At 47.0% G+C, this 57,671-nt stretch carries 39 protein-coding genes (2 of these 39 running past the window's edge); 23 read left to right on the top strand and 16 right to left on the bottom strand.

The annotated features are described in order from the left end of the window. A protein-coding gene (locus FN124_RS24390; RefSeq protein WP_142687379.1) for an endo-1,4-beta-xylanase crosses the window boundary here: on the top strand, window positions 1-1,115 show its 3' portion. Its footprint begins 1,042 nt before the window's first position; the window shows 1,115 of its 2,157 coding nt (coding positions 1,043-2,157); its start codon lies beyond the left edge, outside the window; its stop codon occupies window positions 1,113-1,115. Between the two features lie 171 nt (window positions 1,116-1,286). Here the strand turns inward: FN124_RS24390 and FN124_RS24385 are convergent, their stop codons facing one another. Further along, window positions 1,287-5,336 (bottom strand): hybrid sensor histidine kinase/response regulator transcription factor, encoded by a 4,050-nt coding sequence (locus FN124_RS24385; protein ID WP_185937354.1) that lies wholly within the window; start codon window positions 5,334-5,336, stop codon window positions 1,287-1,289. A 432-nt stretch (window positions 5,337-5,768) separates the two neighbouring features. Here FN124_RS24385 and FN124_RS24380 point away from each other — a divergent pair, with 432 nt between their 5' ends. The 8 genes from FN124_RS24380 to FN124_RS24345 all read left to right on the top strand — a co-directional run bounded on the left by FN124_RS24380 (window position 5,769) and on the right by FN124_RS24345 (window position 22,145). Next, window positions 5,769-7,742 carry a family 43 glycosylhydrolase gene (locus tag FN124_RS24380; RefSeq protein ID WP_221887888.1) on the top strand — a complete coding sequence of 658 codons (1,974 nt, stop codon included), beginning with the start codon at window positions 5,769-5,771 and terminating at the stop codon, window positions 7,740-7,742. A gap of 46 nt (window positions 7,743-7,788) precedes the next feature. Further along, complete coding sequence (locus FN124_RS24375) at window positions 7,789-8,859, top strand: glycoside hydrolase family 43 protein (protein ID WP_142687376.1); 1,071 nt, start codon at window positions 7,789-7,791, stop codon at window positions 8,857-8,859. 26 nt (window positions 8,860-8,885) lie between these two features. Beyond that, window positions 8,886-9,983, top strand: coding sequence for an endo-1,4-beta-xylanase (locus FN124_RS24370; protein WP_142687375.1), 1,098 nt, complete (start codon window positions 8,886-8,888; stop codon window positions 9,981-9,983). A gap of 392 nt (window positions 9,984-10,375) precedes the next feature. Continuing rightward, window positions 10,376-11,815, top strand: coding sequence for a hypothetical protein (locus tag FN124_RS24365; RefSeq protein ID WP_142687374.1), 1,440 nt, complete (start codon window positions 10,376-10,378; stop codon window positions 11,813-11,815). A gap of 41 nt (window positions 11,816-11,856) precedes the next feature. Further along, window positions 11,857-16,320, top strand: coding sequence for a DUF6443 domain-containing protein (locus tag FN124_RS24360; protein ID WP_185937352.1), 4,464 nt, complete (start codon window positions 11,857-11,859; stop codon window positions 16,318-16,320). 11 nt (window positions 16,321-16,331) lie between these two features. Further along, entirely contained in the window at window positions 16,332-16,901 is a 570-nt protein-coding gene (locus FN124_RS24355) for a hypothetical protein (protein WP_142687372.1), read from the top strand. Between the two features lie 49 nt (window positions 16,902-16,950). Next, complete coding sequence (locus tag FN124_RS24350; protein ID WP_142687371.1) at window positions 16,951-21,012, top strand: DUF5977 domain-containing protein; 4,062 nt, start codon at window positions 16,951-16,953, stop codon at window positions 21,010-21,012. A gap of 125 nt (window positions 21,013-21,137) precedes the next feature. Beyond that, entirely contained in the window at window positions 21,138-22,145 is a 1,008-nt protein-coding gene (locus FN124_RS24345) for a phosphotransferase (protein ID WP_142687370.1), read from the top strand. A 6-nt stretch (window positions 22,146-22,151) separates the two neighbouring features. On the opposite strand, the gene FN124_RS24340 is transcribed toward FN124_RS24345, so the two are convergent. Both FN124_RS24340 and FN124_RS24335 read right to left on the bottom strand, forming a co-directional pair. Beyond that, a complete protein-coding gene (locus tag FN124_RS24340; protein ID WP_221887887.1) occupies window positions 22,152-22,631 on the bottom strand; it encodes a VOC family protein in 480 nt (159 codons plus the stop codon). A 71-nt stretch (window positions 22,632-22,702) separates the two neighbouring features. Then, window positions 22,703-23,197: a hypothetical protein gene (locus tag FN124_RS24335; protein WP_142687369.1), complete on the bottom strand. Its 495-nt coding sequence runs from the start codon at window positions 23,195-23,197 to the stop codon at window positions 22,703-22,705. A gap of 69 nt (window positions 23,198-23,266) precedes the next feature. On the opposite strand from FN124_RS24335, the gene FN124_RS24330 reads away from it, so the two are divergent. Beyond that, window positions 23,267-23,674: a hypothetical protein gene (locus tag FN124_RS24330; RefSeq protein ID WP_185937351.1), complete on the top strand. Its 408-nt coding sequence runs from the start codon at window positions 23,267-23,269 to the stop codon at window positions 23,672-23,674. Between the two features lie 8 nt (window positions 23,675-23,682). Here FN124_RS24330 and FN124_RS24325 read toward each other — a convergent pair whose 3' ends face one another. From FN124_RS24325 to ppsA, 4 genes are all read right to left on the bottom strand, one after another. Next, window positions 23,683-24,195, bottom strand: coding sequence for a dihydrofolate reductase family protein (locus FN124_RS24325; protein WP_185937350.1), 513 nt, complete (start codon window positions 24,193-24,195; stop codon window positions 23,683-23,685). Between the two features lie 145 nt (window positions 24,196-24,340). Then, window positions 24,341-24,838: a YbhB/YbcL family Raf kinase inhibitor-like protein gene (locus FN124_RS24320; protein ID WP_142687366.1), complete on the bottom strand. Its 498-nt coding sequence runs from the start codon at window positions 24,836-24,838 to the stop codon at window positions 24,341-24,343. Window positions 24,839-24,933: 95 nt separating this feature from the next. Continuing rightward, window positions 24,934-25,779, bottom strand: coding sequence for a helix-turn-helix domain-containing protein (locus tag FN124_RS24315; protein ID WP_142687365.1), 846 nt, complete (start codon window positions 25,777-25,779; stop codon window positions 24,934-24,936). Between the two features lie 29 nt (window positions 25,780-25,808). Further along, window positions 25,809-28,439, bottom strand: a complete 2,631-nt coding sequence (ppsA, locus tag FN124_RS24310; protein ID WP_142687364.1) for a phosphoenolpyruvate synthase — start codon at window positions 28,437-28,439, stop codon at window positions 25,809-25,811. 357 nt (window positions 28,440-28,796) lie between these two features. On the opposite strand from ppsA, the gene FN124_RS24305 reads away from it, so the two are divergent. The 5 genes from FN124_RS24305 to FN124_RS24285 all read left to right on the top strand — a co-directional run bounded on the left by FN124_RS24305 (window position 28,797) and on the right by FN124_RS24285 (window position 35,638). Beyond that, window positions 28,797-29,090, top strand: coding sequence for a helix-turn-helix domain-containing protein (locus tag FN124_RS24305; protein ID WP_142687363.1), 294 nt, complete (start codon window positions 28,797-28,799; stop codon window positions 29,088-29,090). Window positions 29,091-29,093: 3 nt separating this feature from the next. After that, window positions 29,094-30,944 carry a site-specific DNA-methyltransferase gene (locus FN124_RS24300; protein WP_142687362.1) on the top strand — a complete coding sequence of 617 codons (1,851 nt, stop codon included), beginning with the start codon at window positions 29,094-29,096 and terminating at the stop codon, window positions 30,942-30,944. A gap of 6 nt (window positions 30,945-30,950) precedes the next feature. Continuing rightward, window positions 30,951-31,862, top strand: coding sequence for a hypothetical protein (locus FN124_RS24295; RefSeq protein ID WP_142687361.1), 912 nt, complete (start codon window positions 30,951-30,953; stop codon window positions 31,860-31,862). After that, window positions 31,852-34,611, top strand: a complete 2,760-nt coding sequence (locus tag FN124_RS24290) for a restriction endonuclease (protein WP_142687360.1) — start codon at window positions 31,852-31,854, stop codon at window positions 34,609-34,611. Before FN124_RS24295 ends, FN124_RS24290 begins: the two co-directional genes overlap by 11 nt. A gap of 205 nt (window positions 34,612-34,816) precedes the next feature. After that, window positions 34,817-35,638 (top strand): alpha/beta fold hydrolase, encoded by an 822-nt coding sequence (locus FN124_RS24285; RefSeq protein ID WP_142687359.1) that lies wholly within the window; start codon window positions 34,817-34,819, stop codon window positions 35,636-35,638. 90 nt (window positions 35,639-35,728) lie between these two features. Here FN124_RS24285 and FN124_RS24280 read toward each other — a convergent pair whose 3' ends face one another. Beyond that, the gene (locus FN124_RS24280) at window positions 35,729-36,361 is read right to left on the bottom strand and encodes an ankyrin repeat domain-containing protein (protein WP_142687358.1); all 633 of its coding nucleotides are present in this window, start codon (window positions 36,359-36,361) and stop codon (window positions 35,729-35,731) included. A 67-nt stretch (window positions 36,362-36,428) separates the two neighbouring features. Here FN124_RS24280 and FN124_RS24275 point away from each other — a divergent pair, with 67 nt between their 5' ends. From FN124_RS24275 to FN124_RS24260, 4 genes are all read left to right on the top strand, one after another. Then, on the top strand, window positions 36,429-36,995 hold the full coding sequence (locus tag FN124_RS24275) for a sigma-70 family RNA polymerase sigma factor (RefSeq protein WP_185937349.1): 567 nt from the start codon (window positions 36,429-36,431) through the stop codon (window positions 36,993-36,995). A 57-nt stretch (window positions 36,996-37,052) separates the two neighbouring features. Continuing rightward, window positions 37,053-38,093, top strand: coding sequence for a FecR family protein (locus tag FN124_RS24270; RefSeq protein WP_142687356.1), 1,041 nt, complete (start codon window positions 37,053-37,055; stop codon window positions 38,091-38,093). Between the two features lie 85 nt (window positions 38,094-38,178). Continuing rightward, complete coding sequence (locus FN124_RS24265) at window positions 38,179-41,340, top strand: SusC/RagA family TonB-linked outer membrane protein (RefSeq protein ID WP_142687355.1); 3,162 nt, start codon at window positions 38,179-38,181, stop codon at window positions 41,338-41,340. Window positions 41,341-41,357: 17 nt separating this feature from the next. Further along, window positions 41,358-42,959 (top strand): RagB/SusD family nutrient uptake outer membrane protein, encoded by a 1,602-nt coding sequence (locus tag FN124_RS24260; protein ID WP_142687354.1) that lies wholly within the window; start codon window positions 41,358-41,360, stop codon window positions 42,957-42,959. Between the two features lie 147 nt (window positions 42,960-43,106). On the opposite strand, the gene FN124_RS24255 is transcribed toward FN124_RS24260, so the two are convergent. From FN124_RS24255 to FN124_RS24235, 5 genes are all read right to left on the bottom strand, one after another. Beyond that, window positions 43,107-45,341, bottom strand: coding sequence for a GDSL-type esterase/lipase family protein (locus tag FN124_RS24255; RefSeq protein WP_142687353.1), 2,235 nt, complete (start codon window positions 45,339-45,341; stop codon window positions 43,107-43,109). Between the two features lie 433 nt (window positions 45,342-45,774). Further along, window positions 45,775-47,850 (bottom strand): tetratricopeptide repeat-containing sensor histidine kinase, encoded by a 2,076-nt coding sequence (locus FN124_RS24250; RefSeq protein ID WP_142687352.1) that lies wholly within the window; start codon window positions 47,848-47,850, stop codon window positions 45,775-45,777. A gap of 135 nt (window positions 47,851-47,985) precedes the next feature. Next, entirely contained in the window at window positions 47,986-49,338 is a 1,353-nt protein-coding gene (locus FN124_RS24245) for an eCIS core domain-containing protein (RefSeq protein WP_142687351.1), read from the bottom strand. Between the two features lie 85 nt (window positions 49,339-49,423). Beyond that, window positions 49,424-51,802 (bottom strand): ABC transporter permease, encoded by a 2,379-nt coding sequence (locus tag FN124_RS24240; RefSeq protein ID WP_142687350.1) that lies wholly within the window; start codon window positions 51,800-51,802, stop codon window positions 49,424-49,426. Window positions 51,803-52,117: 315 nt separating this feature from the next. Next, on the bottom strand, window positions 52,118-52,312 hold the full coding sequence (locus tag FN124_RS24235) for a DUF6194 family protein (protein WP_142687349.1): 195 nt from the start codon (window positions 52,310-52,312) through the stop codon (window positions 52,118-52,120). A 105-nt stretch (window positions 52,313-52,417) separates the two neighbouring features. On the opposite strand from FN124_RS24235, the gene FN124_RS24230 reads away from it, so the two are divergent. The 4 genes from FN124_RS24230 (at window position 52,418) to FN124_RS24215 (ending at window position 56,011) form a co-directional block, all read left to right on the top strand. Further along, window positions 52,418-52,816: a winged helix-turn-helix transcriptional regulator gene (locus FN124_RS24230; protein ID WP_142687348.1), complete on the top strand. Its 399-nt coding sequence runs from the start codon at window positions 52,418-52,420 to the stop codon at window positions 52,814-52,816. A gap of 135 nt (window positions 52,817-52,951) precedes the next feature. Then, on the top strand, window positions 52,952-53,875 hold the full coding sequence (locus tag FN124_RS24225; RefSeq protein ID WP_142687347.1) for a hypothetical protein: 924 nt from the start codon (window positions 52,952-52,954) through the stop codon (window positions 53,873-53,875). Window positions 53,876-54,015: 140 nt separating this feature from the next. After that, complete coding sequence (locus tag FN124_RS24220; RefSeq protein ID WP_142687346.1) at window positions 54,016-54,921, top strand: NAD(P)H-binding protein; 906 nt, start codon at window positions 54,016-54,018, stop codon at window positions 54,919-54,921. A 169-nt stretch (window positions 54,922-55,090) separates the two neighbouring features. Then, window positions 55,091-56,011 (top strand): helix-turn-helix domain-containing protein, encoded by a 921-nt coding sequence (locus tag FN124_RS24215; RefSeq protein WP_142687345.1) that lies wholly within the window; start codon window positions 55,091-55,093, stop codon window positions 56,009-56,011. A 457-nt stretch (window positions 56,012-56,468) separates the two neighbouring features. Here the strand turns inward: FN124_RS24215 and FN124_RS24205 are convergent, their stop codons facing one another. From FN124_RS24205 to FN124_RS24195, 3 genes are all read right to left on the bottom strand, one after another. Then, complete coding sequence (locus tag FN124_RS24205; RefSeq protein WP_142687343.1) at window positions 56,469-56,795, bottom strand: magnetosome magnetite crystal formation protein family; 327 nt, start codon at window positions 56,793-56,795, stop codon at window positions 56,469-56,471. An 86-nt stretch (window positions 56,796-56,881) separates the two neighbouring features. After that, window positions 56,882-57,379 (bottom strand): response regulator, encoded by a 498-nt coding sequence (locus FN124_RS24200; protein ID WP_142687342.1) that lies wholly within the window; start codon window positions 57,377-57,379, stop codon window positions 56,882-56,884. 9 nt (window positions 57,380-57,388) lie between these two features. Then, window positions 57,389-57,671 carry the 3' end of a sensor histidine kinase gene (locus tag FN124_RS24195; RefSeq protein WP_142687341.1) on the bottom strand. 863 nt of this gene lie beyond the right edge of the window, so the window shows 283 of its 1,146 coding nt (coding positions 864-1,146); its start codon lies off the right edge, out of view; the stop codon is at window positions 57,389-57,391.

Here is a 57,671-nt window from a genome sequence, read left to right as displayed (position 1 = left end):
GCATGGGAGTAGGAAACAAAGGCAAGGCCTTTTTCGTAACCAATCCTGCTAAAGCAGCCAATTACTGGGATGTACAAACCAGCTATAACTTTGCCACCCCGCTGGATAATGGAGAAACTTACGAGCTGAGTTTCTGGGTGAAAGGCACTGCTGCAGGAATAATCCGCCCGGAACTGCAAAGCGCCGACTATTCCTCCAACGGGTACGGACAGGTAGCGGTTACCACTGAATGGAAGCAGGTGAGTGTAGCCACTACTGCTACTTCGGCAGACAGGGCGCGGTTGGTTTTTAGTTATGGTGAATTTGCCGGCACTGTTTATATCGATGATGTGGTATTAAAGAACACAAAGGCTACCGGCGGCGCTACTACTATCGTGGAAAAAACTGCGGCAGAAAAGAAGTATATCCTCAATACAGCGCTTGATAAATGGATGAGCGGCATGGTAGGAGCGGGGAAGTCAATGGTAAAAGCATGGGACGTTGTAAATGAGCCCATGGACGATGGTAATCCGTATGAGTTGAAAACAGCGGCAGGCAGACCCAATATTGCGGCAGATGAATTTTTCTGGCAGGATTACCTGGGCAAGGACTATGCTGTAACTGCTTTTAAAATGGCCAGGCAATATGGTAACGCAACGGATATTCATTTTATCAACGACTATAATCTTGAATACAACCTGGATAAATGCCGGGGCCTGATCGCCTATGTTAATTACATAGAAAGTAAAGGCGCCAAAGTAGACGGTATTGGTACGCAAATGCACATCAACGCGGGTACCAGCAAAGAGAATATTGCGGAGATGTTCAAGTTGCTGGCAGCTACGGGGAAACTGATCAAGGTGTCTGAACTGGATATAGGCGTAGGCGTGAAAACACCGGAGGCCACTGCTGCACATTACAAAGCCCAGGCCGATATGTATAAGTATGTAATCGATAAATATTTTGAGCTGATCCCTGCAAAGCAACGCTATGGCATTACGATCTGGAGCCCTTTAGACAGCCGGGCGAATTCCTCCTGGCGTGCAGGCGAACCAATAGGGATCTGGACAGAAGCGTATGTGAGAAAGCTGGGTTATGCAGCCACTGCGCAGGCGCTGGAAGCCAATGCAAAATAATTTTGTCTGATTCAGGATGATGATGATTTCGTTGATTTTATAATCTTTTAATAGTTAGAGGCTGTATCATAAATAACTTTTACCCGATTTTACTCGGGTACCGGGTGGAGAAAATTTTCGTATATGCGATTCTCACACCCATTAAGTTAGTTATGATACAGCCTCTTTCTTTTAGCATGCTTTTTCGCCGGTGCTGCCTTTTTTGATCTGTGCAACAAATTCAGATGGAAGCATATTGTATTTATTCCGGAATGATTTGGCGAAATAGTTGGGCGTGGAGAATCCTACCTGGTAAGCGATTTCGGCAATGGTCATATCGCTTTTTTTCAGGAGGGTCATTGCTTTTTCCAGCCGGTAGGAGCGGATGTATTCCACAGGTGTTTGCCCTGTGAGCTCCAGCAGTTTATTATACAGGGAGCTCCGGCTCATGCCAACTTCTTTACTGAGGCTCTCTACGGAGAGTTGTGAATCGGTTAGTTTTTCTTCCAGGTGGCTTACGATCTTATTAAGCAGTTTTTCTTCTGATGATTCCTCCTGCACTTCGGGGGCGAGTACTTTTATTTGTTTGGTATAAGTGTTTTTCAAAGTATGGTTAAGATGCAGCAGGTTCCGGATCTTTGCATGAAGGATCTCGAAATTAAACGGCTTGATGAGATAATCGTTAGCGCCGGTTTCCAGTCCTGATAGCTGTTGTTCCTCATTGGTAAGCGCCGTGAGCAATATAACCGGTATATGGCTGGTTCTTTTATCGGATTTGAGTTTTTGCAGCAGGCTGATGCCATCCATCTGCGGCATAGTGATATCGCTTACAATTATATGCGGGTGCAGTGCCAGTGCTTTTTGCCAGCCTTCTTTTCCATCGGCTGCTTCTATTACTTTGTAACTGTTGCGGAGGTTGTCTTTAAGATAGAACCTGAAATCCTCATTATCTTCCACCAGTAAGATGGTTGACATTTCGGGGAAATTTTCAGGCCCTGCTGCTCCTTCCTGCAGTACTGGCTGCGCGGGCGGCAATGTTATAGGCAATGGCGCAGATGCAGGAATGTGTTGTTCAGCTATCTGCAATGGAAGCTGAACAGAGAAGGCGGCGCCCTGCCCGGATTCACTTTCCACTTCAATAGTGCCCCCGTGCATTTTAACAAATTCCTTTGTGATAGACAGCCCGATGCCGGTGCCCTGGTTGAGTATTGCGGAGCTGGTATTGGTTTGGAAGAAGTGGTCGAATACTTTTTCCCTTTTGTCTTTAGGAATACCGATGCCGGTATCTTTCACCACTATAAGCACCCATTGCTGCCCGGGAGCGGCGGGCTTTTCCGACAATTTTAATTCCACCGTTACAGTACCATGTTCCAGGCTGAATTTGAATGCGTTTGAAAGTAAGTTGAAGAGGATGCGTTCCATTTTATCGTGATCGAAAAAAACAAACAGGGATTCCAGGGCGCTGTTGAAAGTAAACCGGATCTTTTTACGTTCGGCAAAATCGATAAAGGAATCTGTAACTTCCTTCATGAAAGCTACCAGTTCTCCCTTTGACAGTTGCAGTTTCAGTTCATGTTCCTCCATCTTCCTGAAGTCGAGCAATTGATTCACGAGGTTGAGCAGCCGCCTGGAGTTTCGTTTGATCATGTTCAGCTTTTCAATCCTGTTGCTGGTTTTTTCCCCGGCAATCAGTTGTTCCACCGGCCCCAGGATCAGTGAAATAGGGGTTCTGAAATCGTGGCTGAGATTGGTGAGGAATTTAATTTTCATCCGGTCCAGCTCACGCATACGTTTGATCTCCTGTTTTTCCTGTTCCGCCAGGAACTTCTTTCTTATCCTGGCAATGCCCAGGTACCGGCTATAGAGCAGGAGCGCGCAAATAACAACCACATAAAATATATAGGCATAAATGGTGCGCCAGAACGGTGGCCGTACATAGATCTTTATGGTAGTATCGCCGGTGTTCCAGATGCCGTCGTTATTGCTTGCTTTTACATGAAAGGTATATACCCCAGGATCCAGGTTGGTATAAGAGGCGGTGTTGGCGGTTCCTGTATAGTTCCAGTCTTTATCGAACCCTTCCAGTTTGTAGGCATAATAATTTTTCCTGGGGATGGTATAATTCAGCGCCACGAAGCTGAGGGCAAAATTCTGTTTGTATTCAAGCCTGATATCGCCGGTAACGGAAATATGGTCTTTAATGGGACTGTCTTCCCCTGGTACCACTGATTTATTGGATACCTTTAGATCCGTTAGCAGCACAACCGGTACATTTTTATTCACCGTTAAACTACAGGGCGTAAAATAATTAAAGCCTTCAAGTCCGCCGAACATAACATCTCCATCAGACAACCGTATACCGGATGTATGAACGAAGTTATTATTCTGCGCGCCGTTGTAATGCGTATAGTTCCGGATCTTTTTTGAGATAGTATTAAAACTGCTGATACCGGTATTGGTACTGAGCCAGAGGGTATGGTCCCTGTCTTCGAGGATCTGGTAGATGGTGGTATTCTGTAGCCCGTCTTTTTCAGCGTAGTTGATGAACCGCCCGGTGGCTTTGTCGAACAGGCTCAGTCCCCCGCCATACGTGCCTACCCACATGTTGCCGCGGCTGTCGTGCAGTATCACCTGGATCTTATCGCCGGACAGCTGGCTGTTGCTTTGTGTATAGATATCCCATTGTCCGGTAGCGGGGTGGTATACACCTATTCCGCCACCATGTGTGCCTATCCAGATATTTCCTGCTGCATCCTCCTCGATGGTCCTGATGTATCCATTAAGCGGCAGTTTTTTTTCGCCGGGTATACCGGGTCTTGGATGGGGAGTAAACCGCGCAACGATTTCATCATTCTTTAAAATGTTCACGCCACCGCCGTTGGTTCCTACCCAAACATTGCCTTTACTATCTTCCTTTATACAAAAAATATCATTAGCGTTCAGGTTGCCCGGGCCGGGGCCTTTTACCAGGTGTTTATAACTGCCGGTGGCCATATCCCTGATCAGCAGGCCGTAGGCATAAGTGCCGATGAACAGTTTCTTTTCACGGGTATAGTGAAGGGCCATGATGGAGAGGTAATTGCTGGCGGGGAGGGGAATGTCTAGCGGCTGTACTTTACCGGTTTGGCGGTTGAACCCGAACAGGCCTCCGCCATCGGTGCCGATCAGTATACTCCCATCGCTGTTTTCCGCAAAAGCGCTTACTATAGAGGATTTGCGGTTGTGCACATGGAAAATGGTACCCGGTTTGAAATTAAAGAGGTTCAGGTTTTTGTCGTATTTATTGACACCGCCCCGGAAGGTACCGATCCAGTAGATGCCCTGCCTGTCGATATAAGTACATTTTATTGAAGCGCTGGCGATGCTGTAAATATTTTCATTATCGGGAAAATAGTGATTGTATGTGTTGGTGTCTGTACTAAAAACGATCAGTCCTGTCTCTGTGCCGATCCATAGCTGTCCGTCGTTATCCGGTTCTATGCAGTTCACCTGTATGTTATTGAAGATGGTGTTCCCGCTTATCCCGGCATAGGAGGTAAATCCGGCGCCATCGGGCTGCAGCAGGCAAAGGCCGGTGGCCGTGCCTACCCAGATCCGGCCGTTCCTGTCTTCCGTAATAGCCCTTACATCATTATCCGCTGCGCCGGCTCCGGCGCTGTTGTTAAGTATCAGCTTTAAGGCGCCGTTGCGCGGGGAATACCGGTAGAGGCCAGTGGTGGTGCCTACCCATACCTGTTGTTTACGGTCTACAAAAACGCAGGCCAGTGCTTTTGTGGCATCAGGGTTTTCTTCTCCTGTATGAAGCCTGATCCTGGAAATTTCCCGGGTGGCGGGGTTGAGGAAGAACAGGTTTTCGAACTGCGCTATCCATACTTTCCCGGATGTATCGCTGCAGATGTCCATTATAACTGCATTCTGGGGGAGCTCAGGAGTATTGGCATTTACAGGAAAGTGAATGAAGGAGTCCTTCCTGCGGTTGTACAGGCTAAGGCCACCGCCGCCGGTGCCTATCCAGAGGTTACCGGTTTTATCTTCATGCAGCACTAATACTTCATTTGCCCTCAGGCTGGAGGAGTCGGCCGGATTGTGCCGGTAAACGGTAAAATTGGTACCGTCAAACTTATTCAGGCCGTCGTCTGTGGCAAACCACATCAGGCCGTAATGATCTTTGATAATATAGTTCACCGCATTGGAGATCAGCCCGTCTTTTGAGGCCAGTGTGGTGAAATTTATCTTTTTCACCTGGGCCGGGCTTATCCGGGCCAGGAGTAGCAGGCAACAGCAACAGGCAAGTTTATATTTAAACATAGGTGGCAGTCGTTAAAAGCAAGATGTTGGTTGAATTTTTCATACGTGGGTTCTGGCTGAATTCATTTCTTCTGTCGAATTTAAGTATTGTAAGTCAATCTTAAAAGTAATATATGTGTGGGGTATGTCCGGCGGCAGCCCGTTACAATGCAAATTATTGTCTGAACGACAATTGTGCTATGAATTTCAACAAATGAGCTATCGGCAGAAAAATGGCCCGGGTATTTTTGTTTTACCGTCATCAGCTGCGGGACAGGTGTTGCCAAGCGATGATATTAAACGCAGTGACGAAATGTCCAGCATAGACAAAACGACAGCATGCCATGTAATTCTATAAAGATGTGTAACAATCTATCCACGAAATTTTTGAAAAGATACCTCGTTATGTTCCTTTTGCTGACTGGCACTTCTCTGCGTGCACAGCAGTCGGATAATGAAGACGGCACTTATACCAACCCGGTGATATGGGCTGATTTCCCGGATAATGACGTGATCCGTGTGGGCGATACTTACTATATGGTAACCACCACCATGTATTTTTTCCCCGGTGTGCCGGTGTTGAAATCAAAGGACCTGGTGAACTGGGAGTATGCTTCAAACGCGGTGCAGCAGTTTAAGCAACATCCGTTTTATGATTTAAACGGCGGCAACCGTTATGGGAAAGGGCAGTGGGCCAGCAGCATCCGCTATCATAACGGGAAATTCCATATCCTTTTCCTTACCCTGGATGAAGGCGGTTTTTTATGTACCGCAACAAAGGCGGAAGGTCCCTGGGAAATACGAAAGCTGGTAAGACCCTATTACGACGCGGGGCTGTTTTTTGATGACGACGGGCGCATATATATAGCGCATGGCTATTCCAGGATATCGGTGACGGAGGTGGATTCAACCCTTGCGCCTATAGGGAAGGACAGCGTGGTGTTTGACAAGGTGCAAAGGCCGGGCCTGGAGGGGGCGCATGTTTACAAGATAAACGGGTACTATTATATCTATGCCACCTATGGAGGCGGGGACGGCTACCAGAGCTGCCTGCGGTCAAAAAATGTCTATGGTCCCTATGAAGAAAAGATTGTATTACGGGATGATATGAACCTACATGGCAAGGGAGTGCACCAGGGGGCATTGGTTGAAACGCAGAAAGGGGAATGGTGGAGCATTATTTTCCAGGACAGGGTAGGCGTAGGGAGAGTGCCCACTCTGCAGCCCGTTCAATGGGTGGATGGCTGGCCTATAGTGGGAAAAGATGGGCGCGCTGTAGTTACTCATACCAAACCCAATACAGGGGTTAGCGCACCGGTGCGTGTGCTACCTTCCAGCGATGAGTTCAACGACGGCAGGCTGGGAATGCAGTGGGCATGGAATCATAACCCGAACGACAGCGCATGGTCCCTGGCAGTGCGCAAGGGGTATTTACGGTTAATTACCAGCAATATTGCCGCTGATCTTCCCCAGGCAAGAAACTCGTTAACGCAGCGGATATTCGGCCCTTTCTCTGATGCTACCACGGAGCTGGATGTGAGCCGGATGCAGGCAGGAGATATTGCGGGTCTTGCTGTATTGCAACTCCCTCACGCGTTAGTAGGCGTAAAGGCAGGGGAGCGGTCGAAGTTCATAATAATGAAAAATGCAGGGAAAACCATTGACAGCGTTGCCTTAGGGAAAAGGCAGGTGATCTTTTTAAAAGCGTCGGTAAACACTGTCAGCAACCAGGCTCATTTCTACTATAGCTTTGATAACCGCAGCTTTATTCCCATCGGGGATACGCTGAACATGCAATTCAACCTGAAGATGTTCACCGGGAACAGGTTTACGCTGTTTAACCAGGCCACGCAGAAGACCGGCGGTTATGTTGATTTCAACTGGTTCCGTATGAATACCCGGCAGGGGCCGCCCAATCTCTTTAAAGCCTCTTCGTTGGTGCAGGCGGAGATGTATGATGAAATATACCTGGCACGTGTAAAAGCCAGTGCTGATACCAGCCATCCCGGGGAACAGGATATAGGCCATTTAACAGATGGCGCGTGGATCCGGTTTAACCGGGTAGATTTTGAGCATGGCTATAAGTATCTCCTGTTGCGGGTTTCCCCGGGGCAACGGCATATCGATGTGTATGCAGATAAAGATTCATCGCATCCCTATGTGTCCGTAACGTTGCCTGCCACCTTGTCGAAAGCCTATACCACTGTCCGCATACCTGTAAAGCAACTAACGGGAACGCACCAACTGACATTTAAGTTCAGGGGCAACGGGGCGCCGTCGCCCGGTTTGAACTGGTTTTCTTTTACCAACGATATGCCCGTTGCCGGGAAGGAGGAGCGCACAGTTGCTGTTACCCGGTAATGACAAGGCATACGGAATCCGTTTTATTCATCTAAATAAAAAATATATGCATCAGGATTATTATAGCAGAATATTGCTCTGCCTCTTTCTTTACATGGCTGCAGGTATCCGGGCAAACGCACAGCAGGCGGCTAATGCAAAAGATACCGGTAAATATGCGTCCCAGCCGCTGGTATCGCATATTTATACTGCCGATCCGTCGGCGCATTATTTTGAAGGTAAAATATATATTTATCCCTCTCACGACACCGCCACAAAAACTGTTGAGAACGATAATGGGGATCACTTCAGGATGGCCGACTACCGTATCCTTTCGATGGATGCTATCGGGGGAAAGGTAACAGATCATGGTGTGGCACTGCGCGTAGAAGACGTACCGTGGGCATCGCAACAGCTGTGGGCGCCCGATGCGGCTTTTTCACAAGGTACTTACTACCTGTACATTCCCGCTAAAGATAAGCAGGGATTATTCAGGATAGGAGTAGCCACTTCCAGGCGGCCGGAAGGTCCTTTTACAGCAGAGAAAGATCCTTTGGCAGGAAGCTACAGCATTGATCCCTGCGTATTCAGGGATGACGACGGTTCTTTTTACCTGTACTTCGGAGGCATCTGGGGCGGGCAATTACAGCACTGGAACAACAACCGGTACGATGCTGCTGCAAAGCTGCGTAACAAAGATGAGCTGGCGATCCTTCCCCGTGTTGCAAAGCTTTCCCCTGGAATGAAAAGCCTGGAAGGCGCACCGGCAGAGGTGAAGATAACAGACAGCAACGGTAAGCTGTTCATGGAAAAAGATAATGACAAACGTTTTTTTGAAGCTGCCTGGATGCATAAGTATAAAGGCAAATATTACTTCTCTTATTCAACCGGTGATACGCATAATATCGCCTATGCCATAGGGGATAGCCCTTACGGGCCTTTTAAGTACCAGGGCGTGATACTGAAACCTGTTGAAGGCTGGACAAATCATCATTCTATTATTGAAATTGGCGGCAAATGGTATTTGTTTTACCACGATACACAGCTGTCGGGCAAAACGCATCTGAGGAATGTGAAGGTAATGGAGATGAAGTATAACAGCGACGGTACTATTCAGCCTTTGAGCGCATTCAGATAATAACTGTTTAATGAAATCATCTTCATATGAAATACACCAGCTATGCTGCTATTGCTTTGATCGTTTTGGCGAGCGTTTGTTGCTTTGCCTATCGTACGCATCCTGCCATTGCTCCTGGAACGGGGGGATTAAAGGATTATTACAGGAACTATTTTCCTATAGGCGTGGCCGTTTCCGCGCATGCCCTGCAAACAGATGAAGCGGGGTTGCTGATAAGCCAGTTTAATAGTCTTACTCCCGAGAACGCCATGAAAATGGGTGTTATCCACCCGGGTGAACAATGGTATAACTGGAGGGATGCCGATTCCGTGGCCGCCTTTGCCCGCAGAAACGGTATGAAGTTGCGGGGCCATACATTAGTATGGCATAAACAGGCGCCCGGATGGATCTTTAAAGACAACAACGGTCAGCAGGTAAGTAAAGAAGTATTACTGCAGCGGTTGAAGGAGCATATTACTACCGTAGTAAAAAGATACAAGGGAGTAGTATATGCCTGGGATGTTGTGAACGAGGCGATAAGTGATGATCCCCGTGAATTTTGCCGGAACTCCTTATGGTACCAGATCTGCGGCGAAGAATTTATTGAGAAGGCATTTCAGTGGGCGCATGAGGCCGACCCAGATGCGTTGTTATTTTATAACGATTACAACGAAATTAACCCGGTAAAGCGGAAGAAAATAATAAAGCTGTTGAATGGGCTTGTGAGCAAAGGCATACCGGTTCATGGAATTGGGTTGCAGGGGCATTGGGCCATCAATGAGCCTAGCAGGGAGCAGCTGGAAAATACGTTTAAAGACTTTCTGCCGCTGGGCCTGAAATTACAGATCACTGAATTTGATGTATCCGTTTATCCAAAAGAGCATGAGATGAGAGGAAGACAGGCGGGCGATAGTGCAGAAGCTTTTACCCCTGCCAGGGAGCAGCAGCAGATCGAACAGTTCAGTATGTGTTTTGAAATTTTCAGGAAGTACAGCAACGCTTTAACCGGTGTAACTTTCTGGAATATATCCGACAGGCATAGCTGGCTTGATAACTTTCCTGTACGCGGGCGGAAAGACTATCCGCTATTGTTCGATAAAGACCTGCGGCCTAAAAAAGCGTTTTGGTCGGTGGTGCGTTTTTGAGGATCCTGAAAATAACCCGAACAAATATTGCAAATATGAAAAAATAATATTTTATTTGTACTGTTACCAGTGAAATTGTACCGTAGCAAGTGTTATCCCTGATGTTTCCTGGTAATAGTACAAATGTCCCAAGTCTTTATGCGTCGTCTTCTGTAGTTTTAAATCGGTTTTTATTTGAAGTATGATATCATGAATGAAAAACTATGGAAACCTTTATAATCGTCAATTAAACACTTATAATAGGTATGTTGTCGACTGATACCTGATTTATACCTGTTGAGAGTGTTGTTTATCCTGTACAATGTGCTGCGTTGCCCTGTAGCGGTTAAAATATGACTATACCCTTTACCAATTATCAACTTCCTGTTATGATGATCCGGATAAAATGGTTTTTGATTTTACTGTGGGCACTTCCGGCTTTGGGCCAGAAGACAGATACAACAGCTGCACTTCCGCAGAAAACCCGTCATCATATAAATAAAACAATAGAGGCGCAGCAGGCGCTGTCGGCCAGGTTAAAGCGGCAGCAGCTTAAGCTGATCACAAAGCTGCGGTCCGTGGAAATCAAAGCCGGCAGCCAGCTGAAAGAAGTGGACAGCATAGCTGCCATGAACTACCTGCAACGTACCAACGAAGTTTATGGGAAATTACTGGAGAAATTCAACCGCGCAGGTAACACCGGTGCAGATGGCGTTGCGGAGCCATATATTCCCCGGCTGGATTCCCTTCAATGCCTGGTGAACTTTTTAGGCGCCGGCTCCGAGGGGAAGGAACATGTGACCAGGGCATTGAAGAATATCGGGGGATTAAAGAGCGATTGGTTAAGGGGAGAAAGTATAAAAAGTTTCCTGGCAGAAAGGGGAATGACGCTGAAGGGTTTACAGGAGCAGTATCCGCAGTTGGGGAGTATTAAAGGTGCTGTGGCAAAGTATTCTAAGGAACTTGTTTATTACAGGGACCGCCTCAGTAACTGGAAAGAAGAACTGAATAAGCCGGCAAACTGGGAAGCAACGGCATTAAAAGCGCTCAACAAAGTACCAGTGTTCCAAAAGTTCCTGCGGGAGAACAGTCAGCTTGCCTCCCTGTTTGGGATGCAAACCAATACTGCACCAGATATGGTGGCAATAGCCATGAATGGCATGCAAACACGTGCCACCCTGCAAACGTTATTGCAGGAGCGGCTGGGCCCCGCAGCCGCTAACCTGGAACAGCAGCTCGCCAGCCAGGCAGCAGCCCCGGGTGCAGGGTTTACAGATATCAGGAATAAAATCACTTCGCTAAGATCCGCTGGTATGATGGACGACGATGCATCTGCCATGCCTTCTTCGGGGAAAAACAATCAGCGTACAAAACCTTTTCTCAAAAGACTGGAATACGGATTTGACCTGCAAACCGGTAAGCGGAGCGCTTACCAGTTCCCCGCCAGTAACGACCTGGCCCTCTCGCTTGGCTACCGGTTGAACGACCGACTGGTTACAGGAGTAGGTGTTGCTTATAAATTCAGTTTAGGGGAGGCATGGAACAAATTAAACCTCACCCATGATGGTATCGGCCTGCGCAGCTACCTGGATTGGAAGCTCACCGCGGCTGGCAAAGGGAATAATGTATTATTTGGAAATATCTGGATCAGCGGAGGGCTGGAGCAAAACTACCTGGCCCGTTTTGAAAGCATAGCAGCACTGAGAAACCTGGCCTGGCAAACCTCTGGCCTTGTGGGCGTATCCAAAAAGATCAGGTACAGGAAGAAAACCGCTAAGCTGCAGCTGTTATGGGATTTCCTTCATCCTGCGGGGAACCGTTCTGTTGTATTCCGTTGGGGATACACTTTCTGATATCATTGCTATACCGATTGAAATTAATAAAAGTTGTATTGATGCACGTATTCAAAACATACTCCGGCTTCCTGACCGGATTATTAATGATGATCCCCGCAAAAGCTTTGCAGGCGCAAACTCCGGCACCCTATACCATACAGGATGGGAATAGTGTTTATACGGCCACGGCCACTTCTCCGCAAACGAACCCCGGTATCCTGAATACGCTCCCGTTAAGGGATGCCAGGATCAGTACACAGTATATCGACGGACTGGGCCGGCCATTTGAGCTGGTGCTGAAGAAAGGCTCCCTTGTTACTGACCCGGCTAACCCGCTGTCTTCCACCGCGGCAACAGACCTGGTAACTGCCAGAACCTATGATGTATACGGGAGGGAGGTGTATTCTTTTTTGCCTTTTGCTGCCAACAATACAAATGGCAACACATCCATTTCAGACGGATCTTTCAAAAAGAATCCATATGAACAGCAGGCCGCCTTTTTACAGGCGGCGTATCCCGGGGAAACTTATTTCTATGGTAAAACAAATTTCGAAGCATCGCCCCTGAACCGTGTTTCCGAGGTATACGCACCGGGCAACAGCTGGGTGGGCACAGAATCGACCACGAAGAAGAACACCAGCACCAGATACCTTGTGAATACCAATACCGATGCCGTGAGGCTATGGACCGTGACCATAGCCGCGACAGGTGGATTGAGCGCTTACGCCACTGCGTCTGCATATCCCCCGGGAACCTTATTTAAAACCATCCAGGTAAATGAACATGGTAAACAGGTTATTGAATTCAAAGACAAAGAAGGCAAAGTGGTGCTTAAAAAAGTGCAGCTGACTGCATCCGACGCAGGAGCGGGGAGTGGCCATGCAGGGTGGCTGAATACCTACTATATTTATGACGATTTCAAATTGCTGCGATGCGTTATACAACCTAAAGGCGTGGAACAGATCGCATCAAACTGGCTGCTCACTGATGCTACCATATTGGCCGAGCAATGTTTCCGTTATGAATACGATGCAAAGAAACGGCTGATCATAAAAAAGATGCCCGGCGCCGGTACACAGTACTTAGTATACGATAGCCGCGACAGGTTAGTGCTCAGGCAGGATGCCATACTGGGAAGCGGGAAATGGGAATATTTCCAGTATGATAGCCGCAACCGGCCTGTTGCCACCGGTATATGGACAACAGCTACTACTTTTGCCAGTCATATTACTGCTGCGGCAGCTGTTCCCGGGGCAACCGGCAGCAGCTATCCCGCAGTGGGCGCCTCCGGTCTTGAAGAAATGACCAGCACTTTTTATGATAACTATGATTTCCTCACGGCCACCGCACATGCAGGGCATGGATTGAATTCAGGTTTCTTTACGGGAGATAACAGTTATTTTTCCGCTGCCAGCAATACCACCTGGCCTTATCCGCAGGCCCTTACTGCCACTACAGGCACGCAGGGAATGATTACAGGAGGAAGGGTAAAGGTGCTCGGCACCAGTACCTGGCTGTATACCGCTACCTATTATGATAAACAAGGAAGGACCATACAGCTGCAAAGCCGGAACCTCACCGGCGGGCTCGATGTAACAACTACCCAGTATTCATTTGCTGGTCAGCCGCTGATCACTGCACAGCGACAGGTAATTGCCGGCGCCGGTGCGCAAACTACCATATTGCTAACCCGCTTTACTTACGATGACCTGAGCAGGCTGGTAAAAACGGAAAAAGCCATCAGCAATACCACGGTAAACAGCGGGACTATGATACCCTACAAAACTATTTCCGAAACGGCCTATGATGCGCTTGGGCGGGTGAATAGTAAAAAGCTGGGAATAAAGCCTGCTGCATCCACTCCGCTGGAAACGCTGAATTCAACCTATAATATCAGGGGATGGCTGTTGGGCGTGAACAGGAATTTTACTAACCCGGCTGTTGCATCAGCGCCGGGAACCAGTAACTGGTTTGGTTTTGATATTGGGTATGATAAACCTGCCAATGCCTCCACCAGGAATTACCTGGCACAACAATTCAACGGTAATATCAGCGGAATTGCCTGGCGCAGCGTTGGGGATGGCGTTACCAGGAAATACGACTTCAGTTATGATGCCCTCAGCCGCCTGATGACAGCCGGTTTTGAACAGCGTAACAGTGATGGGGCCTGGAATAACAGCCTGGTTAATTATACCGTTAAAATGGGAAGTACCGGTGCGGATCCTGCCACTGCCTATGACGCCAACGGGAATATTCTCCGTATGCAGCAATGGGGGCTGAAGTTAAATGCCAGCAGTCAGATTGATGACCTGGCTTATACTTATATTCCTGGTACAAACCGCATCCAGGCCGTTACAGACGGGTTTAATGACAATGCCAGCACATTGGGTGATTTTAAATACAATGCATCCACCAAAACGGCTACGGATTTTAGCTACGATGCTAATGGAAATCTTAATACTGATAAAAATAAAGGGATCACTACTGCCATCTCATACAATCATCTGAACCTGCCGGTTGCCATACCGGTAGCAGGAAAAGGAACCATCACTTACACTTATGATGCATCCGGTGTTAAATGGAAAAAAAATGTGACGGAAGGCAGCACCATTACCAACACTTATTATATCGGGGGAGCGGTGTATGAGCAGAAAGGAACAGGTCCGCTGGTACTGCAATTCATTGCTCATGAAGAAGGCCGGATCCGTAACACCATTCCTACCGGTGGAACCGCGCTGGTGTTTGATTATTTCCTGAAAGATCATCTTGGAAATGTGCGAATGGTATTAACAGAAGAAGTAAAGCGTATCAATTATCCTATAGCTGGTATGGAAAATGTGACCGATAAAAATAATTTATCTGATCCTAATAACTATATACCCTATTATTCCAATGCGGATTATACTGTAACACCTTCTGTACGTGAGCTGAAATCAAATACTTCCAATCCGCCTGCAAACGGAACTACCAATCCTAATAACTACTGGACAAAACTGAGCAGCGTAACAGGCGACCGGAAAGTAGGTCCGGGAATATTGTTGAAGGTAATGGCGGGCGACAAGATTGAGCTGCGTTGTGATATGTGGTGGCGGGGATCAGCCACGGGCACCACACAACAAAGCCCTCTTGCCGACATTTTATCTATCCTTGCCACCAGCATTACCAGTGGGCCGGGAGCAGGTAAAATAAGTTTACCGCAAACAGGTACCAACGGAAGTTTTTTTAATCCGGCGGTAACGGCATTTATGAGCAACAATAACCCTGCGCAAACCACGAAACCCAAAGCATACCTGAACTGGATTTTCCTCAATGAGCAGTTTGCCTATAGCAGTAATAATGGCAGCGGTGCAGAGCCGCTGGGCGCCACCGATACCTATAAAACCTATACCCGGCTTGACGCTAACGGTAATGCCATTCCTGTATTACAGAGCGGGTATGTTTATATTTACACCAGCAATGAAAGTAATATTGCAGCATTTTTTGATAACCTGGCGGTGAATCATATACAGGGCGCATTGGTGGAAGAAACGCATTACTACCCGTTTGGGTTGACGATGGCGGGGATAAGCACCAGTGCAATAAAAGGAGCTGCCTACCCGGCAAATAAACTGAAGTTTAACGGGATAGAGCACACTAACGATTTTGGCCTGAACCAGTATGATGCATTTTATAGAAATTATGATCCGCAGCTGGGAAGATGGAGACAGATAGATCCCAAGGCGATTGAAGGCGAAAGCCCATATGTTGCCATGAAGAACGGGCCTGTTTTTAATACCGATTTCCTGGGAGATACCACCGTTTACTATAATATTGCAAACGGGGCTGTACTTGGTACGGTAAACAATGCCGGCGCCACCCAGAATGTGAGAGTAGACGCATTGGCATATATTGCCGCACAAGGAGCAGCTATGGCGGGGGGAGTGGACTTGTCCAAACAGGCAAACGCCAACAGGTTCGTTTCCACGTTTAATAATGTACTGTCTACCCTGGATTCCAAACTGGGTACAAACCTTATTTCATTTGCCACGGGAGAAACAAAACTGGAATTTGCCGGTCAGGCTAATGCCGCTAATCCTGCGGAAGGAAATGGTAACTTAAACGTTAACCAGGTGTTTGATGACGGAGGGCATCTTACCCTGGCAAGTTACCAGGCAATTGGAGGTCCCTGGGGGAACGGTTCCCCGGAGAATGGAGCATATACGGCAGATAACCTGCAGGACAGGGGGCCGAGGAGCACTAATTACAATGCAGGAATGACAAGGGATGGCGTCGGCTTCAGCCTGAATTTAAATCCGCAGTTCAGTACCCACAGAACTTTGTTAAGGATCCACCCTGATGGGGGTGAGCATGTTGGCACGCAGGGATGTATTGGCATACAGGAAAATGCTGCCAGGCTGCTCCAGTTTAAAAGTACTATGAGTCAGTATCTTCAGTCGCACGATAACATCAGGGTGAATATAAACATCCTGAATAATCCCAATAACAATGGCAGTGGCCGCAGAACAAGAAGTAACGGGGAATAAAATTTTAAAAGATGAATAAGATACTTATTATAACAATCATCCTGCTTTTATCAACCCGGTATGTCAACGGGCAGCAACCTGTGCGCCTTATACCGGATACGGCGGTTAACGGTATAAGGCTGAATGATTACGTTTCCACTGAAAAGGTATTGGGGAAGAATATCTGGAATAAGCTGTTTGAGCAGGGGAAATCCTTACCAAGGATTGAGCTGGTGAATAAATCCAAAACGCAGGCGCTCCGTTTGTTCTTTCATTATGGTGGAAGCAAAAATGCGGTCGATGAATTTGAGATACTGCTTATCGATAGCACTTACAAAGCGCCGAAACAGGTAGTAGTGCTTCCTGCTGAGGTATTTGTCAGTTCCCGTAAAATACGGCTGGGCATTAGCCGGGAAGAGGTGGTGAAGATATTGGGTAATAATTGCAAAACCCATGCTAACGGAAGTACGGAGCAACTGACATATGCTATGAATGAAAAGGCAGGCTTTGTAAAGCGATATAATCAATTCGGTTACTACATTAAGTGCATTTTCAGCAAGGGTATATTAGTGAAATATGCTTTTGGTTTTGACACCGAATAAACTGGAAATGATAACAATTACTGGATACCTATTTAAAAGAATTTACCTTATGCCTGGTTGTCTTAAACTATTCTCCCTTTTTATATGCGGGTTGCTGTATTCCTGCATAGCGTTATCACAAAGCACTGCGTTTGATGAGCTGCGCAAAATTCCGCTTACGTCCCCGGATGTGGCTTCACTCACTAAAGCAGCCGAATTTCCTGTTACGTATTTTAATGGCAGGCCAGAGGTATCTGTGCCGGTTTATACCATCCGCACCGGCGACCTTGAGCTTCCTATCAGTTTGAGCTATAACGGGGGAGGCATCAGGGTGTCTGAAGAAGCCAGCTGGGTGGGCCTTGGCTGGGCGTTAAATGTTGGAGGGGTTATTTCAAGACAAGTAAAAGGAGCTGATGATGACCAGGTAATTTACGACTCATTTACTCAATTTTATCCCGATGCCTTGGGCAATACTTATCAGCCCGCGGCCCAGGCGCGGAATTTTATGCTGCAGGGAAACCTGTTGTATAAAGCCAACGGACAAGCTTATACGAATGCGGAACTTTGCCCTTTTTTTTGCAGCGGGCAATTGGATGGGGAACCAGACCTGTATGTTTACAACTTTGGAAAATACACAGGTAAATTTACCTGGCTGACTACCACCTCGGTGGTAGATATAAGCTGCAATAATATCCAGTTTGCGAAATCAGGAAATGGAATTACAGCCACTGATCCTGAAGGCTACCGGTATGAATTTATGGCGGTGGAAATGTCGGAAACTCCTGCCGGCCCTACAAAAACAGCTTATTATCTCACAAAGGTTACCAGTCCGGCTAATCACGTTCTTACCCTTAAATACAAAACCTTCCGTGAATATGTGTATCCTGCCACCGGTGTAGGGCATAGCGCAGATTATATAGGTATCACAGGGGCATTCAGCAACGTGGATTATGTAGCTCAAATGCCCGACCTTACGGAGGAGTATATACAATACGAGGCTGTTTCAATGCAGGGACAAACAGGGCTGCCCAATAACGCCGGCCTGAACAGCACGTTTAATACGTCTACCATCAGGACACTTTTCCTGGACAGCATTATTTTTGAGAACGGATCAGTGAAATTTATACCAGGCAGCAGGAAAGACTTGTTTGGCGTACGGTTGGATGGGATCACGGTATCCAATAAAGCGGGTACTGCGGTGGCAACCACCACATTCGACTATGATTATTTTACAGCAAGGCCGGGTAATGAATCGTATACCACCCTGAGCACAAGACCGGGAATAAAATTTCCATACGATGAATCTTACCGCCGGAAAAGACTAAAGCTGAAAAGTGTAACAGTAAAAGGAGATGTATATAAATGCTATTATTACGAAGGCGCCGATGGATTTACCTTGCCCTATAAAAGCTCTTTTGAGCAGGATTACTGGGGATATTATAACGGAGCGGCTTCAAATACCACGCTGGTGCCGGATTTTAAGCGGTATAATTTCCTGGCCGCCGTTCCGCCTATTCTGAGGGGCTGGATAGGCGCCGACCGCGACCCCAGATTTCCGCAGGCACAGGAAGGCATGCTGAAGAAGATCATGTACCCCACCAAAGGTCTGGCGGAGTTTGAATATGCCCTTCATGAATATAATAATGCACCGGCAGATATTATTGTGAGTTATAACAATGTTGGCGCCCTGAACACTACAACAGGCGTTACTTCTACTATTGTGGACATAGCAGGCAACAGTTATGTGGACATAACCGTTAACCTGTTCTGCAACCAGCCTGCAGATGCCAATCCAACAGGTACGGGCTGGGACTGTTCCTGTGTTTTCCCACCCTGTACTCCCACCAATATACAAAATGCAATGTGGGTAATGATAGAAAGGGTAGACCCGGTTACCGGCGCTGTTAGTCCTACCCAATGGGAGTACGATTTTTCTAAAGACATCGTGAGGAATCAAAGTGGTATTTTTGTATTGACGAACCAGTATTTCACTGCCGGCAGGTATAAATTAACGGCCAATTACCCGGATAATAAGGTGGGTGTGCCAGGTCAGAAAATGGCTTACATCTCCCTTAAAATTCCTGTTACTTCTAATGTTGCACCCCTGGGAAAAGGAGGAGGGCTGCGTTTAACTTCCAGCAGCAGGTTTGATCCCGTAAGTAAAATCACTTCGAAAAAATTGTATACCTATGAGCAGGGCATGATGATGCATTTCCCTACCTACTATAGTTTTTTAAAGAATAAGCAGGAAGAAGTACTGCCATCGAATGCTGTGGTAATAAATGAATATATTACACACACGCTTTATGCTAATCCCCGCCAGCCATATACGTTTTCAGCAAATGGAAGTCATGTTGGCTATGGTAAGGTAAAAGAGTATTTTACCGGGGAAGCGTTGGGAAGAACAGAATATTTGTACAACGTGGTGCCGGATAAATACCCGCAGTTGTCGGGGCTGGACGTAATTCCCGGAACGCCTGCCATTCCAAGCCTGGAAAACGGGTTCCTGAAAACGGTTAACTACTACGATAACACCAGCAGGCTGGTTAAATCGATCACCAATACACCTGTGGTAAAGAAGGGACAATCTTTCTGGGCCTTTAAGCTACGCAGGCAGCTGCAGCCAATATCAGCTGTTGGCCCTTCCAACATGGGCCTGTTCCTGCATATGTCGTATTATCCCATCCAGGTTGGAAAGTTGCTGACGGCCAGCAGCACGGAAACGTTGTATGATAATGTTAACACGATCAATATTTCTTCTGCAAAAACCTTTGAGTACAATGACCGCGCCTTTATTCAATCGGAACAGCTAACCCGCAGCGATGGGTTGCCGCTTGTTAAACACTACCGTTATCCGGGCGATTTTACGGCTACAACCGGTTGGATAGGGGAGATGAAAACACGGAATATGATCAGTATGCCTGTTGAAGAAGTTACGCAGGTGAATGGTAAGCTTGTGGAGGGGAACTATAAAACCTACCTGCTGCACGATAATATTTTAACCCCGAGCCAGGTATATACCGCGGAAACCTCCAGCCCTGCAACGGTAGCTTTTATTGCGCCTTCCGGAACATTGCCGGCTGAGTATAAGCTTGCCGGCCAGCTGGACTATGATGCCAGAGGCAATCTCAATTATTCCAAAGCAAATAACAATATCAGCATAGGCTATAAATGGGGCTATGATAAAATGTACCCGATAGCAGAATGTAAAAATGCTACTCCTTCCGAGTTTTACTTTGAGGATTTTGAAGGGAATGGTTCACTGGTATCTAATACTAGCAGTGCACACACAGGAAAAGGCGGTTACAACGGGTCTGTTGCGCTTGCCAGCCAGTTTGCCGCTACCACCGGTGGCCGGACTTACCGGCTCTCTTACTTTAAGCTGAATGGAACTACCTGGGAGCATAACGACCAGGCATATACGGGACAAACAATAACAGGCATAATAGATGACATCCGGATCTATCCGCAGGATGGGGAAATTACTACGTATACTTATATACCACTGGTGGGGATCAGCAGTATTACCACTCCCTCCGGCAATACATCCTTTTATAATTACGACGCATATAACAGGCTTTCGGCGATCCGCAACCAGGATGGTTATGTGATGAAGGCCTTTAATTATGTTTATTCCGCTACGCTGGGACAGGATAATTCCACTACCTATCCCAATGTCGCTATTACGCAGAATTTTTATAAGCAATGCACCACCGGCGAAGGCTCGCTGGTGCCTTATACAGTTCCGGCAGGAAAGTATACCGCCGGGTCTCCGGAGGAAGCAAATGCGCTGGCCCAGGCGGAAATAGACCAGCAAGGGCAGGCAAATGCCAATACCAATGGAACATGTAACGTAGGACTGGCAATTACCAGTATCGTAAATGGGCCGGGAACTTCATTTACGGTTAACTTTACCTGTCCGCCGGGTATCAACAATTTTATTAACCTTTTTGCCAAAGATCCAGTTACCGGAAGGCCCTACAACGACAGGCCATTTGTTGTTCCGCTGGGTTCCACCAGTTTCACAGGCGACATTACAAAAGGCAGGGCCTGGGTATTTTCCATTACCGCGGGGGGAACCAGTTATCCTTCGCCGATCAGCTCCGCCAATGTTAGTTTTACTTTCCCCTGATGACAAAAAAATATACAGGGCTGCCGTGGTACACCATGGCAGCCCTGTATATTTATATAGTATACAAGCTATATATTTGTCGGATATTGTGCTGCCAGGAGGCACAATTGTTTTAATCGTCAGCTGTGTCATTATTATATTCTTCCGCTATACCAACTGAAAGGGTAGCAACTATAGAAGCCGCATTGATAAAAGTTTTTAATACTACTGATGTTACCGGTATTTCCTTACTCGCAGGCGGCCTGTCTGGTTCTGCTGTTTATAAAATTACGCTGGGTGGCCGGCACTATGTGTTAAAGCTGGGTGCAGCCAATGATACCTCTGCGTTTCCTGGTAGCCTGGCGCTGGCATCAGCTGCCGGTATTGCGCCTGCACTGAAATATGAAGATAAACTGCAGGGTATTGTGATCAGTGACTTTATAGATAACAAACCGGTGCGTGGTATTTTTGCCCCGGATAAATTGGCAGGTGAACTGGGACATGCTATTAAAACGGTGCATGCAATACCTTGTAATGGCGAAGGAAAAGATTTGTTTGAAACCGTAGACGGGATGATCGAGCAGTTCAGAAATGCTAAAATGCTTTCCGGGCCGTTATTCGACGAATGTTTCCAGTACTATGGAACCATAAAGAACAGGTATCCCCGGGTCGCATCCGACAAGGTGTTTAGCCACAACGATCTTAATCCAAGCAACATTTTATGTGATGGGGAAAGAATATGGATCATTGACTGGGATGTGGCTTATTTAAATGACCGGTATGTGGACCTGGCCAATGCCGCTAATTTTTTTGTACAAACAAAAGAACAGGAGAGCGCATTGCTGAATGCGTATTTTGACCATGTTGTTGATGATCAGAAAATGGCGCGCTTTTATGTGATGCGCCAGGTTTGCAGGATCATTTATTCACTGCTGATGTTCCAGCTTGCCATGCGGCATAAGCCTGCCGGGTATCAGCATGATCAGGAGATGGAAGGCAACGATTTAAGGGCGTTTGGCAGTTTAATGGCTCTTGGTAAATTATCGCTGGCGGAGTATGAAGGGCAGTTGATGTATGGAAAAGCCTTGTTTAATGAGGCTGTTCACCAGATGCGTACACCGCGTTTTGCGGACTCGCTGGCACAGTTTGAGTAGCCGGCGCTACTCGGTTGGCTCCCATAATTCAATTTTGTTGCCTTCCATGTCCATGATATGAACAAATTTACCGTAGTCATAGGTTTCAATTTTGTCGACAATGGTGACGCCTTCTTTTTTAAGTTCCTCCACCAGTTGCTCGAGGTTCTCTACCCTGTAGTTGATCATGAAGTCTTTGGCAGAAGGGGCAAAGTATTTTGTTGTTTCCTCGAAAGGGCTCCACTGTGTTGATGCTTTCTTTGTGCTGTCGGTGCCTTCATACCATTCAAAAGTGGCTCCATACTCATTGGTATTCAGACCAAGATGTTTCTGGTACCACTCTTTCATTTTGTTGGGATCTTTACATTTGAAAAAAATGCCGCCTATGCCTGTTACTTTTTTCATTTTTGTAGCTGTTTTGTTGGGTGGTGTTATGATGGTATTAAATGTGAAACCAGCGCAAAATGCCGCAGCTGTTACCAGGGTGATTAAGGTCGCTTTTTTCATGGTTCCTGTAAATTAGGTATATTTTTGCTTATTGGCAAGCGGTGGTAGGGGTGGTGCGGGATTGCATAGACTTAAGGCTCAGTCCCCAGAGATTTGCATACTTCGCTGTAATTATCCCAGTTGATGTTGGCTTTACGTGCAGGCACTCCGCCGGGAATGAGAATATAACGGTAACTGTCGCGGTCATAGTCGTTATAAATATCGCTGTAGATAAAAATATTCCCTTTAAAGAAAACATAGGTGGCATAATGACCACCGCCTTCTTCGATATTCAGTTTACGCACTACATTGGGCGACTTCACATATACATTTATTTCCCCTTTGTCTATAATATCCTGGGTAAGCCTGGGGGCATCGATGACAGCTGCATTCCCTGAGAAACCTAACTTCATCCAGTTTGAGTGAATGACGTTGGCTGTTCCTGTAGCCCCGATATTGCCTTTGTCGCCTTTATCTCCTTTGTCGCCTTTTGCTCCCTGTGGACCGGCGGGTCCGTCTTTTGTACAGGATGTGATACCAACGAATGTATATTCCCTGAGGGGGCCCTGATGACGACTTATACGCATATTCCCTTAATTGGAATTACATCTGTATGTGACTTCAATGATAATATTCAGTATTTTGAGTATGATGAAATGCTGAAACTAAAGATAATCAGGGACCTGAAAGGAAATATAGTAAAACAAATGGGATATCAATATGCCTGCGACTGTGATTTTAAGCCTTTGAATGCTACTATTGAAATCAGGAATATTATCTCCGAAGATGACGGAACATACGCGTCCAGAACCGGAGATGTGTATTTGGTTTTAAAAGATGCAGCTGGATTGCCGGCATCGAACCCATATTCTGCTTTCAATTACAGGACAACCATTAGAACAAAGACTGGTTCTTCTTCCACAGATATCAATGCAAGATTCATGGGGTCGGAGATGATGATTTATTCAGGATTGTTATCAGAATATTTCTTTGATTCGAATGGTAAGCCAATCAGTTTTACAGAAACCAGTTTTAGTAAATTATCAGGGCCAGGATATAATTGATTATAAGGTTATTTCCTCACCTCATAACGTAACTCCACACTATTCTCATTCAATTTCTTCACCTCCTGCAACGCCAGCTTATACTCCGCATCAACACCCTCCATTAAAGGCAGCCCTTTGCCAAACAGCACCGGCTCCACTACCAGGATGAGCTCATTTACCAATCCGGCTTTTATAAAGGCGCTTACCGTTTGCGTGCCTCCAATGATCACTGCTTCGGTATGGCCTTTAGCGCTGAGTTGTGCAACAATTGCCTGGGGGCTGTCGCTGGTAAACAGTACATTGGGTTGGGCTGGTGTGGCCTTGGTATCATGTGTAAGCACTACCAGCGAACCTTCCTTCAGGGGCAGGTAATTTGGTGCGAGGATGTTGTAGGTTGTTTTCCCCATGATTACGGCCTGTGTACGTTCACAGATAGCCATAAATCCCTGGCCATATTCCGGCGATAACCAATCAGGTACGTTCCTGTTATTGCTGATCATTCCATTGGCAGAAGCAGCGAGGTAGATAGTGATTTTCATCTTGTTTAGTATTTCTGTTAAATGCAAAAATACTTTGACCGGGTAAATTTGAGACGCCCTGTAAGCGACAATCTCAGGGCCATTTGCGACATGGCCAATATTATGCCCCGGCATGTATAAAACACCGGGGCATATCATTCACACGCTATTGTTTTTGCCCGTAAACAACCAACGAAGCTTTTGCCAGCGTTACAAAGTGCATGTTAAAGCCCACGTAAGGCGGCGTAGCGTTTTTATCCAGTTCCAGCTTTTTGCTGAGCGCATGTACCGTGATCAGGTAACGGTGTGCCGGGCCCTCATTGGGGGCTGCCCCGATATAACCCGGCATGCCGGCATCCGTATTGCTTTGTATGGCCCCTTCCGGAAGCAGGTGATCGCCTGGATCGCCGGCCCCGGCGGCCAGTTCACGGATGTTTGACGGGATGTTGAAAACTACCCAGTGCCAGAAACCGCTGCCGGTGGGAGCATCCAGGTCGTAAATTGTTACCGCAAAGCTTTGCGTTGCGGCAGGGGCATTTTCCCAGTATAGCTGGGGCGATTTGTTCTCCCCGTTAAAGCCCATCCCATTTGCATATTGCCTATTGGTGAGCTGACCGCCAAGCTCATTGCTTTTCAGTGTAAATGTGCCGTTTTCTGTTGTCATGATCTTTTCTGTTTTGTTTGAATCTTTTATTCAAAGATAGATGCAAAGACCGGCGGCAAAGGATGGGCAACCGTTCAGAAAGTGTGGCTAAACGTTCAATTTGACAACTGGTACTGCTTGGGAGTAACACCGTAGATCTGCTTAAAGGACTGTACAAAACTGGAGAGGTTTTCATAGCCAAGCTCATAATAGATCTCGTTTGCTTTACGGTCGTTTTGCCGCAGCATTTTAGCAGCTCTTTCCATTCTCTTTTCCAGGAGCCACCTGTTAGGGCTATTACCATAAATACGGGCAAACCGTCGTTTAAAAGTAGAGAGGCTCATGTTACACAGGAAGGCCAGTTCTTCAACGGTGATATTACTGTTTATATGTGATGTAACTGCCTGGCGAACCACCAGGTCGTCGCTGGCAGCAGCGTTCATGTTCCTGATCTGCTGTATCTGCCCCGGGTACTGCACGGCAAGATATAAGAACAGCTCTTCCAGTTTTACCTTTTGCAGGTCCTGGTAAATGGGTTTATCGCCGTTCAGCATGTAGTCGAGTGAACGGGTGAAATTTACAAGAAACTCATCTTTCTCCAGCAGCAGGAAAGGGCGATCATCCGGTTGCCTGGCGGGTTCGCCGGTCAGTGCAGCATGACGGGTAAAGAAATCAGCCAGCAGTTTACTGTCGAAGAAAAAAAGGATACTATGGTAATCCGCATTTTCTGCAGGGATCTTTTCACTCATGAGGCAATTCCCGGCGGCCAGCATCACGAACTGGTGAGGCTTTACAGTAACCTGTGTGCCCGCGAAATGAACTGTTTTCTCGCCGTTCAGCAAAAAGGTGAACAGGTTTTGCTGCAGCATAATTCTTGCCCTTGCTGGAGGGGTGGTAGTGCGGTAGCGAATAATAGAAGTAGACCCGTTGTCAGCACCGGGGGCTATGGCATATCCGTTCATAAGTGATCATACAGTAAAACGATGTAAAGTTAGCTAATTCCGGGTGGAAGTATTTCTATATATCCATCTGTTCCATTTACCCGGATCCTTTGCCCGTCTTTTATCAGCCTGGTGGCATTTTCTACTCCTACAACGGCCGGCAGGCCATATTCGCGGGCAATAACGGCTCCGTGGGTCATCAGTCCGCCCACTTCGGTGACCAGGCCTTTGATGGCAACAAACAAAGGCGTCCAGCTGGGATCTGTAAAGGTGGTCACTAATATATCACCGTCTTCCAGGGCTGCATCTTCCATACTTAAAATAACACGTGCGCGGCCTTCTGTTACACCGGAGGAAACAGGCAGCCCTGCGATAGCCCCCGCCGGGAGGTGCTCCCGGCTATAGGCGCCCGTAACAATTTCTCCGTCGGATGTGATCACGCGGGGCGGAGTTAGTTTTTCATATTGCTGATAGTCTTCTTTCCGCTGACGGATAAGCTGGTAATCCAGTTGATGGGTACGTACTACTTCCCGGAGCTCTTCAAAAGTGAGATAGTAAATATCTTCCTGTTCATGAATAACGTTGGCTTTTACCAGTTGTTCTGCTTCTTTCAGCAATGCCTGTTTGTAAACATAATAGCGGCTGATCTTGCCATATTTTGGATATTCGCGGTAACCGATGAAGTTCCGGATATAGCTGATCAGTTGTTTGGCTTCTTCCGCTTTTTGTTCCCCATCCGGCAATTGTTTTAACCTGGCCAACAGTTCCTGTTCTTTAGCCAGGGCTTCCTGTTTCCCTTGCTCAAATTTCCGCCGGCTGGCGTTAGGCTCAAAGTTTTTGATATTGCCAAGGATCAGGGGGATCAGGGTTGCCGGCTTTTCGCTCCAGCGGGTTTTGGTGATATCAATTTCCCCGCTGCATCGCATCCCGTATTTGTTAAGATAGCTGATGATCGCTTCACGGACATCTTCCCCTCCCTCAAATTGCAGCAGCTGTTCCAGGAAAGGCTCGTCTTTTACCCGTTGCAGGTATTCAATGATAGCGGGATAGGGGCGGATCACATCTGCAACATCCAGCAATGTCAGGCCCATTTCCGAAGTAACATTGTTATCTACAGATTGGGAAAGGATGTCGGCCACATTCTTTTCGCCCAGCCATGCGTATACTTTGTCGTTGATCCATGTGTAGGCATCCATCGCGGTAAGGAATACCGCAGAGCTTCTTGGGTCAAACAGGATCTTCTTTAATTCCTGGATATCTTCCTGGATAAAATCAAGCAGTGCTGATCCGGACTTTGATTGAATATTTTGTTTTAATGCTTCTATGGAGGCCTGGGAGTTTTTAATCAATTCGGTAACAATAGCGGGGTTGTTTTCAATCCAGGGCTGAAAGTCAGGCGTAGCGTCATATCTGCTGAGCTGAGCGGAAGCGGGAGCATCTTTATCATCCATGGTTGATTTAATAAAGTCTTTCCGTGCTGTTATATTCTGAAGCGCACTTCTCACAAGCTGGTCGGATTTTCCCAGCACATCGATCATTATTCTCCTGCCGGCCGGAGAAGCAAGGTGATGGGTAACGTCCACAAACAGCCTGCCGGCGGCCACACGCATCGGGGCGGGTGTTACCAGCAGGAAAAAGGATAGTCCCAGCGGCTTCATGGCATCCGTCATCATCTGGTTATGCCCCACGGAGATGTATACACGATTTTCCTGGTCGCTCGACTCAGGGACAGGAAATAAACTGGTGATAGGCCGGCTCTGCACAATATAAAATATATTATCCGCCAGGCACCATTCAATATCCTGCGGAGCGCCGAAATGCGCTTCTATCTTTCTGCCCAGCTGTTCCAGTTCCAGGATCTGCTCATCTGTAAGTGTTTGCTGCTGCTGTAATGAGGGGTCAACCGGTTGTGCGGCCGTGCCGCCCTCTTTTAACGGTTCAACCATCAGCTTCTTTGCAGCGATGGTTTTACCGGTTATTTTACCGTTATGCACCTTATAGTTGTCGGCGCTCACCATGCCGGAAACCAGGGCTTCACCCAGCCCGAAGCTGGCATCTATGGATACCACTTTCCGGTTGGAGGTAAGGGGATCTGCCGTGAACAGGATGCCTGATACCTGCGGGAACACCATTTTCTGAATGATCACAGACAGGTATACCGTATGGTGATCAAAGCCATTCCTGAGCCGGTAAATAACCGCCCTTTCCGTAAACAGGGAGGCCCAGCACCTGCGGATGTGCCGCAGGATGGCTTCTTTCCCGCTAATATTGAGATAAGTATCCTGCTGACCTGCAAAAGAGGCTGTTGGAAGGTCTTCCGCGGTAGCGCTGGAGCGCACCGCATAGGCATTCTGCTCTCCAAACTTTGTGAGATACTCCTCCAATGCCTCAGTGATGTTTGCAGGAATGGGTATATTTTCAATGATGTTGCGGATCTTTGCGCTGATGCTGCTGATCTGTTCCCGCTCCTCCGCTTTAAGAGGAGCCAGCTCACCGAGCAGGCTGTTGAGCTCCGGGTTATTCCCGGTTATAGCTTTATATGCATCCGTAGTGACGCAAAATCCCTCCGGTACCTGTATCCCGCTGATCTTTGACAGCTCGCCCAGGTTAGCGCCCTTGCCGCCTGCGGCCATAGATTCTGATCTGTCTATTTCCCCGAAAGAAAGTAAATAGGTGTGCATAGTAATGGGTTTTATAGATGAGCAGCGCCAAAAATACATGCTGCGATCCAGGGAAACATCGTTTTTAAACTATATTTTTTTTCGCACAATAATGATAATAGGAGGGGCGTTTTCTTACAAAATGGCGGCGTTTACTGATCCCTTATCCCCATTTCTCCTGATTACAAAAACAACCTTTCTCCCGGTGTTTTAAAGAAGAATAACTACTTCACGGATTCGAAAATAAATCAACGCTTCCGCTACAGGGAAACAATGCATTCAGTGTACCAGTGATGTAGCATCTATTACAAAACGGACTGCCAACAGCAAATTTGCCTTCTTTTTACTACATTTGACAATTAGTGACAAGTCAATAAAATGAAACAGGAAAATTTTGGTGAAACCATCAGGCGGTTAAGGGAAAAGAAAGGACTGCTGCTGCGGCAGGTAGCGGCAGCATTGGAAATAGATACTGCCCTTATCAGTAAAATAGAACGGGGAGAGCGGAAAGCCCAGAAAGAACAGGTGGGGAAGCTGGCAGAACTGCTGGAAGTAAATACAGAAGAGCTCATGGTTACCTGGCTCTCCGATAAAATTGTGGACCTGCTGGAAGAAGAGCCTCTTGCGCATAAAGTGTTAAAAAATTCAGGGAAAAGATTAAAAGACAAATAGGACATGGATGGTAAGTCGTTAAATATAACGGGAGACTTAATAGCAAAGCTGAAAGAGATTGTCCCCGGCGCTTTTGCAGAGGATAAACTGAATGTAGACCAGTTAAAGCAGTTGCTTGGTGAAAACATCAACGCAGACAGCGAACGTTATCAGCTGAACTGGGCCGGGAAAAGCGAAGCGTTTAAGGTGCTGCAAATGCCTACCTCCGCCACTTTGGTGCCGGACATCAGGGCATCCGTGAACTGGGACGCAACAGAAAATATATTCATAGAAGGGGAAAACCTGGAAGTATTAAAAGTGCTTCAGAAATCCTATTATGGAAAGGTAAAGGCCATCTGTATCGATCCTCCCTATAACACCGGCTCCGATAGCTTCATCTATCCCGATAAATTTTCAGAAACAAAAGAACAGTATTTCAGAAGGATCAGGGAAAAGGATGAGGAAGGCTTTATGATGAAAGAAGGCCTGTTCCGCCCGAACAGGAAAGAGAACGGGCAATTCCACTCCAACTGGCTGTCGATGATGCTGCCCCGGCTTTTCCTCGCAAAGAATCTTTTGAGTGATGATGGTATCATCTTTATCAGTATTGATGATAATGAACTGGCCAATCTCAAGCTTTTAATGGATGAAATTTTTGGAGAAGAGAATAAAGAAGCCATCATCACCTGGAGAAGAAGGCATAACCAGCCGAATGATAAATCAAAAATGATTTCAAAGGTAGCGGAGTATATTGTGGTATATGCAAAAAATTCGGAGATCCTGAAAAAGAAGAATACTTTTTATGGCATCCCGCTTTCTGAAACCAGGCAGGGGAGTTACTCCAACCCCGACAAAGATCCCCTGGGACCCTGGGACTCAAAGCCCTGGAAGGCAGGATCGGGGCAAACAGGCTCAAAATATACGATCACCACTCCAACCGGTAAGGTATTGAACGAAGAGTGGATGGGGGCTGAAAGCACTTACAAACAATTGCTGGCAGAAGGGAAAATCTATTTCCCCAGCGGAGGGGATGGCTGGCCGCGTAAAAAGTTCTACCTGGGCGACCGGATGGAGGAAGGACAAAGCGCCCACAATTTCTGGGGGCACCAGGAATTTGGCAGCAACCAGGAAGGATCTGCAGAGCTAACTGAGATTTTTAACGGTAAAAATGTATTTGATAATCCCAAGCCAACCCGGTTGTTAAAAGCCCTGATAAAGATCTCCACTTCAAAAGATGATCTTATACTCGACTTTTTTGGCGGCTCAGGCTCTACTGCACATGCGGTGTATGGTTTAAACAGGGAAGAGGGATCCAACCGTAAATTTATACTGGTACAGCTTCCTGAAAAGATCGACGCATCGGATGAAGCATATAAGCTGGGATTTAAAACCATTTCTGAAGTTACACAATCACGGCTAAGCAAAATTGCACAATCAATGAACGGACAACCAGGTAAACAGGCTACTGCAGGCTTCCGCTGCTTCCGGCTTTCAGACTCCAATTTCAAAGTATGGAGAGGCGATTTTTTAAAGACCGAAGCCGACATCGTGGAACAGCTCCGCATGTTTGATACGGTGGAAAAAGATGCCACAGCAGGAGAAAAAATGGCCTGGGAAATTGCCATAAAACATGGCGTACAGCTTTCTTCTGCCATGAACGTGCTTACTTTTAACGGTGATGATTTTTATTATTTCCCGGGAAGAAAGCTGTTGGTGGGCACTGGTTCGATAGGGATTCCATCTGCAAAAGAAATTATAAAAGTAAAACCCGGCACTGTGATTTGTCTTGATTCTGTTTTCAAAAAGAACGACCAGGATAAAACCAATATCCAGTTGCTTTTTGAAGATGCAGGGATAATTTTTCATACAATCTGACGGGATATGATTTTAATGATACCGGAAAAGAGAGTTTGCGAAGGTAAAACAGTATCTTTTAAGATCACTGATCATCACCCGCTGCAATGGATAAGAACGGATAACCCTGCGTATGCAGTGGTTAGCGTAGATGGTTTCATTATAAATGAGCGGAAGATAGTAAACGGTATTTTTAAAAAGCTGGAGTATATTGAAGAAAAACCCGGTGAAGCCATTTCACTGGAGGATATTACCCGCGTGATCCCCCGGAATGAGCTGTTACTCATCAGCCGCTTAGCTGAAGGACTGCAATGCGAGTCGCGCATTTTTATCTGGCCCCAAAACTACCCGGCCGGATATGATAAGACGCTTAAACTGATTCATTCCATTAAGCTGCATATAGAGAATAATGAGTTAAAAATACATACTTATAAAAAGGCGGATATTTCGGACCTGGAGCAGGGGATCCGTGCATTGAGGGGCTTTAGCTTCCGTCATGTAAAGCATCTTCTTACCGCTTCTTCCAACGTAGAATGCTACCTGGCCAATAACACCCCCAATCCCTGGCCCGGCGACATTGATGCCATGATCTATGATCACCGCCTGCAGCGGTTTACAGCTATCATTGAGTTTAAAACGCATAATATAAATACGCCTGTAGCAGAGGAGCGCATTGATAAATACAGGCAGGAAGATTGGAGACGATTCAATGTTTTTTTTGACCTGGCGGATGATTTCAACAGGAAGCTGGGGTACAGGCCACGGCTGCTTTATATTGTTTGGGGAACCAATGAGAACAGGCCTCATCATGCGAATATCAAAATTGATGTGATTGAAAGGGATAAGGTAATAAGGTCTGCGTTATTTGCAAGACCTGCATATAATACCTTTTCGCAGGAGTTATCTGACTATTTAATTCAACTTGTAAATGAAGCTTAGATTTGATAAAGACCAGCCCCACCAGCAGCGGGCTATCCAGTCTGTGATAGATCTGTTTGAGGGCCAGGATCTGAACAATCCGGATGTTGAGTTTTCTTACACTTCTTCTGATAGCGGAAGCATACAGTTTACGGAAACAGGGGTGGGCAACCGGCTTACCTTAACGGAAGACGAGCTGTTAGCCAACCTGAATAAAGTACAACTTGACAATAATTTAAGGGCAGATGAGATATCTACTGCGATAGAAAAGCTGTGGTACAACGAGATAGCAGACGATAAGGGAAATATAACCCTATCATCTGTAACAGCAGATTTCCCGAACTTCTCTATTGAAATGGAAACAGGCACGGGTAAAACATACGTGTACCTGCGGAGCATTTATGAGTTAAACAAAGTGTACGGCTTTAAGAAATTTGTGATCGTAGTGCCCTCTGTTGCCATCCGTGAGGGCGTATTGAAAAGTCTTTCTATTACGTTTGATCATTTCCAGGAGATCTACGAAAACCAGCCGGCTGAATTCAGGGTATACGACTCCGGCCGTCTTACGGAACTGGGCAACTTCGCGAAAAGCAATGTTATCCAGATCCTGGTCATCAATATAGACAGCTTTACCAAAGATGCCAATATCATTAACCAGGTAAGAGAAACGGGGGTAAAACCGATTGAATATATCCAGCGGTCTAATCCTATTGTGATTGTTGATGAGCCGCAGAATATGGAAACAGATATCCGCAAGCGGGCTATTGCCAACCTGAATCCTTTGTTTACGCTTCGTTATTCCGCTACCCATAAAAGCCTGTACAACCTTGTTTATAAGCTGGACCCTGTTGAAGCATACGACCTGGGACTGGTGAAGCAGATAGAAGTGGATTCGGTACTGGCAAAGAACGATAACTCAGGCGTATTTATCAGCGTGGATGCTTTTAAAACGGCTAAGCAATCTGTTACGGCCAGGCTTACCATTTTTGTGAATGAGAGATCAGGCGTACAGAAAAAGCAGGTGACCGCCAAAGCCGGGGATGATCTGTATAAGCTTTCCAAAGGCTGGGATATTTACAGGGAGGGGCATGTGATCAATGAACTCGATGCGGAAAACGGTTATATAGCGCTTTCAGGTGGTAATGTAGTTTATAAGGGAGAAGCTGTTGGCGGGCTCACCGACCAGGTATTAAAAGAAATGATTGACGCTACGGTGGAGAATCATTTTAAGAAGGAGAAAGAATTAAGCGCCAAGGGGATCAAGGTCTTATCTATCTTTTTTATTGACAGGGTGGCTAACTACCGCAGCTATGATGAACAGGGCAATCCCGTTAAAGGAAAGTTCGCCATATGGTTTGAAGAAAGTTTTGCCAGATGGCAGCAAATGCCTGCCTACCGCGGTTTGTACACTTATAGCGGGGAAGAAGTGCATAACGGGTATTTCAGCCAGGATAAAGGGAAATTCAGGGATTCCAAAGAAGGTAAGTCGTCAAAGGCAGATGATGATGCCTTCAAACTGATCATGCAGGATAAAGAGCGGTTACTGGATATAGCCACGCCGTTAAGGTTTATTTTTAGTCACTCTGCATTAAGGGAGGGTTGGGATAACCCCAATGTGTTCCAGATATGCACGCTCAATGAAACGAAGTCTGATATGAAGAAGCGGCAGGAGATTGGCCGGGGGCTTCGTTTGTGTGTAGACCAGGATGGGGAGCGCAATATGGAACGTTCAGTTAACCGGCTTACTGTAATTGCCAATGAGTCATATGAAGCATTTTCCAAAGCGCTGCAGTCAGAAATAGAAGAAGATACCGGTGTTAAGTTTGAAGGCCGGATCAGGGATGCGAGAAGCCGGAGAGAGGTGAAGCTGAAAGACAAATGGCTTGAAGACAAGCTTTTTTTAGCGCTTTGGGAGAAGATTAAATTTCGTACCACCTACAAAGTAAATTACAACACGGAAGACCTGGTTAAGAACTGTGTAGCCGCTTTGCAGAAAATGCCCGCCATTGAAAGGCCGTTAATTTACAGGGAGAGGAATGCGGCAAAGTTTGTAAGGAATAAAGACGGTGAATTGATTGAACTGGGCGGGGAGCAAAAAGGTTCCAAAGAGAAGATCGTTAAAGATACCCATTACAATATACCCGACTTTATTGCATATATACAATCCAAAACGGCGCTTACCAGAAGCACCATTACCCGGGCGATCCTGGCATCCGGCAGGTTGGGTGAGATCTTCCATAACCCGCAGTTATTTATGGATACGGTGGTGAAAATTATAAAAGATGAGCTGGACCGCATCAAAATAAATGGTATTACCTATGAAAAGATAGCGGGGCAAACATATGAGATGAAGTTGTTTGAAGCGGCGGAAGTAGGTCAATATACCGATAATCTTATGGAAGTAAGGAACCAGGCAAAAACGCTTTACAATTATGTGGTGATAGATTCCCTGAGCAGCCCCGAACGGAAGTTTGCCGAAGATTGCGAAACCAGGGATGATATCCTGTTTTATGTAAAGCTTCCTCCGAAATTCCAGGTAAAAACTCCTGTAGGACCTTATAATCCCGATTGGGCATTGATAAAAAGAGACGAAGGAACGGAAGCCAGGCTCTTTTTTGTAGCAGAAACAAAGGATGCAAAGGCGGCGGCAGACAGATCGCTTTTAAGGGACCGGGAAAGGATGAAAATTGAATGTGCGGAAAAGCACTTTGCTGTAATGGCGGATGTTACCTATTGCGTTGTTGGGGAAGTGAGTGATTTGAAGGGATAGGGCAGGTTCCTGGCCCTGCCAGACATAGCCAGGCAAACTATCAGAAAAACCTGTTATTTTTTTGTATCCAATGAACAACCATATCATTTTCCGTGTTAGAAAATATCGTTTCCCGGGCGATCAATATGCCTTTGGGAAAGGCATATGACGGATATATTATGCCAACATCATCAACAACTGTTTAATCATTAAAAAATTTAAACCAATGAGTACAATCAAAGTAAAAGACGGTACAGAGATCTATTACAAAGACTGGGGAACGGGGCAGCCTGTTGTTTTCCATCATGGCTGGCCTTTATCAGGTGACGACTGGGACGGGCAGATGATATTTTTCCTGCAGCAGGGATTCAGGGTGATTGCTCATGACCGGAGAGGACACGGAAGATCCACTCAAACTTCGAAAGGCCACGATATGGACACCTACGCAGCAGATGTAGCGGAGCTGGTCCAGGCGCTTGATTTAAAGGATGCCATCCATGTAGGGCATTCAACAGGTGGAGGAGAAGTGATCCGTTATGCAGCCAAATATGGCAAGGGCCGGGTGGCGAAAGCCGTGCTTATCAGCGCGGTAACGCCCATTATGGTGAAATCTGATTCCAACCCTGATGGCGTGCCATTATCTGTATTTGATGAGATCCGCAATAACACCGCTACCCAGAGAACACAGTTCTTCCAGGATTTTACCCTGCCTTTCTACGGGTACAACCGGGAAGGCGCAAAGATATCACAGGGAGTGAGGGATAATTGGTGGCGCCAGGGCATGATGGGTGCAATCACTGCTCACTACGACTGTATCAAGGCTTTTTCGGAAACAGATTTTACAGAAGATCTCAAAAGTGTAGATATTCCGGTACTGGTATTGCACGGGGAAGATGACCAGATTGTACCATACCCGATTTCCGGGCTTAAGGCAGCGGGGTTATTAAAGAACGGGAAACTCATTTCTTATCCCGGATTTCCGCATGGCATGCCTACTACGGAAGCTGCCACAATTAATAAGGATCTCCTGGCTTTCTTTAAGTCCTGATAGTTGTTCAATATATTTCAGCCCCCTTGTATCTGCCAGTGTGCAGGTACAAGGGGGCTGTTTTTTTATAAAGTATTTTAATGGAGATGTTTATTTTAACAGGTTAATCCATTCAACATCTTCTTCATCAAGAAATTCAAAAGGAGTATCCCCGTCTATATTGGGAATGGTTTTATCAGCGCCTGCGGCGATCAGCAGCCGGGCGCATTCCAGCTGGTTACGCCTGTTTTCCGCGCCTCCGTTTTTGAATCCATGGATAGCCCACAATAAGGGGGTGCCCCTGAAATCAATACAGCGTTTATTAACTGTCGCTCCTTCCTGCAGCAACCTGTTTACCAGTTGATCCCTTCCGGTCCAGGCAGCCCAGTGTAATGCAGTGCCTCCATGGCACCCCGCATGGTGAATATCAGCGCCGTTCTCTATGTACAGTATGCCTGTTTCATCTGCGTGCAGGCTGGCAGCTGCTGTAAGGGGCGTATCCATTTTTTCCGCCGGTTCATTGCCGTTAACGTTGGCCCCGTATTCCAGGAATATCTTCGCCATTTCAACGGCTTCCTTGTCGGTATAACTGTGGGCAAACACGCCATCACAGATGCGGTGCAAAGGATGGGCTTTCGTAGTATTGACGTCATCGAAGGGAATGCCCTCATTAGCCAGTGAAGGATTTTGCGAAAGCGCTTTCCTGATCCCTTCATAGTCTTTATTGGTAATCAGTTCTTTCATACTATATTTATTATCTCTGAAAATAATACCTGTTATTTATTTAAATTAGGTCCGTAAAATCTACGTTGTGAATATTATAGCTGCTTTGAAGCAAGGTAATTTACTGGTATTTAACGAGGTATACCACTCCTGCCATAAAAGGATCTATTATTTTATTCTCCGCAAAACCAAATCATCCTTCCTCGCTGAAGAAGTTACCCAGCTTACCTTTATCAAATGCTGGAATTACCGGGAGAGCCTTGCCGACGATCTTGATATTACCATCCAGTTATTCAGGATAGCCCGTACCACGTTGATCGACCAGCTTCGTAAAGATACAGTTTACAGGGAAAAGGTGATTCATGTAATAGACAAATACACTCTGCCGGCCGATGGTGTGTGGGACAGGCTGGGAGAGAAGGAGCTCCGGCATAAGCTGGCCCATGCCCTGGAAGAGATGCCGCCCATGCGCCGCAAGGTGTTTGAGATGAGCCGGTTTAAAGGTATGACTTACCAGCAGATAGCCAGCGAGCTATCCTTGTCGTCCAGAACAGTAGAAGCCCATATTTTCCAGGCCATAAAGCAGATCAGGCATTATCTGGGTGTGATACTGCTGCTCACGGGGTGGCTGCTGACTGTTGAAAATATTTTTTGAACGGGACTAAGTACCCTGTCTTTCATAAACGTATTATTTATTTATCAGCCGTAGGTTATGATAAACGACGAATTAATTGAACGGTTCTTTGCAAATCAATGTACCCCTGAGGAAGCCCTGCAGGTAAGCCGTTACCTGGAGGAACACCCGGAAGTGCTGGAACTGTACCTGCCGGAGAAAGAATTCCTGGAGTTACATAATGAAGGCGATATCCCCGAAGTGGTATCGCAGCAATGGCTGAACAATATTCACCAGCAAAGCAATGCGGTGACAAACAGAACAAAATGGATAAAGCGCCTGGCTATCGCTGCGGCTGCAGTGGGTTTGATTGCGCTGGCATCCCGGCTGATGGTAAAGCCTGCACAGGAACAACCATTTGCCGGCAATGAGCCAAACGTTATCATCCCGCAAAACCAACAGGCACAACAAAGAAATAATACCAGTAAGCCAATGGCCATCGTATTACCAGATGGATCTGTGGTGCAGTTGCTGCCACAGGCAGCCATTACCTATCATAAGCTCTTTAATGAGAACAGGAATATTTATCTCACGGGAGAAGCTGATTTCACCGTTGTTCCAGATAAAGCGTATCCCTTTACTGTATACAGCAGCGAGCTGCATACAACGGTGCTCGGCACTTTCTTTCATGTGAAGGCATTGCCGGGGGAAGATATGATCAGTGTAAGGCTTAATACCGGCAAGGTGAGGGTAAGTATTGATACAAAAAAGAAAACAGAAGACGTGATATTAACGCCCGGTAAAGAATTACGGTATAACAGGAAAACAGGTATCTCCAATTTACTGACCTTCAACACTACAGGTGCTGATGTGATGGTAAAAGCCGGCACCGGTAACCAGGCCAATGTAAAACCGGACTGGTACAAATTCAATAACCAGCCCATGACACAGGTGCTTGACCAGTTAAGTAATTACTATGGTATTGCCATTTATTATTATCCTCAGGATATTACTGACATTTATTTTGACGGCAAATTTGAGAATACCGATTCACTGGATAAAATACTAACCGATCTTACCTTACCTAATAATCTGAAATTGATAAGAAACGACAGTGGGTTTGTAATCAGACGAAAATAATTCAGCAATTATAGTTTTATTCTACAACAAGGTGCAAAGGCGCCCGGGGACTGTCATGCCCTGTACTTAAAAACACGTTCCAGTTATGAAGACGTTTTATCGACCAGATTTACGGCTGTTGCCGTTCCTTGCCTTGTTTTTCCTGTGCCTGCCCTTTGCCTCGCAGGCCCAGCATCCCCGGTTGCAGGTAACCGGTACCGTGCGCAGCGACCAGGGGGAACTGCTGCCCAATGCCTCTGTTGTTGCATTGAATGAAAAAACAAAATACACCGCAGGTGTAGTAACAGACAGCAATGGCGTTTTCCGCTTTTCCGGGTTGCCCCAGGAGGGCAGGTATTTGTTCAGCATTTCCTATATGGGCTATGAAACCCAGCAGTTAAACAGCGTAGCGCTGAAACCCGGAGCCACCTTAACTCTGGCAGTGCGGCTTACCCGTACCATCGCCGCCCTGAACGACCTGATAGTGATTGGCTACGGTACCGCCAGGCGGAAAGATGTGGCCGGTTCCTTCAGCGTTGTTTCCGTAAAGGAAGCCGGCGCTGTGAATGCCACCAACCCTTCCCAGTTGCTGATCGGTAAAGCGGCGGGTGTGCAGGTGCTGCAAAGCAGCGGCGCCGCCGGTGCAGACGCGCAGATCATTATCCGTGGCACGGGCAGCTTTACGGATATTAATCCCCTGTATGTAATAGACGGTATCCAGGGAACCAAGAATTTATTCAATACCCTGAACCCGCAGGATATAGAAAACATCACTATCCTCAAAGATGCATCCTCTACGGCCATCTACGGATCTGCCGCGGCCAACGGCGTGGTGATCATTACCACCAAAAAGGGTAAAACAGGCCCTCCGAGGGTTAGCTTCACTTCACAATGGGGCATTGCCAAAGCATGGAAAAAACTGGACCTGCTGAACGCAGCCCAGTATGTAGATGCGCTCAAAGACCTGGCCGCTACAAAGAATGCGGTGTTGCCCGCCAAATTTAATACCCCGGCGGTTTTGCAGGATAGTACCGATTGGCAGGATGCTATTTTCCGCAACGCGCTGGTATCTGAAAATGATGTGAACATCAGCGGTGGAGGCGAAAAGGTGAACTATTCCGTATCTGCTACCTATATCAACCAGAAAGCTATTTTAACCAACGCTACCAATAAGCGGTTGCAGGCGCGCATTGGCCTGGAAGAACAGCTTGGCCGCTTCCGCTTTACACAGAATATTATCTTACGCCAATATGTATCTGATGGCAACTATGCCAGCATTCTCAACGGCATCCGGTACGCGCCCTATAAACCGGCGCTGGACCCGAATATCCAGGGAGGCTATTCCATTTTATCCAACATCGAAGACTATAGCAATGCATCAAATCCGCTACAGGATATTAACCTGAGAAGCCAGACTACAAAATCGCTCGCTTTTTTTCCACAGCTATCCGGCGAAGTGCGTATCATCAACGGGCTGAAATTCCGCTCACAGTTTGCGGCAGAAATAAACTCCACCCGTGCCAACAGCTACCAGCAGCAGTACCAGTCGTCTAACTACCTGAACCAGGCGCGCCAGTCGGGGCTCAATTTCACTGAGAACTCCTACTACATGCTGGAAAATTATCTTACCTATGATAAAACAATTAAAAAGCACCAGCTTTCCCTGATGGCCGGCCAAAGCTATATTGACCCCGGCGTGACCAACGGTTCCAATGTACGCGGCACCGGCCAGCCAAACGATAATATCACCAACGTAGGCGTAGCGCCTTCACAATCCGTTACAAGTACCTATTCCAACTATGCACGCCCGTCGGTGATCTCCTACTATGGAAGGGCAGGATATACCTACGATGATAAGTACGTGCTCACCGCCAGCTTCCGCAGGGATGGCGCTTCCAACTTCGGCGCCAACACCCGTTATGGTAATTTTGCTTCGGGAGGAGTAGCATGGAGCTTTTCTGAAGAAGAATTTATTAAACGCGCACTGCCTGTTTTATCTAATGGTAAACTGCGTGCAGGCTGGGGACAAACCGGTAACAACAATATCCCCAACTTCCTGAACACCGCAAGAACTTACCAGGGTACGCCTGCCGGTGCATTGGTGTATTCATTCGGCAGCAATGAAACATTTGTTTCCGGTACCACCATTTCTACATTGAGCAACCCGGACCTTCAATGGGAACAAACCAATCAAACCGATATTGGGCTGGACCTGGGCTTCCTGAATAACCGGCTTACAATTGCCGCCGACTGGTACAACCGTAAGAGCACCGGGTTGTTAGTGAGCACCTTCCTGCCTGCCAGCATTGGCGTAAGCACCACCGGCAACCAGCCGAGGAAAACACTGAACGCTGCAGATGCCGCCAACAAAGGATTTGAACTGACGATCGGGTATGGTGATAAAGTAGGAAAGAACTTCAGGTACAACGTTAGCGTAAATGGCTCCATTAACCATAACGAGGTATTGTCGTTAGGCGCACAGTTTTCCGCCCCTATCCAGGCAGGTGCTTTTGACCCCGTGCCCACTACTACCTATACCGCCGCAGGCAGCGCCATTGGCTCTTTCTACGGCTACCGTAAAGATCACGTAGCGAGGGATGCAGCAGAAATAGCTGCACTGGATGCCGAAGCAGTAAAGAAAACAGGTAACGCCAATGCTAAATACCAGGATGGCCTGTTGCCCGGTGATTTTATTTATAAAGACCTGGACGGCGACGGCAGGGTAACTGCGAAAGACCAGCAAATCCTGGGAAACCCTATCCCTAAATATATTTACGGGTTCAATGCGTCCCTTACCTGGAAAAATTTCGATCTGAATATTGTTATCTCCGGTATCAGTGGTCTGAAGCTGCTGAACGGGTTAAAATTGAATACAGAGATGATGGCCACCGGCCACAATGCGTCTACAGCTATTCTCGACAGGTGGCGCAAACCCGGTGATGAAGCGGCTTTGCCACGACTGGGACAAAACGCAACAGGTAGCGGTAACCTTCGCCCTTCCGACTGGTGGCTGGAAGACGGCAGTTACCTGCGCATGCGTAATATCACCATCGGTTATAATACGCCCGTTTCCATGCTGACCACTCTTACCAAAGGCACCGTTAAATCCTTACGCATTTATGTGGCCGCACAAAACCTGTTTACCATCACCAATTACACCGGGTATGACCCTGAAATAGTGGGCGACTATCTCTTTGCCCGTGGTATAGACCAGGGACAGGTGCCACAGCCAAGAACATTCCTGGGAGGTATTCAATTAGGGTTTTAATTTTTAAAATGAATTTTATGAAGACGTATATTTTTCAATTGCTGCTTATCGCCGGATTGATCACCGTTAGCACGGGGTGTAAAAAGTCGAAGCTGGAACTGGTAGATCAGAGCGCCTATGCTTACGATACTTACTTTACAAATACCGGCGCCCTCAACCAGGCTACTGTAGCCAGTTACGCTACCCTGCTGCATCCGGGGTTATGGGCCAGGGAATACTATTTTATTTTTGACCTGCTGGGAAATGAGGCCAAACGCGCCAGCTTCCTGCAGGGCGCAGAACAGGAACTGGGCGATTATAGCTTTGGTACCAATAATACTAATCTCTCTTTCCTGTGGGGAGCTTTATACCGGATGATATTCCGTACCAACCTGGTGATCGACAGGGCTGCAGCATGGAATCCCACCGCGGCGGCAGACCGTGCCAAAATAAACCAATACGTAGCGGAAGTAAAATTCCTGCGGGCATATGCATACTTTCACCTGGTTACTTTATGGGGAGATGTGCCTTTGTATGTTGACTACCAGACTACGCTCAACAACAACTACCTGCCCCGCAGCTCGGCGGCAGACGTATGGAAACAGATAGAGAAAGACCTCACGGAAGCACAGGCTACTGCCGAATTACCGGTGACCTATCCCGTTACCGATCTGGGCCGCGCTACCAAAGGCGCTGTTACGGCGTTGCTTGGAAAAGTTTATCTCTACCAGAAAAAATGGGCGCCTGCACAAACGGAGCTGCAAAAGCTTATGGCCGCGCCTTACACCTATAAACTGGCTCCTGTATACGACAGCCTCTTCTCCATTGCGAACCAGAATACGCCGGAGAATATTTTCCAGATCATGAACCAGCAATGGACCGACTGGGGCGTGGGATCGCCTTATTATATGTTTGGAAACGGCGCTGAACAGGTAGGTAAGCAAACGCATTCAGGCAGGGCTATGGAGTATGGCTGGAACGACTGGAAAAACGTATACATCAGTAACTCTTCCGTACATGCGTTCACGTATGCCCACCCGGTGAACGGGTTGCCTTATACAGACCCCCGCGCTAAATCCACGTTTTATGGCACCGCTGCATCCGGTGGTGATACAGCGTATTGCCAGCAATGCGCTGCCGGCCCTAAGCCTTATCCCTTTGATGCCAATGATCCCCAGGGCGATTACCGGTGGAAGAAGTATGAATATTATAATCTCGTTGAAAAATACGGAGATCCCAAAAGCCCTATTAACGGGCAGGTGATCCGCCTGGCGGATGTAATGCTTATGCTTGCCGAAGCCTATATCCAGCAAGGGAATACAGGTAATGAGCCACTGGCGCTGATTGACAGTGTACGTTCCCGCGCCGGTGCTGTTTTATATACTGCGCTGGGAGATAAGAACAATGCCATGAAGCTGCTGATGCGCGAGCGGCAGCTGGAGTTGTGCGGTGAACAGTGCCGTTATTTTGACCTGATCCGCTGGGGCATCGCCAAGCAAACTATTAACGCAGAGAAACTGGCGGAACCAGGTACAGGTACACAGCCCTTCCAGGATAAACATGTGTTGCTGCCTGTTCCCGACAATGAAAAGAATTATAATCCCAATGTAGCCGCACAGATCCGGAATGGTTGGAACTAGATGTAATATCCCTCGTTATCCCTAAGGGAGGCTGTATCATAACTAACTTAATGGGTGTGAGAATCGCATATACGAAAATTTTCTCCACCCGGTACCCGAGTAAAATCGGGTAAAAGTTATTTATGATACAGCCTCCTTTTGGAGGAATTACATTTTCACCAGTTTGTATCGTTGTGTATTATTGATGATGATAAAATAAATACCCGGTTTCAGCTCCCCGATGTCGAGGCGGTTAGTCACTGTTTTTTGCCGTACATATACCAGGGCGCCCAGCGTGTTATACACTTCCACTTTATAAGGCTTGCCGTTCAGGCCCCGTAGCAGCACATAATCCTGCGCCGGATTGGGATACAATTTAATGCCGGTTGTATTAACGTAGGATTTGATCATTCCGGCTGTTGCCATCATGCTGTTATTCCCGCTTAATGCGTTGATGGTGCAGAGGGAATCGGGAATAGCTGCAGCCACTACACGTTCAAACAGGATACGCTGCCCCCAGGCATTGAAATGTACATCGTCGCCGCTGTTGTAGGCCGGCTCAATAAATCCTGCGCTGGTGGCAAGCCCGTTGTAGAAATCAATGGATCTGCCGCTGAAATACTTTATGATGGTGTCTTTCATTTGCCGTAACCGGATAGCCGCATCATAACCCAGGTTGCCACGTGGCTGGGTGGTGGTAACCCAGAGGGGCACACCTGATTGTGCTGCCAGCTGTTTCAGCGCAAGGTAGTTGTCTCTCGTTTTAATTAACGGGAAACCACGGGCTTCATCATTGGTGGGCATATTGATGATAATGACATCCGGGTTGAGCGACAGGGCTTTGGTGATATTGTGTTGTACATCTACATAAAAAGTATTGCCCAGCGAAGTATAGGGAGGCGTGCCATCCGGCATGATATGCTGCGTGGTATAGCCGCCTATGGCAAGATTGATCAACGTATCTGCCGCGTTGTGGTTTGCTTTGAGATAACGGGCAAAACGGAAGGTCCAGGCGCTGTCGCGATCAGGCAGGCCATCGCCATAAGCTGTGGAGGAGCCTAATACCACGATCCGCAACGGCGTATTGCAGGCGGATGTGGCACTGTCGGCCGCGCCAAATACGAACTGGCTGTAGAAATGCCTGTTGTCTGTAGCATTCATCTGGAGCCGGTAGTAGTAAAGCAGGCCGGGTATTACCGTGTTATCGGTATAGACGTAGTTTTTTAAGGCTGCTGAATTCCCTGCGGCGGCTACTGTTCCTGCAACTGTCCAGTTAATGGAATCTGTACTTCGTTGAACCGTGAACGTGAGTGTGTTGCTTTCCAGCAGTGTGGCCCAGTTGAGCTGTATTTTGCCGGGCTGACTGCTGAGCGTAAATGTTGATAACCGGAAGGGCGCGTAATACAACGTATCCGGAATGCCTTTCACTACGGAACTGTAGGTATGGTTATCGCTTGAATCCACCATGTTAAGCCGGTAGTAGCGGGGTAATGCAGGATGATCTGTAAACGTATAGGTGAGTGGCACATTGCTGTTGCCTGCTGCTGTCAGCTGGCTGAGCTGCGCCCAGCTGATGGAGTCGGTGCTGTATTCAACGAGGAAAGATTTTGTTTTTTCTTCCCTGGCGGTGGTCCATGTTAGCTTTAATGAATCCTTTTGCTGGCTCACTGCAAACGAGGTAAGCTGGAAAGCGCCGCTGGCGGGCGGTGTGCAGAGTGCTTCCGGTATTTGTTTGGCAACCACCCTGCTGAAAAGCACCTGCTGCCCTGAGGAGTTGAAATGAAAGCCATCGCCTGCGCTGTATTGCGTAGCGATCTGGTTGGTGGCGGAGGCCAGCCCGGTCCAGAAGTCGATAGCTTTATTGCCGAAGTAAAGATCGATACTGTCTTTCATTTGCCGCAGCCGCCCTGCGCCGGCAGTACCCAGGTTGTCCCTGGGTTGGGTGGTGGCCACCCATAACGGGATATTATTTTGCGCCGCCGCCTGTTTTAGCGCCAGGTAATTGGCCACCTGTACAGATAACGGGAAGCCGCGGCCTTCATCATCGTTGGAGATGTTGATAATAATCGCATCGGGCAAGAGTGAAATAGCTTTGGAGATATTTTTATTTACATCTACCGAAAAAGTATTTCCCAAAACAGTATAAGGAGGCGTACCGGTGGCCTGGATATTCTGCGTGGTAAAGCCGCCTACGGCCAGGTTAATGACCGTATCAGCCGCGTTGTGATTTGCTTTGAGATAACGGGCAAAACGGAAGGTCCAGGCGCTGTCGCGGCTGGGCACCCCATTGCCCCATGCGGTAGAGGAGCCTAATACAACAATCCGCAGGGGAGTGGTACAGTTTTGTGCATAACAACAACCTGCTGTTATAAACAGTAATGCTGACAGTAAAATTTTTCTCATGGGTATAAGGATTATTTGTTCCGGGTTAAATTGAAAACTGCGCAGGAGTATCGGCTATAGGGGAATACGTTATTAAGCTTCAAAATAGGGCATGTCACTGCAAAAATGAAGCGGCGGCCCGTATATATTTCACTAGATAATTTTTGCATTATCCGCTGCGTACTACTTATTTCTGACCTTCAGGCAGATTATATTACCGTATGGAAACTTTTAACCGGACGTTCATCTTTGCAATACTATTAACCCAATTTGCCGGGGCGCAGGAGGTTATCACAAGATAACATTTTCAATAAGCGGGAAGCTGGGCACAACATCGCCCATTGATAACGGGCATGTATATACGGGCGATTTACTGATGAAGGTGGGGAAGCCGGCGCAAAGCGTACCAGCGTAGTGCTGAAGGTGACTGCCATCTGAATTAATCAGGGAGGTATTAGTTGAGAGGGAGTTTCACAAAAAACGTGGTTCCTTCGCCCGGTGAGCTTTCAAACCAGATGGAGCCTCCATGAGCTTCTGAGATCTGTTTTGCGATGGCCAGTCCCATTCCGTACGGGCGTTCCCCGCCGGTGCCTGGCCTTTTCGCTTCTGTGAACAGGTCAAAGATCTTGCTTTTCATTTCATCCGGTATGCCTATGCCCTGGTCGCTGACGGCAACGACTACGTGATCAGGCGCTGTTGTTGTGGTGATCCGGATAAGGGTATTACCCGGGCTGAACTTAATGGCATTCGAGAGCAGGTTACTGAAAACCCGCCATATTTTTTCCCTGTTGATGCTGATCATAATGTGTGTGGTTTGAAGCTGTATACGCTGCTGCTTTTCGGTGGCCCTGAGCTGCATCATATCCACACAGTAGTGCATCAGCTCATTGAGCTCAACCGGTTCTTTTTTCAGCTCATACTGTACTGTATAATGGAGGAGGTCACTGATCAGGTGGATAGCGCTTTGACCGGCTGAACGGATCATTCCCAGCATGCTGCGGTCTTCGCCACTATGATGATTTTCCTGGAGCATCAGTTCACAAAGGCTGGTGATAGCGCCTACCGGGTTTCGCAGATCGTGCGCCACTACCTTCATGATGCGGGTATTATCCTGGTGGCTTTGTTCAAGGGCTTTCAGGGTTTCCAGTGTCTCGCGGTTTTTTTCTTCTACCTGGCGGTTAAGGGTGGTTAGTTCCTTTACATTTTTATAGGACCGCCGGAGGTTTTTCCATAGCAAAAACAGGATCAGGATAGTTAATACAGAGAATATAATGGCTGCTAAAAGATAGCTTGTTTTAAGCTGGTTGTTTTTATGGAGCAGCGCGATTTGGTATTGTTGTCCTGCATCCTTTATACCTGCGTCGAGGTCTGCTTCTTTTAATCCTGTGTTTACCTCATCCAGGGAATCTTTAAGTTGGTAATAGCGCTGGCTGTAATGATAGGCGCCTGGCAGGTCGCCGGTTTTATCAAGATAGTGCCATTTCAGCTGCAGCCATTGCTGCCATATAGCGTCGTTTATAATGCCTTTGCCCCGTTTGGTATCCAGGTCGCTGCCTAACTGGGCCAGGAGGTCATTTGCCTCGCGGAAGCGGTTAATACCCAGGTAAAGCCTGATCAGCTTGAGCTTGGAGGTTTGTGCATCTTCCACTGCATTGCCGGGCTGGTCGTTGATACGGATATTTTCCTTTAAGTAGTATTCTGCGGAGTCAACATTTCCTTTTTTTGCATAGACGCCGCCAAGATTACCATATACCACGCCGGTTGCAACTTCCGCGAATTGCTTTTTGTGTGGGAATTTTAAACGCGCCGCGCTGATAAATTGAAGCGCTTTCTGATAGTAGTTGAGGGCACTGTCGGGCTGGTTGGCCTTTTCAAAACATAATGCAATAGAGTTCAGATCTGCCTGGGGGAACAGGAACAGGTTATTAAAATCCTTGGGACTGGCCGACTGGCAATGCTGATACTCTGAAAAGGCCTCTTTAAAGTAAGGGATAGCGCCCAGGTACTTTCCCTGCCGGTATGCTATAACACCGAGCTTGCTGCTGAATTTACCATAATAACAGGTGTCGAGGTGTTTTTGTACGAACTGTTTGCCGTTGAAGAAACTTTTATAGGCCTGGCTGTATTGTTTGTCGGCCATATTTACTTCTCCCTGCCTGTAAAGAGTGCTGGCATAATCATCTGCATAGATCTTTTCCCTGCCTTTCAGGCTCAGGAACATGCTGTCGAGGTTGGCCCTGGCCAGAGGGATATTTCTCTGGTAAAAGGTGTAGAGGTTAGTCCGGTGGTTATATTTCACCCAGAGATCATGATAGCTTGGTGCGTTGAGTGTGGCATATGCAGAGTCCAGGTAATGCGGTACATCATCCATATGTCCGCTGTTGAGCATACTGTCAATAACATAGTCAACCTGCTCAACAAACCTGGAATGATCCGGGTTTTCTGTTGAGTGTTTGCATCCGGGAGCTAACAGGCATGCTATGATAACAACCAGGCGGGCCGGCAGGTATTTTATGGGCTTTACGGGCATGGTTTTTAGCACATAACAGGAATGTAATAGCTATAAGGTAGTAAAAAATAGCATCCAAAATTCATTTGGATGGTTAAAAATATTTAGCAGCTGGCGTGGCTGTGTTTCAACTTTTCCGGAGAAGTAAAAAGATGCTTATTGTTTCCCGCCGGTAACACCGGTAGTGCTGGTGGCACTGTGGATATAAGCATTGAGATCGTTATTGAAATTAGCACGTGGTACCAGGTTGTAGTGCCTGCCTGTGGGGTACATTTGCCCGATACCGGTAATGTGGTTATCGCCTACTTTCCAGATACCTACTCGTCCCTGGAAAGCGGCGACGGTAGCGCTGTTATGCATATGATCATTCCGGTCGTTTGTGGCAGTTGCCTTGCTGGGCTCATAAATGGCCGGTTTGTTTTCCCAGTATGCTTTCAGTTTTATCATATCTTCTATCACTTTCTGCCTGTATTGGAGGTTGCCTGCATTTTCGGCAACGGCCAGTCCATCCATACCAGCCTGTAAGCTGATCCATTCCTGGCTGGTGATCATTTCATGCAGGGCGGTTCCTTCTTCATGGCTCAGTGTTGTTACTTCCTCCTGGTATAAGCTCTTCACCGTATTTAATGTTTTCCAGGGGCTACGTACAGCCATAAGATAAGGCATGCCTCCGTCATTAGTGGCATGAATGCACTTTGCGATACTGTTTGCAAAAAGATGATAGAAGAATCTCAACCGGCGACCGGCTTCATCGCCGCGTGTTTCGTGCATTTCTATAGGTTTGAAGGCGGCTTCCTGCCAATACAAACCTGTGCGGCCAAAGAGGTGATTACAGTAAGCGATTTCCGCTGGCCTGCGTTTTTGTGATTCGCTGTGTTCTTCGCCTACCATATTCAGTTTGTTGGTATCTATACTGATACGCTGTACTACACCGGTTTTCAATTGAGCAGGGGTATGGTAATGATGCGGGGAGGCGCTTTGTAGCTGCATGGCTTTCTGTCCCATGAGGTCGGCCTCCTGTTCAAGGCCCTTATCATCGTTTACAGGAACTCCCTGTTTTAATTGTGTGGTAGCCTGTACCCGTCCTTGTTTTTGTTGTACTACATGCCATGCTTCATGCGCCAGGTGCTGTTCCTGTCCGGGCCCGATATGGATATCTGTTCCTTTTGCATAGGCAAGCGCCTGCAGTTGGGCAGGCTCAGCAGAATTGTAGTGAACCCTTACATCATCCATACTGTATCCTGATATGTTTTCTATACCATTTTTGAGCTGGTCGGGCATACCGGTTTTGTTTTCTTTTTTTTGTACCGGTTGATTGCCAGTCAGTGTTCGCAGGGCTTTCTGCTGTGTAGTTTTGTCGTTGCCGGTAACCAGATGTTCGTAGGGGCGGAGCTGGATGGCCCCAGGCCCATTGCCTGCGGTATGTACTGCCGCCGGGGTTATACGGTTTGCAACCGGGGTAGCTGCCCGGTTTTTTCCGCTGTGAGGGTCATCAGCATGTGTGGTCATGAGGCTATTTTTTGCTGGTAGTATGAAGATAATAAAAAAAGCCGGTTATTTACCAGCTTTTAGTGAGATGTATTAGCGCGGCATGCTATTCATTCTTCAGGCTTATTACCGGGTTGTCCAGCGCCGCTTTGAGCGATTTCAGGCTGATGGTTACAATGACCATCCCAAACGTGATCACCACGGGCCAGAGGAAGCTACAGGCATCCAGGTTAAGCCGGAAAACAAATTCCTGCAGCCAGCGATGCATCACATACCAGGCAACAGGGATGGCTACCACCAGGGCTATGAGCAACAGCCGTATAAATTCTTTCATAAACAACCATAAAATGCTGCCTATGCTTGCTCCCAATACTTTCCGTACACCTATTTCCTTTTTCCGTTGTACTGCCATAAACGATACCATACCGAACAAGCCGATACATCCTACCAGGATGGCCAGTAAGGAAAACGTTTGTATCAGCTGTAATAAAACTTCTTCTGCATGATACATCTCACGGATATTATCATCCAGGAAGTCGTAAGACCAGGTATAATCCGGGTATACATCTTTCCAAAGTTTCTCCATTACCGGTAACAATTGCCTGGCATGCCGCATATCAATATTCACGGCACAATTGTAGTAATGCCGATAGTCGCTGTACATACACACCGGCTCAATATCCTGGTGAAAATTGTTGGTATGAAAATCTTTCACTACACCTACGATCATAGTCTTTATATCATACACTTTCAGCGTTTTCCCGATAACAGATTCCGGCGATTTCACCATTACCCGTTTTACAATTGTTTCATTAACAAGACAGCCATTTATGGTGTCGCCGCCATACAGGTTACGGCCAGCCACCAGGTGAAGTCCAAAGGCGGAGAGGTAGTTGGTATCCGCTGCTTTTACATTCAGCTGGAAGGGCTCGGCCCGGGGCCGGTTGTCATATTTAAATTCGTTTGTATTATTCATGTCCGACATCGGCGATGTAAAACAAAAGCTCAGCTTATTGACGCCCGCCAATGCCGTTAGCTCGTTGCGTAGCCCATCTACCGCAGATTTCTTTTCTTCCGGGATATTTATCATTACTATGCCGGCTTTATTAAAACCAATATCGGTATCCATAGAAGACCGCAGCTGCCTGGAAATGATAAGGGTGCAGCTGAGCATGAACAGCACAATGGAAAACTGGAGCACCACCAGTATTTTTCTCAGCGGGATACCGGCGGCGCTGCTGCTGATCATTTTACCCTTAATGGTTTCCACGGCTTTCATGCGCGACAGTACCGTACCGGGATAGTAACCTACCAGCAGGGTAACCAGGCTGAATAGTATTGCTGTAAAAAGGACAAACGGCGCCTGGAATATTACGCTACCTGCAATATTTGTATCGAATAGCTGGTTGAAGTGTGGCAGCAGCAGGTAGGCTGCCAGCACAGATAGCACCATTGCGCCCAGTACCAGCATTCCTGTTTCCATCATAAACTGCCAGCGGATCTGGGCGCCCGAGCTGCCCAGTACTTTCCGCACGCCTGCTCCGCGGGAGCGGTGAAATAAGCGTGCCGTTGCCAGGTTCACGAAATTAATACCCGCGGTGATGACCAGGAAAAGCCCGATCAGCGCCAGTCCCCATAGTTGTTTCTTTTCTATCTGCCCGTCGTAGGTCCTGTTGAAATGGATGTCGTTCAGCGGCTGCATAAACAGTTTGGTAGATTTTGCCGCCCTTGGTGAATTTTTAGTGAGAAAGGCCGGGAAGATCTTCTCCACTGCGGCGCTGGTAATTCCGGGCCTCAGTTTTATGAAGCATTGTATTTCGCTGGAAACGGCGCCCCAGCTGCTGTCGCTGGCCATCCAGGGATCGGCTGTCCTGAAGCTGCTATAAGATAAATAGATCTGCTGCTGGTTCACGCTGTTCACCGGGATATCTTCCAGAATACCTGCGATGGTGAATTTATACTTGTTGGAGAGCAGGAACTGCTTGCCTATGGCCGGTTGCCCGGGAAAGAGCCGGTTAGCCTCCCTGCGGGTGATCACCGCGTTATCGGGTTCCTGCAATACCGCTTCGTTCCCCTCCAGGAACGGGTAGTTAAAAATCCGGAAGTAGCCTGGTTCCACATAGGCGGCGGCGATATGAAACAGTTTGCGGGAAGACCCTTCACCCACACTGATCTGCGGTTCCTCCAGGCCGGCCCGCATTACTACCTGTTCCCCATAGGCATAATCATTCCTGAAAGCTTTACCCAGCGGCTGCGGTACTCCCTGTGAATAATCTTCTTTATCATAATCAGACATGGATACGATCCGGTAAATACGGCCGGCATCTTTATGAAAATTATCAAAACTTAAATGGTAATTCAATAAACAGAATATCAGCATGGCCCCGGCAAACCCGGTGGTTAGTCCTACCAGGTTGATCAGGGTAAAGGCGCCGTTATGCCGTAAATTTCTCCATGCAGTTTTAAGCCAGTGCAGCTGCATCATAAGATGGTATTTTGATCACAGTTCAGGCACATAAAATAAGCCAATATGAAAACCCGCTACCAGTGTGCATGCTTTTTCAGGGTGCTGTCCGTAATCGGACAAATGCGTGCATAAGTGGACTAGGAGCGGCGCTCAAGTTTTAATGATCGTACTATTTTAAGTGTGCTGTTTTAAATGAAACTGACAGGCCGCTTTGCTGGCATAAAAGTTAATTATCTGCTTTCGCCGCCTGTTTTTTATCAAAGCGTTTTTTGGCAACAAGATGGGCTTCGTTGATGTAGTTGATTGTTTCCGTTAGCCGATCGCCTTCAGGGTTCAGGATATATTTACTCTGAACACACCATCCCGGTTAAGATTGGATACATTATCATGCTCATTATCTGAGGCTGCAAAGGTTACAAAGGGGAGTACCTGTTCCGGGCCATAGAAGAAAAATGTGTATCCGAAGCTTTCAAGTTTTGTGACGTTGGGTAATTCAGTAATATGCTGTTCAATGTGTTGTAATGACATGGCAGGTGTGTTTTGTTGGGTGCAAATTTCACCTTATTGCGGTACATTTACAAGGGGTTACTATTTTGGCATATAGTAACACGGAGTAAAGTAACAGGAACTATTATGGCTTTGGAGGATAAAAATAAAACAGAAAGAGTTTGCCCGTTCCAGGAAGCGATGGACCTGATTTCCGGGAAGTGGACAATGTCGATCATCAACACCCTGATGGCAGGGAAGATGCGGTTTAAAGAGCTGGAGAGGAGTGTGGCAGGGATTAATACCCGGATGCTGGTAAAGGAGCTAAAGCAACTTGAAGCCCGGAAAATCATCAGCCGGCAGGCTTATGCCACTATGCCTCCAACGGTGGAGTATTCGTTAACTGAAAAGGGGAAGTTGTTAAAGCCGGTGCTGGTGGAGATACAGGTGTGGGCGCTGGGGAATTTGGAGCGATGTGTTGCGCAAATCCAATGCGTTTTTGAACTATATGTTTGTATAGTTTTGAAAGTTCAAATATCCAAATGACAAACTATCAGATAAATAAATTAAACTTTTCTATAAAGAAAAACAAGATGGTGTTATCATCATCTGGCAGGCATGCAAAATTGTTCCACTTGCATTATCTTGCGCTTTCATTATGAATAACTGCTGACTTATACTATGAAGAACAAGTTTATTAACCTCAGCGCCTGGGCGCCTGTATACCTCATTTTCATGCTGGTAGCCTGTCGTGGCAACAGCAAAAAAACGGAAAGCAAGCAACCTGTTGCCACTGCAACCCATACGGATTCATTGGCCAATAAGCATGTTGATATCCCAACTGCGTCTACCGAAGCATATGTTTCAGGGATCTTCAGCAGGAGGCAGGCTATTGAAAAACAGCTACCAGGTATAGACGCCGGTGCGGCTGCCAGGCTTTATAATTCCCTTGCCCTTTATGTAGATACTGCCCTGATAGGTATTAGCAACAATGAGCATGAATGGGTGGATGAATACGTGAATTTTTATTCAGAAGCAAAAGGCAAAGTAGTACCGCCCGCCAGGGTGCAACAGCGCATTGATTTACTCGCAACAGCAGGTATTGAGCCCTGGGAAATAGGGGAGGGATATACGGAGCTTCGTACGGTTCCAACATTTTATACCGGTTTATTCCAGGCTTCCCTGCCTGCCGATTATGGAGCGTACCTGCAATTGCGCGCCGATGAAGATACGGTGTTATACAGCGCCGATGCAGGGTTAGTGATCCCATTCAGATTGATTGGAAAGCGGGCCCTTAACTGGGAGCAGTTCCTGGACAATTATCCCGGCAGTATTTTCGCTGCCGCAGCCCGGGAGCTGTATGAGGGATATTGTGAGGATTACCTTTTTGGGGAAGACAATACGCCATCGTTTGAATACTATGATAAGCTTACCTCGCTGATCCCGGAGAATAAAGCAGAATATATCTCTTTCGTGGAGCAGCACGGGACCACCAAAACTGCAGGGATTGTAAAACTGTTCCTGGATAAAGTAACTACGGCAAAAAACTATATCGAATTGCGCCAGCAACTGAGAGCAGCGATAGCGGCCGTTTATGAAGGGTAGATCAGTTTATTGCCTGTTTAGCCGGAGTGGGTTGACTTGACCGCCCGCATAACCCCTTCCTTTTGGCTACAACAATGCGCCTTTAGGCTACAGTCATTTTGTGATTCCGGCGGATTTTTGCATCAACAAAGCAATCACATATGAATATCGTACTTACAGGCTCATTGGGCAATATAGGGAAACCACTCACAAAAGAGCTGGTGGAAAAAGGGCACTCGGTAACTGTTATCAGCAGCAATCCCGAAAGGCAGAAAAACATTGAAGCACTTGGAGCAAAGGCCGCCATTGGCACCATAGAAGACGCCGGTTTTTTATCCGCCACATTTAAAGGAGCTGATATAGTTTACCTGATGGAAACATTAGACGCTGCAGGCGGCTTCTTTGACCCGGAAGTTGATTTTATTGCCGCTATCAGCCAGATAGGCCACAACTATAAGCAGGCGGTTGAGCAGTCGGGCGTGAAACGTGTTGTGCATCTCAGCAGCATTGGCGCTCACATGAGCAAAGGAAATGGCATCCTGGTCTTTCACTACAATGTGGAAACTATACTGAAGCAATTGCCAGATGAGGTTTCCATTAAGTTCATGCGCCCTGTTGGTTTTTATACCAATACCTTCTCACTTATCCGGAACATAAAAGCGCAGGGAACCATCATTTCAAACTATGGCGGAGACAAAAAAGAACCCTGGGTATCGCCACTGGATATCGCGGAGGTGGTTGCGGAAGAAATGGAGAAGCCCTTTGCCGGCAGAACCATACGCTATATTGCCAGTGATGAAGTTTCGCCAAACGAAGTGGCTGCCACATTGGGGGAGGCCATCGGTATGCCGGGCCTGAAATGGGAGGTGATCCCTGATGCAAAGCAGTTGGAACGTTGGCTGGCAGCAGGGATGAATGCACAGGTAGCTAATGGTTTTGTGGAGATGCAGGCAAGCCAGGGCAGCGGCGTGTTGTATGAAGACTACTACCGCCACCAACCGGTTTTAGGTAAAGTAAAGCTGAAAGATTTTGCAAAGGATTTTGCAGCAGCATTTAATAAAGCATAACCCGTCTTAATTAAACATCGGACCAGCGCTTTGTACATTGCCTGGCAACACGTTTAATAAAACATTACTCCCTTTAATTGCCGCAAATGGGACTATAATGCACGGGCACATCTGTGCCATTTGTGAGCAATTATTGGTGTAACTTTAGACAGATATTAATAGTGAAAAGATGGTGAATATAAAAACCCAAAGGGTTAAAACGATCAGTGAGTTCCATCAGCTCAGGGATTTGCCCAAGCCGGAACATCCCCTGATCAGCGTAGTGGATTATGCGGATGTGAAACGGCCGCCTGATATCAGCGACATCAACTGGGTGTTTGACTTCTACCAGATTTCCATTAAACGGGGCGTGAACGGTAAAATGAGATATGGCCAGCAGGAATATGATTTTGATGAAGGTGTGATGTTTTTTATTGCGCCTAACCAGGTGTTCAGAATAGAACCGGAGCTCAACGCCACGGCCGTACGCTCTGGATGGATGTTGCTGATCCACCCGGACTTTTTCTGGAATACTGCCCTGGCAAAAAACATTCAGCAATATGAATATTTTGACTACTCGGTAAACGAGGCTTTGTTCCTTTCTGATAAAGAGGAATCGATCATCAATCATATCATCCAGGCCATCCGGCAGGAATACCATTCCAATATCGATCATTTCAGCCAGCAGATCATCATCTCACAAATAGAAACGTTGCTCAGTTATTCTGAACGGTTTTATCACCGCCAGTTCATCACCAGGAAAATCACCAATCATAAAATCCTGGACAGGCTGGAAAACCTGCTGTCTGATTATTTCAGGGAGGATGACCTGGCAGTGAAAGGATTGCCTACGGTACAATACATTGCGCAATCATTAAACCTTTCGCCCAAATACCTGAGTAACCTGCTAAAGGTATTAACCGGGCAAACCGCGCAGCAACATATTCATGAAAAGCTGATTGAGAAAGCCAAAGAGAAGTTATCGACCACTGATCTGTCTGTCAGTGAAATTGCATATGAACTTGGATTTGAGCATCCGCAATCTTTCAGCAAACTATTCAAAAGCAAAACGGATCTTTCCCCGCTGGAGTTCAGGGCCAGCTTTAGCTAATCGCACTATTCCCCGGCATTGTAAAGCAGTTACTTCCCGTTCGGATGCTGTTATGGCTTCCGCACTGTAGGTAAACATTTCATGGTAAAACCAGGGAAGATAAAAGCAGAAAATATCCGCTCAAATCTCCCCTGATCTTTTAAAATCCAAAGTAATCAAATCAGTCTGATCAGCGTAATAAGTTTAATCCTGAGTCAGACAAAATCCGTGTCAGACAATCTCCGCGTGGTATTAGCTCTTTTGCGTCTTCCCGCTGAGCACAAATAGAATCGAGCCTAAAACGATCAACCCTATTTTAATTCCCCACGCAGGGCCTTCTCCCCATTTATAGATCCATATTAGTATTCGGGGTACATGGTTAAAGAAACCGGTAACAATGGATAAAAGGCCAAAAATCACTAAAAGGGATGCTATCTTCTGCATATAAGGGGTGTTTATAGAATGAATAATAGGGTGATTACATGAGGAAACTGAACTTATTCCCGAACATAGGGCCAACCACAGGTACAGCCTTTCTGCGGCCACTCATTGCATTGATAATGCCAGCCACCCACAATGCCAGTATGGCGATGTTTGCATACGCTATTATAGAAAGGGAAGGTATAATATGCGCAATGATATTAATGGCGGAGCCAAGGATAAGGCTGATAATAGCAATACCTAACGATTGCTTCAGGTGATAGGTTACGAAAGGATCACGCTCCTTGTCTTTATACCGGAAAAATGCGATCAGCCACCCGATAATGGTGATGTAGGAAATGATAGCCAACGTTTTCTTGTCCATGCTGTATTCGTTTTAGATTGTTAATTTGTTGCAACAAAGCTACGACCAGCAGGAGGGGTTCTTTATTCCTGAAATCAGCTAATTTTTTATATCAATCCGAATTGAGTGGCAAATTTTATCATGATCTCTTTCTCCCGGCGGGTGATCTTTGGGATTTCCGTAAGCTCTCCTTCCTGTACCTGGCTTACAATATTGCGCGAGGCCCGGCACAGGTATATTTCGCCCTTCAGGGCAGCGTTGATGGCCATGATGATCTCATCGCCAACGGCATTCTTCAGTACATAGCCATTGGCGCCGCTGTTAAGCACGTTCTTGATTACCGGTCGTTCATTGTGCACGCTCAGCGCAATAATACGCACGTCTTTATCATATTTGCGGACCTGCTGGCAGAGGTCTATTCCATTGATGTCGGGTAAATTGATGTCGAGAAGCACTACATCGGGCGCCAGGTCTTCAATCGCCTGCAAACCTGCTTTGCCGGTATCGAAACAACCGGTCACTGTTACATCTTCCTGGCGCGACAACAGGTTCTTCAATCCTTCCATTACAATAGGGTGATCATCTATCAGCAATACTTTTATCATAAACTAAGATCATTTTACAACACATTCAATATCAAATGCAGCACCGGTTCCCGGAGCGGATTCTATTTCAAGGGTGCCATTCAGCATTTCCACGCGCGACTGGATATTGGCCAATCCTGCGCCTTTCAGCGATTGAAGATGCGTAGTGTCAAATCCTTTCCCATCGTCTTCCACCACAAGGAAAAGCTGGTTATCCCGCTGCTGAAGCTGTACCAGGATCTGTGATGCAGAGGCATGTTTCACGGCGTTGTTCACCAGCTCCTGGGCAATACGGTATAATGTTACCTGCCGG

Origin of the sequence: Chitinophaga polysaccharea, from assembly GCF_902150045.1 — a bacterium.
Taxonomy (GTDB): domain Bacteria; phylum Bacteroidota; class Bacteroidia; order Chitinophagales; family Chitinophagaceae; genus Chitinophaga; species Chitinophaga polysaccharea_A.
This window is presented reverse-complemented; position numbering and strand designations above follow the sequence as displayed.

Excerpts from the sequence above, each read along its gene's own strand:
- FN124_RS24375 (WP_142687376.1), top strand. The coding sequence starts at position 7,789 with ATGCATCAGGATTATTATAGCAGAATATTGCTCTGCCTCTTTCTTTAC.
- FN124_RS24370 (WP_142687375.1), top strand. The coding sequence starts at position 8,886 with ATGAAATACACCAGCTATGCTGCTATTGCTTTGATCGTTTTGGCGAGC.
- FN124_RS24360 (WP_185937352.1), top strand. The coding sequence starts at position 11,857 with ATGCACGTATTCAAAACATACTCCGGCTTCCTGACCGGATTATTAATG.
- FN124_RS24355 (WP_142687372.1), top strand. The coding sequence starts at position 16,332 with ATGAATAAGATACTTATTATAACAATCATCCTGCTTTTATCAACCCGG.
- FN124_RS24350 (WP_142687371.1), top strand. The coding sequence starts at position 16,951 with ATGCCTGGTTGTCTTAAACTATTCTCCCTTTTTATATGCGGGTTGCTG.
- FN124_RS24340 (WP_221887887.1), bottom strand. The coding sequence starts at position 22,631 with ATGAAAAAAGCGACCTTAATCACCCTGGTAACAGCTGCGGCATTTTGC.
- FN124_RS24335 (WP_142687369.1), bottom strand. The coding sequence starts at position 23,197 with ATGCGTATAAGTCGTCATCAGGGCCCCCTCAGGGAATATACATTCGTT.
- FN124_RS24330 (WP_185937351.1), top strand. The coding sequence starts at position 23,267 with ATGCTGAAACTAAAGATAATCAGGGACCTGAAAGGAAATATAGTAAAA.
- FN124_RS24325 (WP_185937350.1), bottom strand. The coding sequence starts at position 24,195 with ATGAAAATCACTATCTACCTCGCTGCTTCTGCCAATGGAATGATCAGC.
- FN124_RS24320 (WP_142687366.1), bottom strand. The coding sequence starts at position 24,838 with ATGACAACAGAAAACGGCACATTTACACTGAAAAGCAATGAGCTTGGC.
- FN124_RS24315 (WP_142687365.1), bottom strand. The coding sequence starts at position 25,779 with ATGAACGGATATGCCATAGCCCCCGGTGCTGACAACGGGTCTACTTCT.
- ppsA (WP_142687364.1), bottom strand. The coding sequence starts at position 28,439 with ATGCACACCTATTTACTTTCTTTCGGGGAAATAGACAGATCAGAATCT.
- FN124_RS24305 (WP_142687363.1), top strand. The coding sequence starts at position 28,797 with ATGAAACAGGAAAATTTTGGTGAAACCATCAGGCGGTTAAGGGAAAAG.
- FN124_RS24300 (WP_142687362.1), top strand. The coding sequence starts at position 29,094 with ATGGATGGTAAGTCGTTAAATATAACGGGAGACTTAATAGCAAAGCTG.
- FN124_RS24295 (WP_142687361.1), top strand. The coding sequence starts at position 30,951 with ATGATTTTAATGATACCGGAAAAGAGAGTTTGCGAAGGTAAAACAGTA.
- FN124_RS24290 (WP_142687360.1), top strand. The coding sequence starts at position 31,852 with ATGAAGCTTAGATTTGATAAAGACCAGCCCCACCAGCAGCGGGCTATC.
- FN124_RS24285 (WP_142687359.1), top strand. The coding sequence starts at position 34,817 with ATGAGTACAATCAAAGTAAAAGACGGTACAGAGATCTATTACAAAGAC.
- FN124_RS24280 (WP_142687358.1), bottom strand. The coding sequence starts at position 36,361 with ATGAAAGAACTGATTACCAATAAAGACTATGAAGGGATCAGGAAAGCG.
- FN124_RS24270 (WP_142687356.1), top strand. The coding sequence starts at position 37,053 with ATGATAAACGACGAATTAATTGAACGGTTCTTTGCAAATCAATGTACC.
- FN124_RS24265 (WP_142687355.1), top strand. The coding sequence starts at position 38,179 with ATGAAGACGTTTTATCGACCAGATTTACGGCTGTTGCCGTTCCTTGCC.
- FN124_RS24260 (WP_142687354.1), top strand. The coding sequence starts at position 41,358 with ATGAAGACGTATATTTTTCAATTGCTGCTTATCGCCGGATTGATCACC.
- FN124_RS24255 (WP_142687353.1), bottom strand. The coding sequence starts at position 45,341 with ATGAGAAAAATTTTACTGTCAGCATTACTGTTTATAACAGCAGGTTGT.
- FN124_RS24250 (WP_142687352.1), bottom strand. The coding sequence starts at position 47,850 with ATGCCCGTAAAGCCCATAAAATACCTGCCGGCCCGCCTGGTTGTTATC.
- FN124_RS24245 (WP_142687351.1), bottom strand. The coding sequence starts at position 49,338 with ATGACCACACATGCTGATGACCCTCACAGCGGAAAAAACCGGGCAGCT.
- FN124_RS24240 (WP_142687350.1), bottom strand. The coding sequence starts at position 51,802 with ATGATGCAGCTGCACTGGCTTAAAACTGCATGGAGAAATTTACGGCAT.
- FN124_RS24235 (WP_142687349.1), bottom strand. The coding sequence starts at position 52,312 with ATGTCATTACAACACATTGAACAGCATATTACTGAATTACCCAACGTC.
- FN124_RS24230 (WP_142687348.1), top strand. The coding sequence starts at position 52,418 with ATGGCTTTGGAGGATAAAAATAAAACAGAAAGAGTTTGCCCGTTCCAG.
- FN124_RS24225 (WP_142687347.1), top strand. The coding sequence starts at position 52,952 with ATGAAGAACAAGTTTATTAACCTCAGCGCCTGGGCGCCTGTATACCTC.
- FN124_RS24220 (WP_142687346.1), top strand. The coding sequence starts at position 54,016 with ATGAATATCGTACTTACAGGCTCATTGGGCAATATAGGGAAACCACTC.
- FN124_RS24215 (WP_142687345.1), top strand. The coding sequence starts at position 55,091 with ATGGTGAATATAAAAACCCAAAGGGTTAAAACGATCAGTGAGTTCCAT.
- FN124_RS24205 (WP_142687343.1), bottom strand. The coding sequence starts at position 56,795 with ATGGACAAGAAAACGTTGGCTATCATTTCCTACATCACCATTATCGGG.
- FN124_RS24200 (WP_142687342.1), bottom strand. The coding sequence starts at position 57,379 with ATGATAAAAGTATTGCTGATAGATGATCACCCTATTGTAATGGAAGGA.